The following is a 57671-nucleotide window of genomic DNA, read 5'->3' as shown; positions in this document are numbered from 1 at the left end:
TATGTACTTTATTGGCAGCAAAATGCTCCCTGAAGTAGAAACCAGTTATGACGATGTACCGCCGGTAGCCAAGAAGGATAAACGGGGCATGGTGATTACGTCTCTGGTCTTCATTATTTTGGTGGTAGCTATGGCTACCAAGATTATGCCTTTCCATTTGGCTGCTGTATTGGGCAGTATCATTGTGGTAGTTACCAAATGCATTACCGTAGATGATGCCATTTCTTCTTTTAGTATGCCTACCCTGTTCCTGGTAGCCGGTGTGTTCCCCTTGAGCGGCGCTATGGCAAAGACGGGTGTAACCCAAATGCTGATTGGTTTCCTGGGTCAATATACCTCTTCCGTAAGCCCCTATGTGGGAATCCTTTTGATTTCCGGCCTGACGGCTTTCCTGACCCAGTTTATGATGGGCACGTCCTTGTCCGCTATTATGCTGCCCTTGGGCATTGTGTACGCCCAATCCCTGAACTTGGATCCTCGGGGTGTGGTTATGGCCATTGCCGTGGCATCTTCCTTGGCGTTCTGCACACCCTTTGGCACTGGGCCCAACCTGCTGGTGTGGAAACCCGGCGGCTATGAAATCAAGGATTATTTCAAGGTGGGCCTGCCGCTGGTAACCCTGGCTTGGCTGGTAGCTTCCACCATTATCTGGTATTTTTACGAATTTATGAAATAAAGAAGAAAATTTGAGGAGGTCTTGAAAAATGTTTTTGCTGAATGAACGTGTACAAGGTGTGACTCCGGAACTATTGGATTTGTATGAAAAGGTTTGTCCTTCTACCATTGGTCATATGACTGACTTTGGTTTCATTACCGGGCTAAAGCCCTTCCAGAGCAACTTCCATTTTGTGGGCAATGCGGTAACGGTGCAGCTGCCCCATATGGATTCCATTGCCATCCATAAGGCCGTGGATGTGGTAAAACCGGGAGATGTGCTGTGCGTCAATACTTGCAGTGAATACGACCGGGCTCCTTTGGGCGAACTGGTGGGCTATGCCTATAAGACCAAAGGCGTGGCTGGGGTTATTATTGATGGCTGCATTACAGACGTGAAAGCCTTGAAGGAAATGGGACTCTTGATTTATTCCTATGGCGTCAGCGCCCTGACTACCCGCAGCCTGGGTATTGAAGGCATGATCAATGTACCCATTGCTATCCAGAATGTAGTGGTAAAACCTGGTGACCTGGTGGTGGCTGATGATGATGGCATTTTCGTAGTGGATCCCAAGTTTGCCAAGGAATACGGCGAACGGGCCATTGCCAAACAAAATGGCGAACCGGCTACCAAAAAGCGCATTGACGCTGGAGAAAGCCTGCCCCATATCAACGGAAACTACAAATATTTTGAGAAAGCGTGAGCGGGATGGAAGCGTTATTAGAAGTAGAGGCGAAAGCCTTTATAGAACAAGATCAGGAGTATATCCGGTCTTTCCGCCGGAATATGCATCAGCATCCGGAGCTGAGTTATAAGGAATTTGCAACAACCCAGCGGATTGCTGCAGAATTGGAAAAACTGCCAGGTGTGGAAGTAACTACCTGGGAAGGAAAAACCGGAGTAATGGGTGTTCTGAAAGGTGGTAAACCCGGTAAGGTGTTGGCTCTGCGGGCGGACATCGATGCTCTGCCCATGACCGAAAAATCCGGACTGCCTTTCCACTCCTTGGAGTCCGGGGTGGCCCATAGCTGTGGCCATGACCTGCATACTTCTGTACTGTTGGGTACGGCCCGGGCAATGAGCCAGGTCCGGGAAAATCTGCCAGGTACAGTGAAGTTTATTTTCCAATGTGCGGAAGAAGCTTTGGGTGGTTCCGAAAGCATGATTGAACGGGGTGTCCTGGACGACCCTAAGCCAGACGCTATTTTTGGGCTTCATACTTGGCCTTTCCTGCCGGCAGGTACCATTGGCTTTAAAGCTGGTTCCTTTATGGCTTCGGCGGATTCTTTAGATGTGGTTATCGAAGGAAAATCCGGTCATGCGGCCCATCCAGACAACTGTGTGGATCCTATTGTGGCTGCAGCTGCGGTTATCCAAGGGGTGCAGAGCATTGTCTCCCGGGAATTGCCGCCTACCAAGGGCGCGGTGGTTTCCTTCTGCGTAATCCAGGGCGGTACGGCTCGGAACGTGATTGCGCCTTCCGTTACTTTGCAGGGAACGGTGCGTACCACGGATACGGAGGTGCGCAACAGCATGGAAGTACGGCTGCGCCGAATTATTACTTCCATTGCTGCAGGGTATCGCTGCGAAGCCAAGATTACCTACACCAAGGGGCCGGCTCCGGTTATGAATGATGCGGCACTGACGGATTTGGCTCGGAACGCGGTAAAGGCTGCCTTAGGCGAAGAACAGGTCAGCGAGCTGGCAGAACCCTCCCTGGGAAGTGAGGATTTCTCTGCCTACCAGGAACGGATTCCTGGGGTGCTGTACCGTTTGGGCACGGCCAATGACAATCCCCAGTCCAAACTGGGGATGCACAATCCGGCCATTATTTTTGACGAAAAAGCTCTGCCTACGGGTATTACGGCAATGACTTCTGTTGCCCTTGCCTATCTGGAAAAATGATATAATGAGGTGCGCAGGAAAATGTAAGGTTTTCCGGCGCACCCTTTTTCCAAAGGGGATAACCCAAGAAGGCGAGTGGAACATATGGCAGAACCATTGCATGAAAAAATCTATCAATATCTGTATCAAAAAATACAAAAGCATGAATACGAGGAAGGAGAAAAGCTGCCCACGGAAAGTGAGCTGAGCGATTTCTTTCAAAGCAGCAAGGCGCCGGTACGCCAGGCGTTGGAAAAATTGGGACTGGAAGGTTTTATCGTCCGCCGGCCGGGCAAAGGCACTTATGTAGCCGTTCATCAGGCCTGGCCCCATTTAAATCTGGGGGGCTTTGGACAGGAGTTTTCCGAGAAGTCGGCGCTGATCTATTGCAGAACCTTAAAGGTAGAGGAAGAACCCCTGCCTGCCTTTTTACAAGGAGAACCGGGTTTGGAAAACTGCTTGACCATTACAGGGGTAACCCGGGTTCGGTATTATAAAAGCAAGCCCCTGTACTATTTGCACCATTATGTGGCCGGGTTGGAACGGGAGCTGATTCAGCAGGAAGAAAATTTTGCTTCCATGCTGGCCTTGTATGATAAGTACCATCGGGCCATTGGGCAGACGGCGGAAGTCTTGGAAGCCGTAGGGGCCCAGGGAGAAGCGGCAAAGCAGCTGCAGGTGCCGGAGGGAACTCCGGTGATGCAGGTAAGCCGGAAAACGTATGGGCAAGATGGCAGATTGGTTGAATACGTACGATTTTATGTACTGACAGCGGACTGGAAGTACCGGACCAGCTACAAGAACCGGGAATAAGGTCCGTCAAGCAATAATGGATGGGAGGCTGGAATATGGATACTAACACATTGGTAGAGAAGTATGAGCAAGAGATGATTGGGGTGCGGCGCACGATTCATCAGCATCCGGAACTAAGCAACAAGGAGTTTGAGACCACCAAACGGATTGAGAAGTTCCTCAGAGACTGTGGCATTGAGGTGCTGGAGGTGGGCATGAAGACGGGCTGCATCGGGCTCTTAAAGGGCGGCAAACCCGGCAAGGTAGTGGGCCTGCGGGAAGATATTGATGCCCTGCCCATTGTGGAACAGACAGGGCTGCCTTTTGCCTCCTGTGAGGAAGGGGTAATGCATGCCTGCGGTCACGACATCCATCAGACGGTGCTGATGTACACGGCCAAGGCCTTGTCCGAAATCAAGGACGAATTGGCTGGTGATGTGCTGTTTATCTTCCAGCCGGCAGAAGAAGCGCTGTATGGTGCTTTGGAAACCTTGGCAACGAAGTTCTACGAAAAGGTTCATCCGGACGTGCTGCTGGGGCTGCACTGCTCTCCAGAATGGGATGCAGGCACCATTGGGGTCATCAAAGGACCGGCCAATGCGTCTTCAGATTTTCTTACGGTGACGGTAACCGGTAAGGCTGGGCACGGGGCCCACCCGGAAAACTTTGTGGATCCCATTATGATCAGCGGGTATCTGCTGGCGGAACTCCAAACGGTGGTATCCCGGGTGAACCGGCCGGTATTTCCGGCAGTGCTGACCTTTGGCTCCATTCATGGGGGCAAGGCTGGCAATGTGGTGCCGGAAAAGGTGGAAATGGTGGGAACTCTGCGTTCCCTGGAACCCAATAGCCGGAAACTGATGCATGAAGAAATCAACCGGATTGTGGAACATGGGGCTGCGGCCTTTCGGGGCAAAGGAACGGTAAAATGGGACGATGGTATGCCGCCGCTGATTAACGATGATAAGGTCATTGATGCTGTGGTGAAGGCTGCCGGGGAGACCATTGGAGCGGAGAACGTAAAACCCATTCCCTATCCTTCCACCGGGTCCGACGACTTTTCCTGGATGTTCCCCAAGCTGTGTCCGGGAGCCCAATTCCGTTTAGGCACGGGCAACAATGAGGACAGCAATACCCGTTGGGGACTGCATAATCCGAAAAACGTATTCGATGAAAAGGCTTTGGCCACAGGGGTGAAAGTCCTGGTGCAGTTTACCCGGGACTATCTGGGCTAAGTCACTGAAAACAGGGGGAGGAAGCCAATGAAAGCGAAGGAATTTCCACAAACAGTTGCACTTTTGTTTTTCTTGATTTGTTTTGCGGCCGTATTGACCTGGATCCTGCCGGCAGGGGAGTTTGATACCCAGAAGGTGGGGAATGTAACCCGGGTAGTAGCAGGTACGTATCATGCTGTTAAGCAGACGCCTCAGGGACCCTTTGCGGTACTGAATGCGGTAGTTATCGGTTTCCAAAGAGCGGCTGTGCTGTTTGCCATGGTGCTGTTTACGGGCTCCGCGGTGCACATGATGCAAAAAAGCGGGGCTGTAGAAGTAGCTTTTAAATCTTTGACCACGGGCGGCAAAACAGCCAACCTGGGTGCCATTATTTTCGTAATCATGGCCTTCATGTCCGTAGGCGGCGCCACCGGCGTATTTGCCAATCCTACGGTAGCGTTGATCCCTATCGGCATGGTGGTAGCCAAGACCATGGGATTGGATGCAGCGGCCGGCTTTATGATGATTTACCTGGGTGCCTATTCCGGCTTCAACGTAGGCTGGGCCAATCCGTCCACCCTAGGGGTTGCGCATCCTATTGCGGAATTGCCGGTGTTCTCCGGGATGTCCGTGAGGTTTGTGTTCCATGCGGTGAACTTCGTCTTGAACTATCTGTTTGTTATGCGGTATATCAAGGGGATTCAAAAGAACTACACCACCAGTCTTTGCTACTATGACGGCATGGCAGAAGCTGACGTTATGGGGGATAAGCTGGGCGAAACCGTGGAAAGCTCCGGTAAAATGACTGGAGTACAGAAATTCTGCATGGGTACTATGATTCTGGCCATTGTGGCTATCATGACCGGTGCAGTAGTCGCCAAGTGGGGGAACCAGCAGATTGCGGCCATTATGTTCCTGGCGGTAATCCTTCAGGGGGCTGCCCAAAAGCTGGGGGTCAACGGTACCACCAAGGAATTTATCGAAGGGTGCAAACCCATGTTGAATGCGGCTTTCATCATCGGCTTTGCCAATGGCATCTCCGTTATCCTGAAAGACGGGCACATCCTGAATACCATTGTGTACTATTTGTCCATTCCCATTGGGATGTTCGGCCCGGTGGTGGGCGCCATTCTGATGTTCTGGGCCAACCTGTTCATCAACCTGTTCATTCCTTCCGGTTCCGGCCAGGCTGCTGCGGTAATGCCGCTGATGGTGCCGCTGGCCGACCTGACGGGAATTACCCGGCAGGTAGCTGTGCAGGCCTTCCAGTTTGGTGATGGCTTGTCCAACTGTATCGTTCCTACGGCAGGGACCATCATGGGCTCCCTGGGGATTGCAGGCATTGCCTACAATCGGTATGCCAAATGGTTTGCTCCTTTCCTGCTGCTGCAGAGCATCCTGGCCTCCATTGCGCTGGGAGTCTTACAGGTTGCTGGTTGGACGGGACTATAAGCATATAGAAAATCCGGAGTGCAAACTCCGGATTTTTTTGTGCACAAAAAGCGAAAAAACCTGCTTTTCCTATGATTCCTTTTTGGTATAATAAGAGTTAGAGAGAAAATATGCAGCATAGCTTAAATACAATCGAATAACAGGTATTTCTGGTCGATGGCGGGACTGGCAGCAGGGCAGCAAGGGAGTTCACCGCGCTGGTAACCGGGAAGGCTTGGTATTCAATCGCAAAGAGAGTGGGAGCGTTCACATGGAAAAGAAAGTCTATGATACGTATGTACAGATTCTAAGAAATGAATTGAAGGTTGCCCTGGGCTGCACGGAACCCATTGCCATTGCCTACGCAGGGGCCAAGGTCCGGGAAGTGCTGGGTCAGATGCCCGAGCATTTGGAAGTGGGCTGCAGCGGCAACATCGTCAAGAACGTGAAGGCGGTAACGGTGCCCAATTCCGGCGGCCAGCGGGGGATTCAGGCTGCAGCTGCCATGGGTGTTATCGGAGGAGATGCTTCCCAGGAACTGGCGGTGTTGGAAGCGGTAAAACCGGCGGATATTGAAAAATGCAAAGCGCTTTTAAAAACAGATTTTGTAGACTGTAACCTGGTAGAAAATGTGGCTAATCTTTATATTGATATCAAAGCTACCGCAGGGGAACATTCTGCAGAAGTGGAAATCCAGGATTACCATTCCAACATTACGAAAATCGTCAAGGACGACCAGGTGCTGCTGAACCGGGACAATGCCGCCGGCAAGGAAGCTGCACCGGTGGGACCGGACAAGAGCCTGCTGAACGTAAAGGATATCTTGGAATTTGCTGATACGGTGGATCTGAAAGAGGTTCAGGACGTACTGGAACGGCAGATTGAATACAATACGGCCATCTCTGAAGAAGGACTGAAGCATCCCTACGGGGCTGAAATCGGACGGACTTTGATGGAAGACTTTGATACCAGCAAGGTGGAAGTCCAGGCCAAAGCGCTGGCTGCGGCGGGCTCCGATGCCCGGATGAGCGGCTGCCCCATGCCGGTGGTAATCAACTCCGGCAGCGGCAACCAGGGGATTACGGTGACCATGCCGGTGGTGGTGTATGCCAAATACTACCATATTCCCCAAGAGAAACTGTACCGGGCGCTGATTGTCAGCAACCTGATTTCTATTCACCAGAAACGGTATATCGGCAGCCTGTCCGCCTACTGCGGGGCTACCAGTGCGGCCTGCGGCAGCGGGGCCGGCATTGCGTACATGATGGGCATGAACTACGAGGAAATCAGTGAAGTCATCACCAACAGCATTGCCACCATCGGTGGCATGGCCTGCGATGGTGCCAAGTCTTCCTGTGCGGCTAAGATTGCGGCCGCAGTGGAATGTGCTACGGTGGCCATCCATATGGCCCGGAAGAAACGGGCTTTCAAGAGCGGCGAAGGCTTGGTGAAAGATAATGTAGAGGAGACCATTGCGGCCATCGGTGATATGGGCCGGGTGGGGATGAAATCCACGGACGTGGAGATTCTGAACATTATGCTGGATAAAATCAAGCCACTAGAGAACAAGAGATAAAGGACTAGCAGAGGAAAACTTTCTCCGTCAGCCCCCTTTCCACCACCCTTTGGGCGGTTCCCCTTCCCCGAGTGGTTCGCATTGTACCAATCAGCCGCGCTCTTCGAGCTTGCTTCTTGGAATGCTATCACAGAGGTCGCATTAGCCGGTCCTCCATTGCTGCCTTGATGTGGACGACCGGATGCGACTCCCAAACGTGGAAGGTAGTGGCTGCCACCTCCTCCAACGCTTTGCGCTCATATCCAATTATCAAGGCTGTAAGCCGCAGAGAATTGGTTAATATGAGCCATGTGATAGCGGCCTGCAAAGCGAACCCGTAGGGTGAAGCTGCGCAGCGAGCCGCGAACCACTGGAGGAGCCTGTAGTAGAAAAAATCATTGTGGCCATTGGTGATATGGGCCGGGTGGGAATGAAATCCACGGATGTGGAGATTCTGAACATTATGCTGGATAAGATTAAGCCGCTGGAGAACAAAAACTAAAGATTCATGGGGGAACTGTCGGGTTTGTGCCTGCGTGCTATAATACCTGTAGAAACCCAAAGGAGGAATATCCTATGATTACAATGTATGGAAGCCGCATTTGCATCGATTGCCGGAATTTCCTGGCGCTCATGGCCAGCCGGAAGCTGGAAAAGGAGTTCCAACTGGTAGATATTACGGAAAATACCACCAATATGAAGCGGTTTTTGACCCTGCGGGATCATCAGCCGGTCTTTGCAGGGGTACGGACCCGGGAGCCGGAAAGCGGCATCGGGATTCCGGCCTTCCAGAAGGAAGATGGAACGCTGACGTTAAGCGAGGACGAAGCGCTGTCCTGGATTGGCCAGCCGCCTATGACGGAAGCGGAACACGTGGAGAAAAGATAAAAAACGGCAGCAAAAAGCCCTGGAGCATCAGCAGATGCTTCAGGGCTTTGTCTATTTTAGGTTAGTCTTCCGGATCAAACAGGAACAGGCGGTGGCGTTTGTCGGTGGCCAGTTTGGTAAACCGGTCATATTGCCGCAGTACGTCTACAATCAGTTCTTCTTTTTTCATATAGCGGACGGGGTAGCCAATGCGGCCATCGGCAAAGTAGCTGACGGGCACGTACATGACTTCCCGGTTGATTTGGGGCATGGCCGGGTTTTCGGTAGCAAATTCCGATACGTCGGTTTCCTGGCACATGACACCGTAGGTAAAGTTCCGCATGGTGCTTTGGACAATGGTAAATTCGGCCCTGGGCATATTGTAGGGGCCGTTCATCTTTACCGTGGCTTTGACTCCATAGTTTTCCATTTCTTGGGCCAGTTCCTTAAAGGCAGGAACAGCGGTGTTCCGGATAAAGTCCCGGGCGTGATTCAGGTCCGGGGAAATGGCCATGGAATGCAGCCGGTCCTGCCAGGCGGAGCCGGTCCAATAGGAGGTGCAGGCGGACAGGCCGCGGCCAAAGTAGTCTTCGTCTACCAGGAGGCCTTTGAACAGGCAGAAGCACAGCAGCAGGAGAATCAGCAGGAAGGGCAGGGCCATAACCATATTCATGGCCTGGAGGGCGTCCAGACCGCCGGTGTACAGCAGCAGGATGGCCAGGGCTGCCAGTACGGCGCCCCAGAGAATGCTCTGCCAACGGGGGAATTGGGTACCGCCGGAGGAGGCAATGCCGTTTACCACGAAAATCCCTGAGTCGGCGGAGGTTACAAAGAACAGGGTAATGACCACAATGGACAGAAAGGAGGTAATCTGGCTGAAGGGCAGCTGGTGCAGGAAGGCAAACAGCATACTTTCGGTCTGCCCGGTAAGGCCGGACAGGATGCCCTTGTGGGTCAGGTCCACCCAAATGGCGGTGTTGCCGAAAACCGTCATCCACAGCAGGTTAAATACCGTGGGCACCAGGAGTACGCCCAGGATAAATTCCCGGATGGTGCGGCCCTTGGAAATCTTGGCGATGAACATGCCCACAAAGGGGGACCAGGTAATCCACCAAGCCCAGTACATAACGGTCCAGGAAGTGAACCAACCCTCGTTTTGGGGGTCGTAGGCAAAGGTCCGGAAGCTCAGGGGAACCAGGTTGGCAATGTAGGCGCCCAGGTTTTCCGTAAATGCATTCAAGGTGAAAACCGTGGGACCGGCCAGCAGAACAAACAGCATCAGGCCAAAGGCCAGCAGCAAATTGATTTCACTCAGATACCGGACGCCTTTGCTGACGCCAGAAATTGCAGACAGAATGGAGCAACTGGTGCAGACCAGAATGATGAGTACCAGGGTGGAGGGCTGGACGGAATCGATCAGGTGGATTTCCTTAAAGCCCGCCGCCAGCTGCAGGGCACCGTAGCCCAGGGTGGTAGTGATACCGAAAATGGTACAGGACAGGGCCACCACGTCGATGAAGCGGCCGATGGGGCCGTTGACCTTATCTTTCAGGATGGGGAAGAAGGCCCGGCGTACGGTCAGGGGCACGTGGTAACGGAACCCGAAGTAGGCCAGGGCCAAGCCCAGGACGCCATAAATGGCCCAGGCGTGGATGCCCCAATGGAAGAAGGTATTCAGCATGGCGGTTTTGGCCTGGTCATTGACAGACAGACCGGCGTGAAGGGGCTGGGCAAAATGGGAAATGGGTTCCGCTACCCCAAAGAACATCAGCCCAATGCCCATGCCGGCCGCAAACAGCATGGCCAGCCAGGAGAAGAAGGAGTGCTCCGGTTCGTCATCATCGTTGCCCAGACGAATATTCCCCAGGTTGCTGACGCAGAGAATCAGCAGAAAAATCACGAAGAAAGAGGCTCCCAGGATGAACAGCCAGCCGGTAGAGCTGGTAATCCAATGCCGGGCCTGGGTCAGATAGGTTTCGGTGATTTCTGGAAAGGCTGCACAGCCAAATACTACGGTGAAAATAATGATGATGCTGGGAAGGGTAATTCCCGGATCAAACGAAGTATACTTTTTCAATTTTTCCCATGTGCTCAATAGGATTCCCCCTTTTGGAAATGCGTTTGTTTAGAATGACAAAAAACATGCGTTTTCGCTTTCAAAAATATGCGTGTTTTGATACAAATTATCATACATAATAACTAATTATACCACAAAATGTATTAAAATTGCTAATTTAGCAAAACGTTAAATGCATAAGAAAGTTATAAAAACCGAAAACCCGCATGGAGACTGGACTTGTAGGTCAGAAAAAAATACGGTTTTTGCATGCAATTGGACGCAAAAATGGCGAAAAAACCGTCAGTTTTTGCAGGCACAAGGAGTGACCTACAGGGGAGTATGGTTTTTGGCCAGCGAGAAAAAATTGAGGATAGGTATAAGCCCCAGTTTATCTTGGTGTACGAATTCCTGCCTTTTACAAAGGGGGGCCTTCGCCGTATAATCAAGGTAAGGGCAGGACGGCGGCAGTGGGCCGCCAGGGTCCAGTCCGCGTAACCCATCGTTTGCAGGTGTTTTTCTAAGGAGGGATACTATGGATTTAGGTTTAAAAGATAAAGTGGTTTTGGTGATGCATTCGGCTTCTGGCTTGGGCAAGGGAATTGCCACGGAAATGGCCAGGGAAGGGGCCAAAGTGGTGCTGGCTACTTCCGGGCCCTACGAACAGCGGATGCGGGACGTGCAGGAAGAAATTGCCCAAAAGACCGGCAACCGGCCGGAAGGGTTTGTGTGCGACCTGCTGCACCCGGAAGAAATTACCCGTTTGGTGGATCAGGTGGTCAGCCAGGTGGGGGATATCTGGGCGCTGGTGAATGTATGCCCTGGGCCCAAGCCCGGCACCTTTGACAAGTTTGGCGATGAGGACTGGGAGGAGGCCTTCCACCTGTGCCTGCTGTCCTATGTGCGCACCATTCGGGCGGTACTGCCTTCCATGAAGCGCCTGGGCGGCGGCCGGATTCTCAACAGCACGTCCTCCTCGGTAAAGGACTGCCTGGATAATCTGCTGCTGTCCAATACCATGCGCATGGGTGTGGTGGGGATGAGCAAGACCCTGGCCCGGGAAGTGGGGCCTGACAACATCCTGGTGAACGTCATTGGACCGGGGCGGGTAGCTACCAAGCGTATTGACCAGCTGAATAGAATTCGTGCTGAAAAGCAGGGACTGTCCCTGGAAAAGGTGGAAGAAGACGATATGGTGAACTTCCCCCTGGGCCGCTACGGCACCACGGAAGAATACGGCCGGTTGGCTGCCTTTCTGTGCAGCGAGGCCAACAGCTACGTATCCGGACAGACCATTCTGCTGGATGGCGCCATGACCAAGGCGTATTAAGAGCTTTTGTAAAAACTGGATTCTCCTCTGAACGGCGGGGAATCCATTTTTTTTGTTGCATACTATTCCTAATGGGAATGGGAAAAGGTTATTTTTCTTCATTTTTCAGCATACCCTTCGAATCTTATAATAAATACATAAATAGATTCGGAAAACTCTGAACAAATGAAGGAGGAAGTATCATGTCAATGGCGCTGGTGGCGCTCCTGTTTCTTCTGGGAGCCATTGTGCTGGGCTTTGTGAAAAAGTCCAATGTGGGATTGATCTGTTTGGGACTTACGGTGATTTTGGGCCGGCTGGGGAATATTCCCTTGGGCAAAATGTACGGTGGGTTTCCGGGAAAGTTGTTCCTGACCCTGCTGGGAACTATGTTTTTCTTTAGCCTGCTTCAGGAAAACGGTACCTTGGAAAAGGCTTCCAAGAAACTGACCCGGCTGTGCGGTACCAAGGTGTTCCTGGTGCCCATTGTGATTTATCTGGTAAGCTATATTCTCTCGGCCATTGGACCTGGAGCCATCAGTGTCCAGACGGTGATGGTGCTGTTTGCAGTGCCGCTGGCCTTCCAGCTGGGGGTAAGCCCCATTCTTATGGGAGTCATGGCCATTCTGGGTGCTGTGGGCGGTACGGCGTCTCCCATTGCCCTGACGGGAATCATTGTGGGGGATTTGCTCAGCGAAATGAACGTGGCCATGCCGGGCAATGCCATTTTCCTGGGGGTAACCGCGGCCAACGTGATGTGCGCCCTGGTGGTGTATCTGCTGTTTAAGGGCTGGAAGCTCCGGGGGGAAAGTACCCAAAGCCAGGAAGCCATTGCTTTTGACGGCATTCAGAAATTCAGCCTGCTGCTGATTGCCATTTTGTTTGTGGCTGTGGTAGGCTTCTCCCAGGATGTGGGCTTTGTCTGCTTTACCCTGGCTTTTGTGCTGCTGATGACGGGCAAGGTGGACGAGAAGGCGGCGGTGAAGCGGCTGCCCTGGAATACGTTGATCCTCATCTGCGGCATCAGCGTGCTGATGAACCTGGTGAAGCTGCTGGGGGGTATCGATTTGATGGCCAAGGGTCTGGCCTACTTTATGAACCAATATACGGCGGCAGCCTTTATGGGGATGACCGGGGGTATTATGTCCTGGTTCTCCAGCGCCAACGGAGTGGTGTTCCCCACGCTGATTCCTACGGTGTCCAAGGTGGCAGCCAATGTAGGCGGGGCATCTCTTATCCAGATGGTGGCAGCCATTGTGTGCTCGGCTACTGTGGCGGGCATCAGTCCCATGTCCACCGGCGGTTCCCTGATTATGGCCGGGGTGGCCCAGGAAGAACGGGGAAAAGCGGAAGAAGCTGGTTTGTTTGCTAAATTGTTTGGCCTGTCCGCCCTGTGCGTGGTGATTGTTTTTGCCTTCACCCTGGCTGGCGGTCTGAAATTCTTGTCCTAGGAGGAAACGCTATGACCATTTATGTAGGTTCCCGGACTACCAAAGCCAGAAAGGCGGAGGGAGAAGGGATTACAGTATACGAAGAAAAAGGCGGGAGCTGGCAGAAGTTCCAAACGCTGCCCTGTCTGGAAAATCCGTCCTATTTCTGCGGCAACCGGGCGGGCAGCCGGCTGTACGCCATCCATGGGGATGGGTGCACGGCCACTGCTCTGGCAAGAGCCAAGGACGGCACGCTGACCGAACTGAACACGGTGCCGGTGTACGGCACTAACCCTGTGCATTTGGTGCTGAGCCCCAAGGAAACGTCCCTGTACGTGGCCAGCCTGGAAACCGGCAGTGTGGCCCAGGTGGCGGTGGAAGCGGACGGGAGTCTGGGCGCTGTTCGGCAGCTGACCTTTGTGCCCGGGCAGCCCGGCCATGGGTACGTTTCCCATCCCCACCAAGTATGTCTGGATCCCAGTGGCCGCTGGCTGCTGGTACCGGCCCAGGGCCGGGACCACGGGGTGGGCGGGGTAACGGTGTACGCCATTCATCCGGAAACGGAAGAATTGGAAGCCCGTTTCTTCTGGCAGGCACGGCCTGGTGCAGAACCCCGGCATATGGCCTTCCATCCCAATGGGAAGTTTGTGTACCTGGTGAACGAAAAGGACAGCACGGTGCTGTTCTTCCACTTTGACCCGGAAACGGGGAGTCTGGAACCCCAGCAGCTGCTTACCAGCCTGCCGGAGGATTACTTTGGTCCCGGCTGGGCCAGCGGAATCGTTATGGGGAAAGGGGGCCAGGCACTGTACGTGTCCAACCGGACCCACGACTCGGTGACGGTGTATGCCCTGGAGCCGGAAACTGGCCGGATGACCTATGTCCAGAACGTGCTGACCGGGGGCCGTCAGCCCCGTTTCATCGGGCTGAATCCGGAGGGTACGGAGCTGGTGGCGGCCAACGAGCTGACCCATACCCTTAGCCGGTTTGCTGTCCAAAAAGCTGGAACGCTGGTAAAGAAAACGGAGGAAATTCCTGCGGGTTCGCCGGTGTGCGTGTGGTGGCAGGCCTAAAGCAACAAGAAAAAAGCAGTCTTGTGAACGGAAGCGGCGTTCACAAGGCTGCTTTTGTTTTTAGCGGACAATTGTTCCTGGACGGCGGGCCTTCAGGGCTGGAAGTTTTCCAGGGCCAGATTGGCGGTGAGCCAGCTTTGGGCCAGGGGAAGCAGGCGGCGGCCGCTGTCGGTCAGGCTGGTTTCCCGGGCGCCCTGGCGGCGGGCAATCAGGTCTGCGCCCACCTGGCGTTCCAGCTGCTTTAGCCGGTAGCTGACGGTGGCCTGGGATACGTAGAGCAGGCGGGAGGCTTTGCTGATGTTTTTGACCTCAGCCACAGCCAAAAAGGTTTCAACCAGATCTTTTTCCATGCTAAGCCTTCCTTTCTGCCCTTTGCTGGGCACGGTCCTGAAATGTTGGAAAAAACGCTGCTCCAGTCTGGAGACCGTCAGAGGGTGAAGGTTTTGAACGGTACTGGAGCCAGCGTTTTGTCTTGCTCTTATCATAGCAAAAATCTGAAATTTTGGCGAAATGATATTTTGGTATGTACTTATATGAATTTATTTATAGCTCCAGGAAAACTTGAAAATTTTCCTGGAGCTATAAGCTGTGGGTTATACGAGTATATAAGATTACGACTTTTACGGACGGGAGTGGGCTTGCTATAATCAAAAGAGGGACCCAATTCTTATAATGACTGGATTAAAGAAAGGTCCAAATTGCCGCCGGAAAGAACGAATACGACTTTTTCTTCCGGGGTAACGTGGAGTTTGCCGCATTGAATGGCGGCGAGACCGATGGAGGAAGAAGGTTCTGCCAGTACCTTGCCTTCTGTCAGCAGCAGTTTCATGGCGGGCAGCAGGGCTTCTTCGGGAATGTCCAATACTTCATCTACTTTATCCCGAACAATGGGGAAGGTTTTATCCCCGGGCCGCAGGGTGGCCACGCCGTCGGCGATGGTGTCCACCTGGGGTACGGTTACGGGATGGCCGGCTTTCAGGCTGGCAGTAAAGCGGGGAATCAGGGCCGGTTCGCAGGCGTAGACTTTGGTCTGGGGCCGGATGGCTTTTACGGTGGTGGCAATGCCGCTGGTGAGCCCGCCGCCGCCAATGGGAATGACCACTGCATCGGGATTGGGCATATCCTGGAAGATTTCCAGGGCAATGGTGCCCTGGCCGGCCATGACGCCGTAGTCGTCAAAGGGCGGCACGTAGCAATAGCCCCGCTCCTGCTGCAATTTTTCGGCAATGGCAAAGCGTTGGGGCTTTTCGCAAAGGACCACTTCGGCACCCAAATCCCGGACGGCCTGGATTTTGATGGCCGGCGCATGGGAGGGAATCACCACCGTGGCCTTGATGCCCAGCATTTTGCAGGCGTAGGCAACGCCCCGGCCGTGGTTGCCGCTGGAAGCGGTGACAATGCCCCGGGACCGTTCCTCCGGGGACAGCTCCAGAATCCGGTTTAGGGCGCCCCGAATCTTGAAGGAATGGGTCAGCTGCATACATTCTGCCTTGACGTATACCTGGCAGCCCAGAAGGGCGTCCAGAGCCTCTAGATGAATCAGGGGTGTATGGTAGACGTAGGGAGCCAGGCGGTTTTGGGCCTGGAACACAGTTTCAAGGGATAACATGGTGGTGATACCTCCTTACAGGAATAATTTCTGCTTCCATGGTAAGCCGGAAACCTGAAAAATACAAGCAGGAAAGTGCACCGTTTTGTTGGGCTTGGTCTGGGAAAGGCGCAGGCAAAAGAGAAAGAAAATCGCTATAATAAAACTACAAGGCAGCAAGAAGCAAAGCTTCTCACATAAAAGCAATTCACAAAGGAGAGATGAGTAATGAAAAATCCCGTACCGCAAGGAAAATACGTGCCCGCCGTCCGGGCTGGACAACTGATTATGACCGCCGGCATGACGTCCCGGAAAGATGGGGTGCTGATCTACACCGGAAAGGTGCAGGCGGACAAGCCCCTGGAAGAATACAAGGAAGCCGTCATTCAAGCGGCTGCCAATGCTCTGACGGCTGCCAAAAACCAGCTCCAGGAAGGGGAAAAAATTGGCCGGGTACTCCAGATGATTGTGTATGTCAACGCCGCAGAAGGCTTTGTGGACCACACCAAACTGGCGGACTTTGCTTCTGAATATCTGACGGAACAATTGGGAGACGCTGGGGTTTGTGCCCGCTGCGCCCTGGGTATGGCCAGCCTGCCGAAAAACGCGCCGGTGGAGATTTCTCTGACGGCTGTGGTAGGGTAAGGGAAAGAACTATTAGTTTGTGCTGTTGGGGCGGAACCTTCGGGTTCCGCCTTTTTGTGCGGTCTGCGAACCTGAAGTGTGCTGGCCTGGGGAATCCCCTCAGCGGTTCGCCGTATTCCAGTCGTCATCGCCTTGCAGGCTCGACTCCTGGACGGCTGTCGCAGGGGTCGTATATTCCATTTCTCTACGGCCAAGGCCTTGAGAAATGGATACGACTCCCTTAGTCATCCTGCGGTGACAGTTCTCCCAGTGGTTGGTGCTATGGGCGCCCGCTGGGCCGGGGCCCTCCGGGCCAATTGAATTGGACTTCATTCGGGGGTGTGAAATAATAAAATTGCTGAACTAAACTTCCTCAGTCAGTCCTACGGACTGCCAGCCCCTACACGCTTGCAGGGGCCGGTCTTGGGCCTATACGAGTCATGTGCAAAATGGGTATAGGAAAAGAAATCATAGTTACGTAGATGATTGTAATATCCCGTTTTATCACATGTCCAGTAGTGGATAGGAACGCTTCCTGAGTGGTTCGCCGTGCTCCGTAGTGGTTCGCAGCTAGCTGTTCATCTGCACTCAAAGAGCTTGATTCACAGGCTGCTATCACATGGCTCATATTAGCCAATAATCCCTTAGAATTTTTGGTGGATTATTGGATATGAGCGCATCCCCTTCACCCTGCGGGTTCGGCTCACGGACGGCTATCACATAGGTCGCATATACCAAATGTCCTCGGGAAAATGCATTGACATTTGGATGCGACCGTAAAGCGTTGCGTTCGCGTCCAAACAGCGCTACAGGTATTCCAAAAGCTGTTTGGAATACGCGAGCCATGCGATAGCTGCCCAGAAGGCAAGCCCGAAGGGCGACGCCGCCTGGCTAGCAGCGAACCACTGTAGGAAGTATCGCATTTTCCTTTATAGCCCCCTTCAAGCGTGAAGGGGGTGGCAGCCGAGAGGCTGACGGAAGAAGTTTTCCAGGATTCAGGCGACGATAGAAGTTTTATTTTTTCATACCTCCTTTTTGTGCGGTCAGCGGAGGTTTGGGCGGCCCTTCGGACTCCTGGACGAAACCCCATCCCGGCTGCGCTTACTCTCTTGGGGCGCAGCCACCCTTCCCCTTCTCCTGTTCGCTGCGCGAACAGGTAAGCGGAAGGCAAGTCGGCCTGCGGCCGCAAAAAATACCCTCGTTAAAATAAAATTTACTCGATGTTCTTCATTTGCTAAACTCTCTTCGACGCCTTTCGCCGCCACCACTGAAGGAGCCTATTGGGTTTGAACTATCTCTGCCGACTGCGTCGGCATCTCCTCCACGTTTGGAGGAGACAAATAGGAAAAAGCCCCGGACTGGAGGGGCCAGTCCGGGGCAGCAACGGTATAGCATTTTTGGAGTATTAGCTGTTGAATTTTTCCACATCCAGGGAATCCAGGGATCTGGCTACGATGATGGTGCCAGCCATATCGCCGGAAACGTTGGCGGTGGTATGGACAATGTCCAGGATGGGCCATACGGCAGCCAGCAAGGGTACCAGGGTCAGGGGCATGCCTACGGTTTGCAGCAGCACGGAGGACATGACAATCCCGGCGCCTTTTACACCAGCGGCCCCTACGGAAAGTACCAGGCCCAGGAAGATGAACTGGACACAGGCCCCGATGGTAATGGGTACGCCAAACAGGTTGGATGCAAAGACGGAAATTACGCCGATGCCGCAGGCCATGCCGTTCATATTGCAGGTATTGCCCAGGGGCAGGCAGAAGCCGTAGATGTTTTCAGGAATGCCCATTTTTTCATTGGCAATCTTTAATTCCAAAGGCAGGGTAGCAGCGGAAGAGGTGGTGGAAGCAGCCACAACCATAATGGGGGCTACGTTCTTCAGATACTGGATGGCGCTGAGCCGGCCCAGGAATTGTACCAGCAGGGGCTGGATGATGAAGATGACTACCAGGCATACGGCCCAGTCGGTGGCGATAAAGTTTACAACCTGGTACAGCATACGGCCGCTGATGGTGGTCATCATGTCCGCAATCAGGGCGAAAATCCCGATGGGGGAGTATTTCATGACCAGGTCGGTCATCTTTAACATCACGTTGGCGGCTTGGTCAATGAGTTTGACAACGCCGGCACATTCGTCGCCCAACAGCAGCAGGACAATACCGGTGAGCAGGGCAAAGATGATGATTTGCAGGGTGTCGCCTTTGGCCAGGGATTCAAAAATGTTGGTGGGAATCCACTGGATCATGTTGGACAGAAAATCGTAGGAAACGGTTTTCCCGGATTCGGAAGTCAAGAGGTCCGTTACGCCTTTGCCGGGTTGGGTGAACAGGGCGAACAACAGGCCCAGAGCGGCGCTGACCGCGGAAGTAATTAGGTAATAGCAGACAATGCGGATACCTACGGTGTACAGGCGCTTGATGTCGCCCATCTTACACACGCCGCTGATCAGGGTAAAGAGCACCAAAGGTGCAATCAGCATTTTTAACAGCCGCAGGAAGATGTCGCCCAGGAACTTGATGTGGGGTACCACACCGGGTGCGTAGACGCCCACCAGGATGCCGGCAACGATACCGATGAGAATCTGTTTCCATAATGCCATATGAATGAGTTTCTTCATGAAAAAAACCTCCCTTGTAGTCCGGGGATGTTTGGCGGACGGCCCGGCTTCCATGCGTGTGATTCTTAGCTAAAAATATTATAGAAAAAAACAAGGGCCTTTTGCCAATATGTAAATAGATATCACCTTATACAAAAATACGTATGGGAAAAAACGGGAAAAGGGCATAAATACTTGCTTTTTAGGAGTATAATCAAAGACAACAAGATTTATTTCGGTAAAAAGTATACAATGTGCAGAATACAAGAAAGGGGAGCGCTATGGAAAAAGGAATGGAATATGTGCTGGCGGTGTACGAGGAACATGGCTTTTCCAAAGCCGCGGCCAAGCTCTTTGTAACCCAGCCCGCACTCAGCGCCATTGTAAAAAAGGAGGAGCAGCGGTACGGGCTGCAATTTTTTAACCGGCGGGTAACGCCCCTGACGCTGACGGAAGCAGGCATCAAGTACATCAACAGCGCCCTGAAAATTCGGGAAATCGAGCAGAAATTGGGGAAGGAGCTCCAGGCCCTGCAAAGCCTGGAACAGGGGACCCTGCGCATTGGGAGTTCGGCGTTTTTCTGCGCCAATGAGCTGCCCAAACTGGCGGATGCCTTTCGGAAGGCCAGCAAAAAGCCAGCCAACATCAATTTACTGGAAGGGAATACGGCGGACCTGGTCCAGTACCTGCAAAAGGATACGGTGGACATGGTGCTCAGTGTGGATACCAGCTACGGCAGCAAATGCCAGGGCTGCTACCTATATTCGGAAATGATGCTGCTGGTGGTGCCGGCAGAGTACCCGGTGAACCAACGGCTCCGGGAGGCGGCGCTTTCCTGGGAAGAGGTGAAACAGGGCCGGTACTGGGAGCCGGACTGTCCCCAGGTATCCCTGGCAGAGTTTCAGAAGTATCCCTTTATTCTCCTGACCAAGGGCAACGACAGCCATAAGCGCATCAAGAAGATGTTCCGGAATGCGGGCATTCGCCCCCAGGTACTGCTGGAAATGGACCAGATGCTTACCAGCTACTTTATTGCCCGGGACGGCAAAGGGATGACCATGATCCGGGCGGAGGTAATCAGTTCCCTGGAGGCTACGCCCAAACTGGTGTACTACAAGGTGGCGGACCCGCTGGCAGTACGGGGCGTAAATCTGTACTATAAGAAGCATGTGCCTTTGTCTCCTTTGGCCAAGGCCTTTATGGAATTTTGCCAGGAGGAAGGGGCCAAGTACGGGAAAGTTCTTGGTGGATTATAATCTCCCTTCGCAGGGAAAAAACACAGAAATATTTGTGAAAAAATAAAGGAATCCAGTATAGATGCGGGCCTGAAAGCCGAAATGAATCCTTAGCCTATAAGTAAATTGATATAACAGGTGTCTTAAATACCAATTGGTAATTGGGGCCGGGCTTTTCTATAATAGAGACAAGAGATGTTTGGCAAAACACCTGGCAAGTGACGCATGGAAACAACCACAATCAATTTTGATTCAGGAGGGAATATTATGGATTTACTGACGGAGAAATTTAAACGCTTGGGAATTGACAATGCACCGGGACAGGAAAAATTGCAGGCTGCAGCTCAGCTGGACCTGCGGGGCGAACCCCTGCCGGGCCCCAAAGTGGACTTTTCCCACGGGGATGTAGATGCCCACAAACCCACACCGGGTTCTCTGGATGCATTCATTGAAGGCTTCAACATGGGCAGCTGCGTAGCGTACACGGAATACCGGGGCGGGGAAGACCCTCGGCAGGACGTAGCCGCCAAATTGGCCGCCTTTACCGGAGCTCCTGTGGATCCGGACAAGGAACTGATCCTGACTCCTGGTACCCAGGGCGCGCTGTTCCTGGCACTGGGCTGCCTGGTAGGCCGGGGCGACAAGGTCGCCATTGTGGAACCGGACTACTTTGATAACCGGAAACTGGTGGAATTCTTCGAAGGGGAACTGGTACCGGTTAAATTGGATTATCTGAGCCAAAATACCTGTGCTGGGGTGAACCTGGATGATTTGGAAGAATCCTTCAAACAGGGCGTAAAACTGTTCCTGTTCTCCAACCCCAACAACCCCACTGGTGTGATTTATTCTGAAAAGGAAATTACCACCATTGCCAAACTGGCCAAGAAATACAATGTAACCCTGCTGGTGGATGAACTGTACTCCCGTCAGATTTTTGACGGCCATCCTTACACCCATCTCCGGGCCTTGGAAGAGAAACCGGATAATATGCTGACCATTATGGGACCGTCCAAAACGGAATCCCTCAGCGGTTTCCGTCTGGGTACGGCTTTTGGTTCCAGCTGGATCATTGACCGGATGGAAAAACTCCAGGCCATTGTTACCCTGCGGGCTCCCGGCTACTGCCAGCATGTATTCAAGGTCTGGTTCAACGAACCGGAAGGCTGGCTGGCTGACCGGATCCGGCAGCATCAGGAAATCCGCGATGCCCTGATTAAACTGGTAGAATCCCACGAAGGCTGCTCGGTAAGAAAGACCGAAGGGGGCAGCTACATATTCCCCACCCTGCCGCCTTTGGATGTAAGCATCAGTGATTTTGCCAAAATTGCACGGAAAATGGCCAATGTGACCCTGACGCCGGGCACGGAATTTGGCCCGCAATTCACCCACAGCTTCCGGATGAACTTCTCCCAGGACAAGGACAATGCCATTGCCGCCCTGGACCGGGTGCTGCAGCTGATGGAACGGTATAGAAGCAAATAAGCATACGGAAACGCTGACTTTTGATCCGGGCTGGGGGCCGCAGGGCTGCCCGGTCCGGGTACTATACAGAAAAGAGGAAATAACATGGCAAATAAACCGGTATTTGATGAAGCGCTGCAAAAGGAAATCAAAAGCAAGTTCTGTTATATGGATGAGGATATGTTCGGCCATAAACGGCTGTTCTTTGAAAACTCCGGCGGCTCCCTGCGCCTGAAGGCCTGCGTAGATGCCAAGGCCAAATACGAAATGATTCCTGACTGCCCCCTGCGTTATCATGACGTATCCGAGCAACTGCATGAAGTGAAAGCCAAGGGCATTTCTGACCTGCTGGAAGTTATTTTTGGTGCAGAACCGGGCGAAGGGGCTCTGGTAACGGAACTGACCCCGTCCAAGACCACCTTCAGCATTACCCGTGCCATTATTGAAAATGTTCCTGGCAAGAACGTGGTCACCACCTCCATCGAACATCCGTCCGCTTATGATGCTGCCGCCATCTATGCTGCCAAAATGGGCATGGAACTGCGGGTGGCCCAAGCCAACCCCAAAACTGGCGGGGTGGACGTGGACGCCATTGTGAACCTGGTGGACAAGGATACCTGCCTGCTCAGCGTCATGAGCGCTTCCAACATTTCCGGCAAAGTATTCCCCATGAAGGAAATCATCGAAAAAGCCCGGGCCATCAAACCGGACCTGTACATCATTTCCGATGCAGTACAGCATATGCCCCACGCCGCTTTGTATGCCCACGACCTGAAGCTGGACGGCATGATTATTGCTCCTTATAAAGCGATGGGTATCCGGGGCTGCGGCTACGGCTACGTTTCTGACCGGGCTGCTGTGCTGCCCCATGATAAATTAAACGGCAAGGATGCCAAGGAATGGGAACTGGGCACCTATCCCCATGCCAACTTCGCTGCCATGAGCGCCATGGTGGACTATGTATGCTGGCTGGGCCGTCACTACACCAATTCTGAAAGCCGCCGGGAACAATACGTGGTAGGCATGAAGAAAGCCCACGAACAGGAAGAAGCCCTGCTGGAACATATGCTGGAAGGCAGCGAAACCGTTCCTGGCCTGCGCCATATCCCCGGGGTAGAAGTGTACTTCGATGATGGTCCTATTGACGAAACCCGTGACCTGGTAGTGGCTATGGGCATGAAGGGTGTGGACTACACCGACCTGCGCCTGGCTTATGAAAAACGCCACATCATCGTCTTTGAACGGATCAACACCAGCCTGTACTCCAAACGGATTGTAGAATCCCTGGGTCATACGGGCCTGCTACGGGTATCCCCGCTGCACTGCCATGACTTCGGCGACATCGATACCTTCCTGAAGGCTACGGTGGAAATTGCCAAGGAATTTGGCGTGAAATAAGCTCCTAAACGAAAGAACCCTGCATAGAAAAAACCGCTGGAAAGCAAGAAATTGCTTTTCAGCGGTTTTTATTTATGCAAGGCTGTTTCTTATCATACAACTGCTTTTTACAGGCAGCGTTTGTAGATTTGGACCACATCTTCCGGCAGCAGGGGACGGAAGCCTTTGATCACGTTGCCCTTGGAGGAGCAGGCTTTTTGGGCCATGACGGGGATGTGTTCTTCCCCAATACCCACTTCGTGGAGGGTGCTCTTGAGTCCCAGGGTGGTGAACAGGAAGTGTTCCAGGTGGTTGATGGCTTCGTGGGCAATGGTCAGGGGTTCCTGCTGGGGATCCAGACCAAAGACGTTGACGCCGAAGCGGACGTACCGGTCCACATTCTGCTCGGTGAGGCAGTATTCCAGCCACCGGGGGGTGAGAATGGCCAGACCCAGGCCGTGGGTAATGTCATAGTAGGCGGACAGCTGGTGCTCCATGGCGTGGCAGCTCCAGATCTGGTTCTGGCAGGTTTTGAACAGGCCGTTGATGGCCCAGGAAGCGGCCCACATCAGGTTGGCCCGGGCTTCGTAGTTGTTTGGTTCCTTCAGGGCGATGGGGGCATAGCGGATCACGGTTTTCATCAGCCCTTCCATGAAGGTGTCCAAAAGGTACATGCCTTCGGTGGGGTTAAAATACGTTTCGATGGTATGGGACAAAATGTCTGCGGCGCCGCAGGCGGTATGGTAGGCATTTACCGTATAGGTGGTTTCCGGGTCCAGGAAGGAAACCTTGGGCTGGATCAGCATGGTTTTGGCGCCCCGTTTGTCATCGGTGTCGGGGTTGCTGAGCACGGCCACATTGTCCATTTCGGAGCCCGTAGCGGCCAGGGTGGGGATGGTGATAATGGGCAGGGCTTTTTCCGCCGGTACCCGTTTGATGAAGAAGTCCCAGGGGTCGCAGTCCACGCAGGCCCCGATGGCAATCATCTTGCCCGTATCCAGGGCGGAGCCGCCGCCGGCCGCCAGTACCATATCGATGCCTTGCTCCTTGCAGACCTGCACGCCTTCCCGTACCTTGTCGATGCGGGGGTTGGGGAGCACGCCGGAAACTTCAAAGCAGGTAAGGCCGGCTTTTTGGATTTCCTGCTGGATGGTATCGTACAGGCCAATCTTTTTGATGGAACCGCCGCCGTAGACCAGCAGCACCTTTTTGCCATATTGGGCCAGAACCTCGCCCAAATGGCAGAACTGGTCCTTGCCGAAATAAATCTTGGTGGGAATATCGTAAATAAAATCCTTCATGTGAAAAACCTCCTTCAGAATGGTGTGACAAGACAACGTACAGTTACAGTATAGCTGAATTTGGCGGAAAAGAAAACTGGGGGCGGGGCAAAGGAAATTTCCTTTGCCCCGCCCCTGGGTGTCAACTTTGGTGGTGCGGTCAGTGAATCTGAAGTGATGTGGTGCCGGGTATTCCCTCAGTGGTTCGCGGCTCGCTGTTCGTCATCGTCCTTCGGACTTGATTCACAGGCCGCTATCACATGGGCCTTATTGACCAAACAGCCTTTGGAAAATTGTGGGGCTGTTTGGATGCGGCCGTATAAAAGAGCGAGATTTGTGGAGTTGGTGCGGTCCGCAAACCTGAAGTGATGTGGTGCCGGGTATCCACTCAGTGGTTCGCGGCTTGCTGTTCGTCATTGTCCTTCGGACTTGATTCACAGGCCGCTATCACAGGGGTCGTATATTCCACCTTTCTGCGGCTGACACCTTGAACGGCGGATACGACTCCCTCATTCAGCCTGGGGCTGACATCTCTCCCCAGCGGTTCGCGGCAAACCGCTTAGTTGCGCCTTTTGGGCTTACTTCGCGGGCCGCTATCGCATGGGCCTTATTGACCAAACAGCCTTTGGAAAATTGTGGGGCTGTTTGGATGCGGCCGCATAAAGGGTGGAGCTTATAAGGGAAAAGCGGAAAGGCCCTGCAGTCCTAGGTGCCTTTCCGCCTGCGATCCGTCCTATTGTAGATTAGCGGGGGAATAGGACGGGATTTTCCCGGCTTTCATTGTAGAAGAAATTGTTAGAAAATACCAATACCTTCTCTATGATAGGCCTATGGGAGGAAAGCTATAACTCATATCATAGAAATTCTGATAGACCTCCTGGTGCAAAATTGCCTAAAGGGTGACGGATACGAAGCAACTGGCTTTTTGCTAAAAGGCTATAAGAAATATTCGAGGCATTCTATGGATGGGAAGAGAAAAATAGAATGTTACTGCTATTATCATGAAAAATCGATAGCTAATGTCTTAATCATAGAATATCTCATATAACTCGTATGGGAGGACAAGTATTAGAAAAAATCTGAAATTTTACATAGAATGGAGGCATCAAAAGTCATGTGCGCGCGTGATGAAAGTAAAGAGAGGAAAATGTCATGAACGATTGTCAAGAACGCCGTGAACAGGTTCCCTACTGCAGCGGGCGGGATTTTCCCAAGACCGCCATTCCTGCGGGAGCCTGCGATTCCCACCATCATATCTATGACCCGGTCCGCTTTCCCTATGTGCCCACCGATGAGCGGAATCAGCCGCCTTCCACTGCGGACTGCTACCAGCTGCTGAAAAACAAGCTGGGTATCAGCCGGAGCGTTGTGGTACAACCCTCCGCCTACGGATTGGATAATCGGTGCACCTTGGCTGCGGTAGAGCAGCTGGGCAAGGAAAATACCCGTGCCATTGTGGTGCTGGATAATAGCGTAACGGACGCTGAAATCCAAAGCCTTCATGCAGCAGGGGCCCGGGGCATCCGGTTCAATATGAACTGCGGCTACAAAGGGGACTGGGAAGCCATCCGCCAATTGGTGGAAAAGGTGGCACCCTATCAGTGGTGCGTCTGCCTTTGGATGGATCCGGACCTACTGGTAGAAAAACAGAAATTCTTCGAAGCCTTGCCGGTGCCTTTGGTGCTGGACCACCGGGGCCATTTGCCGGCGGACCAGGGCAGCAAACATCCTGCCTTCCGGCTGATTACCCGCTGGCTGGAGGAAGAACGGGCCTGGGTGAAATTGTCCGGTTGGTACTTTGACAGTGTGCAGCCGGGCTATGCGGATACCCTGCAAGTCAGCCGGGATTACGCCAAGGCCAACAACAGCCGCTTTTTGTGGGGGACGGACTGGCCCCATCCCAACTGCTACAGCAAAGGAAAACCGGTTCCCAATGACAGCGCCATGCTGGATGCGCTGTTCGACATTCTTCAGGACGAGACGGCCTTTCACAAGACACTAGTAGAAAACCCGGCACAGCTGTTCGGGTTCGGCAAATAAGCCGGGGGGAGTACCATGAAACAATCTACGCGCACGATTTATGGAATGGATTGGCGGGTTTTTGTCTTCTTCGCCATTGCAGTTATTGCCGCAGCTTGCTTGAATCTGATTCCGGATCAGATGATTGGCGGCATTGCGGTGATGTTTACGCTGGGTATTATTTTCGGGGAAATCGGGGAAAAGATTCCGTTCTGGAACAAGTACTGTGGCGGCGGGGCCATCTTGGCCTTCCTGGGCTGCGGCGTACTGGTGTATACCAACTGTATGCCTGTGAATATCATCAAAGTCTCCAAGGGTTGGATGAGCACGTACAACTTCCTGAACGTATTTATCTGCTTCCTGGTGGTGGGCAGTCTGCTGGGCCTTGACCGGAAACTGCTGATCAAATCCAGTGTCCTGTACCTGCCGGCCCTTTTGGCCTCCCTGGCAGGAGCTGCGCTCCTGGGTGTGCTGGGGGGTATGCTGTTTGGCATTTCTCCTGCTGAAATCATTACGGCGTATGTACTGCCCATTATGGGCGGCGGTGCCGGTGCTGGCGCCATTCCCATGGCCCAGGTGTACCAGGATGTGACGGGAAAGGATTCTTCCGCGTATCTGAGCTTTGCCCTGGCCATTTTGGCGGTGGCCAATATTGTGGCTGTAGCCTTCGCCATTCTGCTGGATAACGTGGGCCGGGTGCTGCCGGGTCTTACGGGCCGCGGCCAACTGGTACGCCAGCCGGAAGCCCAGCGGAAGGCTGAAGAACTGGTGGAAGAGGAAGAAGAAAGCGAACTGACCATGGACGATATTGCAGCGGCTATTTTCCTGGCCGGCGGCTTCTTTGTCCTGGCAACCCTGGTGGCCAAGAAAATCCTGCCCTCTGTGTTTGGGGTGGCCATTCCCAACTTTGCCTACCTGATTATTTTCGCGGCTCTGGCCAATATCCTGGACTTGATTCCTGTCCGAACCAAGGCAGCCTGCCAAAAGGTGCAGCAGTTCTGCGCCAGCAAGCTGGTTTGGGTGCAGATGGCCGGCTGCGGCATTACCCTCATTGACTTTAACCAGATGATGAGCGTGCTGAGTCCGGAAAACCTGCTGATGTGTGTGCTGATTGTTCTGGGGTGCGTCCTGGGCTCCGGCTTGTTTGGCTACCTGGTAGGATTTTACCCCATTGAATCTTCCATTACGGCCGGCCTCTGCATGGCCAATATGGGCGGTGCCGGGGATCTGGCCGTACTGGGCGCAGCCAAGAGAATGGAACTTATGAGCTATGCCCAGATCTCTTCCCGGATTGGCGGGGCCATTGTGCTCCTGGTAGGCAGTTTCATCTTCCAGTTCCTGTGAGAAATGTAGGTTATGGAAGGCATAACTAGAGAATCATTGGTAAAATTCTGAAAACCGGCCTATAATCGAAAGCGTAGGCAGTTAGCCTCGCATCGATTTTCTGAACCGGCACAAGCCGGATAACTTGACGAAAAGAGGATGCAAAATGAGAAAATTTAAAACGGTGTATATGCGCGGCGGTACCAGCAAGGGCTGTATGTTCCTGCGGGAGGATCTGCCAGCGGACCGGAAGGAATGGGATGAGATTTTCCTTCAGGTTATGGGCAATCCGGATCCCAAGCAGATGGACGGCATGGGCGGTACGGTTTCTTCCAATAATAAGATTGTGATTGTGTGGAAGAGCGCAGAAAAAGATGTGGATGTGGAATACCTGGTAGGCCAGGTGATTGTGGGCAAGAAACAGGTGGACTACAAGTCCAACTGCGGCAACATGACAGCTGCGGTGGCTCCCTTTGCCGTGGAGGAAGGTTTGGTGCCCGTGGTGGAACCCATTACTACGGTACGGATGCTGAACAAGAACACGGACAAGTACATCAACGTAACGGTGCCCATTGACCCGGAAACCCATACCTTTGCCCAGGACGGGGACTGCCACATTGCCGGTATTGACGGCACGGCGGCAGAACTGAAGGTAAACTTCCTGAACCCGGCCGGTGCCAAAACAGGGAAACTGCTGCCTACGGGAAGCACCCTGGACGTGCTGGATATTGAGGGCCGGAAGTTTGAAGCCACCATTTTGGACGTCTCCAACCCTCTGGTGCTGGTGAAGGCAGAAGACGTAGGCCTTACGGGCACGGAAATGCCTGCGGTGGTGGACGCCAACAAGGAAGCCTCTGCCCTCCTGGAAAAAATCCGGGGCGCAGCAGCAGTGAAAATGGGCTTTGCCAAGGATTTGGCAGATGCTACGGCCAATTCTCCGGCAGTTCCCAAGGTGGGCGTATTTACGGCTCCTGTAGGCTATACGGACATTGCCGGCCAGCCGGTGGAAGCGTCCGCTATGGATCTGTGCGTACGGGTGATCTCCGTATTCAAATGCCACAAGGCCTGCCCGCTGACGGCCGCCAGCTCCATTGCGGTAGCGGCGTTCCTCCCGGGTTCCATTATTGAAAAGACCCTGGGGGCACTGCCGGAAGGGACCAAGTCCGTGCGGTTGGGTCACCCCAGCGGCGTGATGACGGTGTATCCGGACCTGGAAGAACAAAACGGGGAAATCCTGGTACACGGGGTGGCAGTACAGCGTACGGCCCGCCGGACCATGGATGGCTTTGTTTACATCCGGAAATAAGTTATGGGAACTTTGCTATTAGCTGTAAACAATGCTATAGAGAAAATCTGATACCCCCTATGGGAGTACAAGTATTGGGAATTAACTGAATAATCTCCTACAATAAGGGTATCGAGATTGGACTAGAAGTAAGTTTTCAGATAAGCCTAGCAAAGGGGATAAGAACATGGATCAAGAACAAGTTATTCGTGAAGCGGCAGAGAAGTTTGCAGCACTCATCCGGGAAGATTTCAAACGTATTGAGGCCATCAAAAATGCACCGGGCCGGAAGGATTTCACCAAGCTGGACCACGTTACCGTAGGCATTCTGCCTGGGGACGGCATTGGCCCCTACATTATGGAACAGGCCCTGCGGGTGGCAAAGTTCCTGCTCAAGGACGAAATCGCCGCTGGGAAGGTGGAATTTACCACCATCGAAGGCATGACCATTGAAGAACGGGCTGCCAAGAACCAGAGCCTGCCGGACGAAGTACTGGAAGCCTGCAAAGCCTGCGACGTACTGGTGAAGGGTCCGTTTGTGACTCCCCGGGCCGGCGATCCCTGGCCCAACCTGGTCAGTGCCAACAGCCTGATGCGCCGGGCCCTGCAATTGTATGCAGCAGTACGGCCGGTGCGGATTCCGGAAAAGGGCATTGACTGGACCTTCTTTAGAGAAAACATCGAAGGCGAATACATCTGGGGCAACAAGGGCATTCAGGTAAACGATGACCTGGCAGTGGACTTCAAGGTCCTGAGCCGCCCCGGTGCAGAACGGATCTGCCGGGCTGCCTTTGAATTCGCCAAAGCCAATGGCAAGACCAATGTAACGGTGGTAACCAAGGCCAATATTGTGAAACTGGTGGATGGGAACTTCATTAAAATGGCCCATGCCCTGGAAAAGGAATACCCGGGCATTACGGTACGGGAAGAACTGGTTGACTCCATGGCCGCCAAACTGACGGACCAGGAATTCACCAAAGGCATGCAGGTCTTTGTGCTGCCCAACCTGTACGGGGACATTGTTACCGACGTGGCTGCCGAATACCAGGGCGGCCTGGGAACGGCTAGCTCCTCCAATATCGGCGACCAATACGCCCTGTTTGAAGCCATCCATGGGGTGGGCAACTTCCTGGTACAGCACAACCGTGCCCAGTATGCCGATCCGTGCAGCCTCATTCGGGCCATGGGCGAAATGATTGCCCACATTGGCTACCCTGAAAAGAAACAACAACTGGTGGATGCCCTGGATATCTGCACCCGCACCGAAAAGAAAGTGGTTATCACCACCGACAAGGACGGAGCTACGGCTGCAGAATTCACGGACTATCTGCTGGATACCCTGGCAAAATAAGCCAGATACAAACAGCCTGACTACAAGCCACTATGCCCCGGCCGGGTGGACTGCGATCATCCGGACAGGGCCTGAAAAAAGGAGAGGAAACTCATGATTCAATTGTACAAAAATGGTGCGTACCTGCTTCACGGTACCGAACTGATTGCCGAAGAAGATGTTGCCAAAGCGGAGCAGCAGCTGGGCAAGAAGCTGGATAAGAATGAAGCCAAAAAAGGTACCATCGCTTACAGCATCTTGAAAAGCCACAACACCGGCGACTCTATGGATAACCTGAAAATCCGTTTTGACGCCCTGACCTCCCATGATATTACCTACGTTGGCATTATTCAAACGGCCCGTGCGTCCGGTATGGAAAAATTCCCCATGCCCTATGTACTGACCTGCTGCCACAACTCCCTGTGCGCTGTAGGCGGCACCATCAACGAAGATGACCATCTGTTCGGCCTGACTGCTGCCCAGAAATACGGCGGCATCTACGTTCCCCCTCATATGGCTGTTATCCACCAATATATGCGTGAAATGTATGCCGGCTGCGGCAAGATGATTCTGGGCTCCGACAGCCATACCCGTTATGGCGCTCTGGGTACTATGGCTGTAGGTGAAGGCGGCGGCGAACTGGACAAACAGATTCTGCTGGACACCTGGGACAACCCGTATCCTGGCGTAGTGGCTGTATACCTGACCGGTGCTCCCAAACCCTGGGTAGGACCCCATGATATCGCCCTGGCTATCTGCGGCGCTGTTTACAAGAACGGCTACGTAAAGAACAAGGTAATGGAATTTGTGGGACCTGGCGTTTCCTCCATGACCACCGACTACCGGAACGCTGTGGACGTAATGACCACGGAAACCACCTGCCTGTCCTCCATCTGGAGAACTGACGAAGACACCCATGCTTTCCTGAAGGAACACCATCGGGAAGCTGACTATAAGGAACTGAATCCGGCTGACGTAGCGTACTACGATGGCGTTGTGGTTGTGGACCTGTCCACCATTAAACCCATGATTGCCCTGCCGTTCCATCCTTCCAACGCTTACGAAATCGACGAACTGAACGCCAACCTGGGCGACATCCTGCGGGAAACCGAAAAGGCTGCGGAAAAGGTTAGCCAGGGCAGAGCAGAATTCACCCTGACCGACAAAATCGTGAATGGCAAGCTCCAGGTACAGCAAGGGGTTATCGGCGGCTGTGCCGGCGGTAACTACGTGAACGTAGTGGAAGCTGCCAACATGCTGCGCGGCAGATCCATTGGCACCGGCGAATTTACCCTGAACATTTATCCTTCTTCCATGCCCGTTTATATGGACCTGATGAAGAAGGGCGAACTGACGGACCTGATGGCTGCCGGTGCTGTGGTTAAGACCGCTTTCTGCGGACCTTGCTTCGGCGCAGGGGACACCCCCAACAACAACGGCCTGTCCATTCGTCACAATACCCGTAACTTCCCCAACCGGGAAGGCAGCAAACCGGGCCAAGGCCAGATGGCTGCAGTAGCCCTGATGGATGCTCGTTCCATCGCTGCTACCGCTGCCAACAACGGCATCCTGACCTCTGCTGAAGAATACGGCGATGCTTTCGGCAATGTGCCTGAATACCACTTCGACGACAGCTCCTACAAAGCCCGTGTATTCTACGGCTTTGGCAAGGCCAACAAGGACCAGGAACTGTTCTACGGCCCCAACATCAAAGACTGGCCGGAAATGCCGCCTCTGGGTGACAACGTACTGCTGAAGGTCTGCTCCAAGATTTTGGATCCGGTTACCACCACCGACGAACTGATTCCTTCTGGTGAAACCTCCTCCTACCGTTCCAACCCCCTGGGCCTGGCTGAATTCACCCTGTCCCGCCGGGATCCGGAATACGTAGGCCGCACCAAGGCTGTGAAGGAAGTAGAAGTGGCCCGGGAAGCTGGCAAGGACCTGCCGGAAGAAGTAAAGGCTGTGTTCGAAACCTTGAAGAGCCTGCCTGGGGAAGCAACTCCTGCCAACACGGAAATCGGCTCCATGGTTTATGCCAATAAACCTGGCGACGGTTCTGCCCGTGAACAGGCTGCCAGCTGCCAGAGAGTTATCGGCGGCCTGGCCAACATCACCCAAGACTACGCTACCAAACGGTATCGTTCCAACGTAATCAACTGGGGCATGCTGCCTTTCCATCTGAAAGGCGAACCGGTGGCCTTTGAAGTAGGCGACTACATCTACGTACCCGGCGCCCGGAAAGCTCTGGATGGGGACCTGCAGGACATCACCGCTTACGTGGTGAAGAACGGCGAAACCACCCCCATCAACCTGTACATCAAAGACCTGACCGCTGAAGAACGGGCTATCATCAAAGCTGGCTGCCTGATCAACTTCAACCGGAACAAGGCTAAAAATAAGTAATTCGCAGCAATGCGATATCCTCCTTTTTGCTGAAAACCAACAAAACCAGCAAGAGCCCCTGGACCCCGTTCCAGGGGTTTTTGCTGTCCTGAAGAAAAATTGGCAAAGGCGCAGGAATTTGGCAGTCAGAGGGCTTGAAAAATGGTAGAATATAAGTAATAATAGTTTGATTCTTGCAAGGTGAGGGGTACATTATGGATTTTCGTGAACTGCAATATGTAGTAACTGTAGCTGACTGCCGGAACATTACCCAGGCGGCCAAACAACTGTATATTTCCCAGCCTTCCCTCAGCTATGCCCTGGCCCGGATCGAAAAGGAAATCGGCGTCAAGCTTTTTGACCGGTCCCAGCAGCCTTTGGCGCTGACGGATGCGGGGATTATCTACGTGAAGACGGCCCGGGATATTCTTCAGGAACGGATTGAGATGAAAAACCGCCTGGCGGACCTGAAGGACGGCCAGGGGGCCCGGATCAGTCTGGGGATTCCGGCGGAGCGGGCAGGGTATATGCTGCCGCCCATTATCAATACCTTCCGGCAGCGCTTTCCGGATTCGGAGTTTTTCATTCAGGAAGCGGGTACGGACGAGCTGATTGAGCTGCTGAAGAATAATAAGGTGACCTTCCTGGTCTGCCCCCGGGACCAGGAGTATCTGCCGGTGCCCATGGTGACGGAACTGATCTACCGGGAAAAGGTGCAGCTGATTGCGGCGGAAGATGCCTTTACGGACGATATGTTCCTGGACAAGGCCAGCCGGCTGGTGGATCTGAAGAAACTGGAGCATATGCCCTTTATCGGCATCAAGAAGCGTCATTCCATCCATGCCCAGGTGGAGCGGATTTTCCGCCAGTATGATATTTCCCCCAAGGAACTGATGGAAGTGGAAAGCAGCATGACGGCGGTCCAGCTGGCAGCCTGCGGCCTGGGCTTTACCATTGTGCCCGGCCGGGCCAAGAAAATCCTGGGGCCGGATTATGCCCGGTATTGCTACGATTATTCTCCCCATCCTTTTCAGTGGAACATCAATGCCATTTATAAGAAGAACAGCTATCTGAATAAAGCGGAACGGTATTTCATTGACCTGCTGAAGCGGGAATTTGGCAGCCGGGAAGTCTAAAAAGGGCCCTGCCGGGGAAGTCTGGCAGGGTTCTTTTTAACAGCCGCAGAAAGTGTTTTGAGACTGGAAAATCCATGTAGGGTGGGCCAAAATGTGAGAAAAAAAGGCGTTTTACGAAAAACATATCTAATTAATTGATAACTTTTCTTAAAAATATGTTACAAAATCCCCTATTATCATTAAATATATAGTATAATTATATATATTCTAAGTACCAGAAGGGATTTTTCTAGCTCTGTAGAATGTATATACCATAACTGTAATGAATCTCTCTACGGTACAAAGGTGGTGAAACCATGTCCATGTTAGAAGAAATAAAAAATGCCGAGCAGCAGGCAGACGAACTGAAAAAACAGGCGGCTGCAGATGCTCGCAGCACCCTGCGCCAGGCCCAGGAAAAGGCCCACGCCCAGGCTGCAGAAGTATTGCAGGAAGCCCGGAAACGGGCGGCTGAAACGGTAGCGGCTGCAGAAGCTGCGGCCAAGACGGAAGCCGAGGCTGCCATTACCCAGAAAAAGGGCGAAGCTGACGCTGTGGCTGCCAAGGCCCGGAAGAATCTGCCCCAGGCAGTGGACTATATTATGGAAAAGGTCGTGATCGCATGTTAGTTCCCATGCAAAAGCTGACGCTGTACGCGTTGAAGGCGGATCGCGATGCCCTGTACCTGGCCCTGCAAAAAGATGGCAGTGTCATGCTGGAACCGGAAGAGGACAGCAAAGCCCTGGAGGGTTCCGAAGAAGTCAGTGCCCAGCTGGATAAGGCCGGGCAGGCTCTGCGCTTTATGGTGCAGAACGGGGCCAAAAGTGCCCTGTTCCCCCAAAAGGAGCGGGTATCCTATGGGGACTTCCTGAAGAAGAACGATCAGGGGCGGCAGCTCACCGAGCAGCTGGACACCATTGCCGGCAAGATTGCTTCCCTGGAAAGTGAAGCGGCGGCTTTAAGGACCCAGGCGGACAGTCTGGAACCCTGGCTGCAGCTGGACGTTCCTTTGGAGCAGCTGGCTTTTACGGAGACCACCCGGTGCTATGCGGGCTTTTTGCCCGATACCCAGCTGGAAACCGTTCGGGAAGGGCTCAAGGACCTGCCGGTGGAGCTGAGCGTCTATGGCCTCAGTGAAGACGGGCAGGCGGTGGTAATCATCGCCTATCTCAGCGCCGACGAGGAGGTCAAGCACCTGTTAAAGGAAAATGACTTCAGCGAAGCGGTGCTGCCCAAACGCAGCGGTACGGCCCAGCAGGTAAAAGCTGAACTGTTGGAGGAAATCCGCCAGCGGGAAGAGAAGGTGGCAGAGCTCAGAAAGGAAACCCAGGAGCTCGGCGGCCAAAAGCAGCAGCTGGAGCTGTACTATGACCAGCTGTCCGCGGCCAACGCCCGGCTGGCCAACGGCGGGGTAGAAACCGCCAAGGCTTTTAGGGTCCAGGGCTGGGTCCGGAAAGACCGGACAAAGCACGTGGAAGAAGTTATCCGCAGCGTCACCGATGCTTTTGAAATTTCCTTTGCAGAACCGGACGGGGAAATCCCACCTACGGTGCTGGAAAACAATTCCTTGGTCCGGCCCTACGAGTCGGTGGTGGAGCTGTACTCCCTACCCATGGCTGGCTCCTTTGACCCGGATGCCATTATGGCCCCGTTCCATTTCATCTTCTTTGGGATGATGCTTTCCGATGCCGGGTACGGGCTGGTACTGACCATTATGCTGTACATCGCCATGAAGAAATTCAAACCGGAAGGGTTTGCCGGGAAACTGGCTATGGTCATTTTCTTCGGCAGCATTTCTACCATTATCTGGGGCGCCATGTTTGGCGGCTGGTTTGGTTTGGAATGGAAACCCTTGCTGTTTGTGCCCATGAAAGAGCCCATCAAGATGCTGGCCCTGTGCTTTGGCCTGGGGGTCCTCCATCTGGTTACCGGGATGCTGATCAAAACGTATCTGCTGATCCGGGATGGGGATATGCTGGGGGCCATTTGTGATGAAGTGAGCTGGCTGATCATGTTTGCCGGATTCTTTGCCATGGCACTGGTACCGGGCCCCTTGGGCAAGTACCTGGCCATTTTGGGTGCCGCCATCATCATCTTGTTCGGCGGACGGGAAAAGAAGGGCATTGTCAGCCGCCTGCTGGGCGGGCTTCTGAGCCTGTACAATATCAGCGGGTATCTGAGTGACCTTTTGAGCTACTCCCGGATTTTCGCCCTGGGGCTTGCTACCGGCGTTATCGCCATGGTTATCAATACCGTGGCCCAGATGCTGTGGGGTGCTGGCCCAATTGGCATTGTGGCTGCTATCCTGGTGCTTTTTGCCGGTCACTATTTCAACATCATCATCAACGTGCTGGGTGCCTTCGTGCACAGCAGCCGGCTGCAGTATATCGAGTTTTTCGGCAAGTTTTATGAGGCCGGCGGCCGGGCGTTCCTGCCCTTGGCCCTGCGGACCAAATATACAGATATCACGAAATAAAACCTTAAGGAGGATGTAATTATGATTACTTTAGGAACGGCTCTGGCATTTGGCGGCGCTGCCACGGCAGCAGCTCTGGCAGGCGTAGGAAGCGCCATTGGTGTAGGGATTGCTGGTCAGGCAGCTTCCGGCGTGGTCAGTGAAGACCCGGATAAGTTTGGTAACGTTCTGGTATTGCAGGCTCTGCCTGGTACCCAGGGCATTTACGGCCTGTTGATTGCCTTCATCATCATCTTGAATCTGGGGGTTATCAGCGGCGATATCAAGGAATTGACCACGTATCAGGGACTGGCCTTCTTCTTTGCTTCCCTGCCCATGGGCATTGGCGGTCTGCTTTCCGCTATCTACCAGGGCAAGGTGGCTGCTTCCGGTATTTATCTGACGGCAAAACGCCCGGAAGAAACTGGTAAAGGCATCATCCTGACGGCTATGGTAGAAACCTACGCCGTACTGTCCCTGTTGATTTCCTTCATCATGGTGAACGGCATTAAACTATAAGTGAGGTGGACGCGTCGTGGCAGGCGATAAGATTATTCAGAAGATAGAAGAAGAAGCGAAGCAGGACGCGGCAGCCATCGCGGCCGCAGCCCAGGAAAAGGCTACCAAGGAGGCAGACCGGATTCTGGCCAAGGCCAAGGAAGAAGCAGCGGACGTAACCGCCAAGGCCCAAACTGAAGCCAAGGAAGCCGCCGTCCGGCAGCAGCTCATTGGTGAGCTGCAGTCCCGGAAGGACACCTTGGCCAGCAAGCGGGCTGTGATCCAGGAAGCCTTTACGGAGGCCGCTGCCCGGCTGGCAGCGCTGCCTCAGGCAGATTGGGAAGCCCTGATTACCCGGATTGTGCTGTCCTGCGACCTGGAAGGGCACGAGGAACTGGTGGTTCCCGCCAAGGACCGTGCCATTTATGAAGGCGGGTTTTTGAAGAAGCTGAACAAGGAACTGCGGCAGCAGGGGAAAGAGGGCGACCTGAAGCTGGCCCAGGACGCGGCTGCTTTTGACGGCGGCGTGCTGATCCGGGGCAAGAGCTGTGATTACGATGGCTCTTTTGCCACCTTGCTGCAGGATGTGCGTGATCAGGAGGAATATCGCGTAGCAGAGCTTCTGTTTGGCGCGGAGGTGAAGTAAGATGCCCCAGCCCAGTTATGAATATGCCCTGGGCCGCATCAGTGTTCTGTCCACCCATCTCCTTACAGCAGCGCAGCTGCGCCGGATTGCCGAAGCAGGCAGTTCCCAGGAAGCCATCAAGCTGCTGATGGAAACCGGGTATGGTGAAAACCAGACCACAGAACAGGAAATCGCCCTGGGTGAAATTGATTTGATTATCCGGGAACAGCTCCAGCTGACCCGGAAACGGATTCAGGAAATTACTCCGGATCCGGAACTGACAGGCTTGTTTTTGCTGCCGGTGGATACCCACAACCTGAAGGCCCTTTTGAAGGCCCGGCTTTTGGGGACTTCTGCCGACGACATTCTGCGGGAGGGCGGAAACTTTTCCCTCCAGGACCTGAAGGATATGGTCCAGACCAAGTATTACGAAGATCTGCCCCCCATCTACCAGCATACGCTGGAAGCTATTGAGGGAGAACTGAACCGGGAACCGGATCCCTTCCTGCTCAGCGCCCAATTGGACCAGGCCATGTTTGCCCAGGCCCAGGAAGTACTGGACCGGAAAAAGGAACACGGCTTTATCCGGGAGTACTTTTCCCTGTGGGCGGACTTTACCAATACCCTGAGTCTGATCCGGGCTCAGAACCTGCACTGGGACGTGGCCAAACTGCGCCAGGTGCTGATTACTTGCGGGGAAATCCCCCTGAAGGTGTTTGAGGAGAGTTTGGACGTACCGGCGGAACAGCTGGGCGCCAGCCTGGGACAGGGTTCCCACAAGGGGGAACTGATCCAGGCCATCAACGAATATGCCCAGACCAACGAGCTGGGTGTAATCCCCAAACGGATGAAGGAAGGCCTCAGCCTGATCATCCGGCGGGCCAAATGGGATACCCACACCCTGGGCCCCATTGTGGGCTACCTGATGGCCCGGGAAACCGAGGCGGAAGCTCTGCGGCTGATATTCGGCGGACTGCAGGGCGGCTTTGAAGTAACGCTGCCGGAGGTCTATGCGTAAGGGCCCGGAAGCTTGGGAGGATGAAAATGGAAAAAAAGAAAATAGCAGTGATCGGTGATCCCAGCTCCGTTATGATCTTCAAGGCCGTTGGTTTTGACGTGTTCTACGAAGAAGAACAGGAAAAAATAGAGCGCAGGATCCACAAGCTGGCGGATGCCGGGTATGTGGTCATCTACATTACGGAAACCGCTGCCCAGAAAGCCAAAGCAGTGATTGACGAATACGCTGCCGCTACCTTTCCTGCCATCATTCTCATTCCCAGCGGCAATAAGTCCCTGGGCTTGGGTATGCAGCGTGTTCGGGAAAACGTGGAAAAAGCAGTGGGCGCCGATATTCTGTTCAAGGAAGGGTAGGGATAGATTGTGAGTGGAAAAATCGTAAAAGTATCCGGCCCGCTGATTGTTGCTGAAGGCATGAAGGACGTGGAACTCCATGATATGGTCCGCGTCAGCGATAAGCATTTGATCGGTGAGGTTATCGAATTACGGGATGATAAAGCCTCCATTCAGGTATACGAAGAAACGGCCGGCCTGGGACCGGGGGAACCGGTGGAATCCACCGGGGTGCCCATGTCCGTAGAACTGGCACCTGGCCTGATCGAAAGTATTTTCGATGGGATCCAGCGGCCGCTGGAGGAAATCTATAAACTGGCCGGGGATAGAATCCGCCGGGGTATTGATGTGCCCAAGCTGGACCGGCAGAAAAAATGGGAGTTCGTGCCCGTGGCCAAAGTCGGAGACGAAGTGTCCGGCGGGGACGTGATTGGTACCGTCCAGGAAACCCCGGCCGTACTCCATAAAGTCATGGTGCCTCCTGGCAAGGGCGGCACGGTGGAATGGGTTTACCAGGGGGAAGCCACCATCCTGGACCCGGTGTACAAACTGAAAGACAAACAGGGCAAGGTCACGGAATACCCCATGCTCCAGGTATGGCCGGTACGGGTGGCCCGTCCTTATAAGGAAAAGCTGCCTCCGGATGAACCCATGGTAACCGGGCAGCGGGTTATCGATACCCTGTTCCCCATTGCCAAGGGCGGCGTGGCAGCAGTGCCCGGGCCTTTCGGCAGCGGCAAGACGGTTATCCAGCACCAGCTGGCCAAGTGGGCCGATGCAGATATTATCGTCTACGTAGGCTGCGGCGAACGGGGCAACGAAATGACCGACGTATTGAACGAATTCCCGGCCCTGAACGACCCCCGCACCGGGCTGCCGCTGATGAAGCGGACGGTGCTGATTGCCAATACCTCGGATATGCCGGTGGCCGCCCGTGAAGCTTCCATTTATACGGGCATTACCATTGCCGAGTATTACCGGGATATGGGCTACAAGGTGGCCATTATGGCCGACTCCACTTCCCGTTGGGCAGAAGCCCTGCGTGAAATGTCCTCCCGGTTGGAAGAAATGCCCGGTGAAGAAGGGTACCCGGCGTACCTGTCTTCCCGTCTGGCAGAGTACTACGAACGGGCCGGCGAGGTGGAATGCCTGGGCAAGGATGACCGGGTAGGCGCCGTTTCTGCCATTGGGGCCGTATCCCCTCCTGGCGGCGATATTTCTGAACCGGTTTCCCAGGCTACCCTGCGGATTGTCAAGGTATTCTGGTGCCTGTCCTCTGCCCTGGCCTATGCCCGGCATTTCCCGGCCATCGACTGGCTGCAGAGCTACTCCCTGTATTCCGATCGGCTGCGGGCCTACTACGACAAGCACGTGGCGCCGGACTGGTCCAAACTGGTGGGCACCACCATGGAAATCTTGCAGGAAGAATCCAGCCTGAACGAAATCGTCCGCCTGGTAGGTATCGATGCCCTGGGCTTCAAGGACCGGATCACCATGGAATGCGCCCGGTCCATTCGGGAAGACTTTTTGCACCAGAACTCCTTCCACGAAGTGGATACGTACACTTCCCTGGAAAAACAATACGACATGCTGAAGCTGATCATTACCTGGTACGAACAGGCTTTGGAAGCCATGACCAAGCATGTGAACCTGGATAAGATCATTGAAATGCCTATCCGGGAAAAGATTGGCCGTGCCAAGTACATTCCGGAAAGCGAACGGAAGGAAAAGTTCGCCGAACTGAACAAGGAATTGGAACAGGCCTTTGCAGAACTGACGGAAGAGGGTGACGACAATGCGTAAAGATTATAAGACCATTCGCGAGGTAGTCGGCCCTCTGATGCTGGTGGACCAGGTACAGGGTGCCACCTACGATGAACTGGTGGAAATCCACCAGGAAAACGGGGAAGTCCGCAGCGGCCGTGTGCTGGTCATCGACGGGGACAAGGCCCTGGTACAGCTGTTTGAAAGCTCCCAGGGGCTGCGTCCGGCTACGGCCAAGGCCCGTTTCCTGGGCCACGGCATTCAGCTGGGGGTATCTCCCGATATGCTGGGCCGGGTATTCGACGGCATGGGCCGCCCCATTGACGGAGGCAAGCCCATTATTCCGGAAAAGTTCCTGGATATCAACGGGGAACCCATGAACCCGGCTGCCCGGGACTATCCTTCGGAATTTATCCAAACCGGGGTCAGCGCCATTGACGGGCTGAACACCCTGGTCCGGGGCCAGAAACTGCCGGTATTCTCCGGTTCCGGTCTGCCCCATGCCCAATTGGCTGCCCAGATTGCCCGGCAGGCCAAGGTACTGGGCACCGGCGAAAAATTCGCCGTAGTGTTTGCCGCCGTAGGGATTACCTTTGAAGAAGCCAACTTCTTCATGCAGGACTTTAACCGGACCGGCGCCTTGAGCCGTGCGGTGATGTACATCAACCTGGCCAACGACCCGGCTGTAGAACGGATTGCAACGCCGCGTATGGCCATTACCGCTGCTGAATATCTGGCCTTTGAGCTGGATATGCACGTACTGGTTATCATTACGGATATTACCAACTACGCCGATGCCCTGCGGGAAGTATCCGCTGCCCGTAAGGAAGTGCCCGGCCGCCGGGGCTATCCTGGCTACCTGTACACGGACCTGGCTACCATGTACGAACGGGCCGGCCGGATCAAGGGCAAGAAGGGGTCCATTACCATGATTCCTATCCTTTCCATGCCGGAAGACGATAAGACCCACCCCATTCCCGACTTGACCGGGTACATTACCGAAGGGCAGATTATCCTGTCCCGGGAACTGTACCGGAAAGGGCTGACGCCGCCGATTGACGTGCTGCCGTCCCTGTCCCGGCTGAAAGATAAGGGCGTGGGCAAGGGCAAGACCCGGGAAGACCATGCCGATACCATGAACCAGCTGTTTGCTGCATACTCCCGGGGCAAGCAGGCCAAGGAACTGGCCACCATCCTGGGGGATTCGGCCCTGAGCAAGGTGGATAAGCTGTATGCCAAATTCGCCGATGCTTTTGAACGGGAATACGTGTCCCAGGGCTACCAGACCAACCGCTCCATTGAGGAGACTTTGGACTTGGGTTGGAAGCTTTTGGGTATCCTGCCCAGATCCGAACTGAAACGTATCCGTGATGAATATCTGGACAAGTACTACAAACCGGCGGATGGCAGCGAGGGGGAATAACCCATGGCTACAAACGTAAACCCTACCCGGATGGAGCTGACCCGGCTGAAGAACCGGCTGGCCACTGCCGTTCGGGGACATAAATTGCTGAAGGACAAGCGGGACGAAATGGTGCGGCAGTTCATGATCTACATCCGCCGCAACCATGAACTCCGGCAGAAAATGGAAAAAGCCCTCCAGAACGTTTCCCGGCATTTCGGGATGGCCAAGGCCCATATGGGGGCCCTGAGCGTCAACGAAGCCCTGCTGTACCCGGCACGGAGTGCCGAGTTTGAAGTGGGCCGGAAGAACGTGATGAGCGTGGAGGTGCCGTCACTGAAGTACACCGGCAACACGGCGGACGATGCTGCGTCCATTCCCTATTCCTTTGCTTTTACGGCGGAAGAACTGGATACGGCTGTAACAGAACTGACCACCCTTTTGCCGGAACTGTTGGAACTGGCAGAGGTGGAAAAGACCTGCAATATGCTGGCAGATGAAATCGAAAAGACCCGCCGGCGGGTTAACGCCCTGGAATACGTGATGATTCCGGAAATGCAGGAGAGCATCAAGTATATCACCATGAAGCTCAGCGAGAACGAAAGAGCCAGCACGGTGCGCCTGATGAAGGCCAAGGAAATTATGGCCAAGCAGGCGTAGGGTGCCGGAAAATAAGAGGCTGGGAAAAAATGAGGTTTCATTTTTTCCCAGCCTCTTTTGGATTTTGCCCTAGGAGGTGCAGCATGTCACTCAACGAAACAAGCAAATTTCTGGCGTTAATCCTGCGGCATAAGCCGGAGGTAATCGGCATTACCCTGGACCGGCACGGCTGGGCCAAGGTGGAGGAAGTGGTTGCGGGGATTGCCAGGCAGCAGCCCTTTGATCGGGCGATGCTAGAAGAAATCGTGCGCACGGACAGCAAGCAGCGCTATTCCTTTAACGAGGACCATACGCTGATTCGGGCCAACCAGGGACACTCCCTTCCCGTGGACGTAGAACTGGCAGAAAAGACGCCGCCGGAAGTGCTGTGGCACGGCACCGGTGAAAAGTATACCGCGTCCATTGAGGCCCAGGGCCTGATACCCAAATCCAGGCTGTATGTGCATCTGTCCGGGGACTACGCAACCGCCGTGAAGGTGGGGGCCCGCCACGGCAAGCCTGTGGTTTACCGGGTTGCCGCGGGAGAAATGGAGAAGGCCGGCTTCCGGTTTTATCAGTCTGTAAACGGGGTGTGGCTGACCAAAGGTGTGCCTGCCCAATATTTAAAGCGAACGGCGGAGGCAGATTAACAGATTTGGACGAGCTTGGTGTATAGGAAGCTGGGCGAAGGGCACAGGGCGCTAAGAAGTTAGAACGCAGAACGTGCAGTAAAGGGGACTGTGCTCTAAAAGGGGTAAATTGTGGTAGAATAAGGAAACACAGTTTGACAAAGTAAAGGAGGCAGCAAGCGTTGGCAACCACGTTTAATTTTCGTCCGGAGCGGGGCCAGGGGCCCTTGTACCGGCAGCTGGCCAGCTATTTCCGGCAGGAAATCCGGGAAGGGCGGCTGCTGCCCCTGGAGTTCCTGCCCAGCATCCGGAAGCTGAACCGGGACCTGAAGCTGAGCCGGACTACGGCGGAGGCGGCCTACGAAATCCTCATTGACGAGGGCTACGTCCAGAACCTGCCCAGCCGGGGCTACCAGGTGGTGGATACCGGGAGGATTCCTGCCCCTAAAAAGGTACGGCCCCAGTGGGCTAGGGCGGAAAAAGAGAAAAAAGCGCCTCCTGTGCTCTATAATTTTTCCAATAATTACATTGATACGTCCACCTTCGATACGGTGCTGTGGCGGCGCTGCCTGAACAAGGTGCTGCATAGTCCTGGGGCGCTGGCCGGCTACGGGGACCCCCAGGGGGAACCGGTACTGCGGGAGGTCCTGGCCCGGTACAGCTACAGTGCCCGGGGCGTAGTGTGCACTCCGGAACAGATCCTGGTAGGGGCCGGCCTTCAGGCCCTTTTGGTGATTCTGCTGTCCATTTTGCCGGTGGAGCCCAAACGGGTGGGACTGGAGGCACCGGGCTTTCCCCAGGCGGAGCAGGTATTCCACCTGCTGGGCTGGGAAACCCAGACCTTTGACCCTGGGGACCCCAAGGCGGACTGGCCGGGGCTGCTGATGATCTCTCCCGCCAACCCCTACAAGGGGCGGGCCCTGACAGAACGGGAACGGAATAACCTGATTGTGGCCACCCAGCTGGAGCGGGTGTATCTGCTGGAGGATGACTACAATGGGGAATTCCGCTACCTGCATCAGCCCACCCCGGCCCTGCACAGCTTTGGCAACCGGGAGCAGATCATCTACGTAGGGTCTTTTTCCCGGACCCTGCTGCCTTCCCTGCGGATCAGCTACCTGGTGCTGCCGGAAAAACTGCTGCCGGCCTACCGGGCGGTGGCAGCCCGCTACAACCAGACGGCATCCACCATGGAACAGCTGGCCCTGGCCCAGTATATTGAGGACGGGCATCTCACCCGGCACGTGAAAAAGCTGCGGACCCGGTACCGGGAAAAGAGTCGGCAGCTGCGCCAGGCCCTCCAGGAAGTGTTTGGGGAGCTGGTCCTGCCCATGAGCTACGGGTCCGGGCTTCACCTGCACATTGCCCTAAGGCTGCCGGGCACGGCGGCAGAATTGGCCCAGCAGGCCCTGAAGCAGGGGGTGCGGATTATTCCTGTCCAGGGAACGCCGGAGGGGCAGCCCCCGGAGTTTCTCCTGTCCTTTGCGGGGATTGGGGAAGATAAGATCCGGGACGGGGTAAAGGCTTTGTACCGGGCCCTGGTACCGGAAAAATAGCGGCCGGGTACATTGTGTTTCCCTACTGTTCTAGGGTATAATGGAACAAAATATAGTATATAAGAAGTAAATTGTAAGCAAGAAGAAGTTACCTGTAAGCAAGGAGGTGCGGCGATGCATAAAAAATGGGAGGCAGCTGCCTTGGCCCTGGCTTTGACGCTGCCCATACCGACCGTTCAAGCCGCCCAGTATTTTGCCCCGAAATATGGCTTTTCCCAAAATGGCCAGCTGCAGCCGGCCCTGACGGTAGAATTTACCAAAGGGGTGCCCCGGCAGATTTCGGCTATTTTGACGGGGACGCCCGGCAGTGAGCGGGTCATGGCGCTGGCCTGGCAGAACGACCAGAATATCGGCCTGGTGGCCTACCAAAAGGGTGTGGACTATGCCCTGTATAAATTGAACTTTCGTCCCGGCAAGGAAGATTTGCTGATCCTGAGCTACGGCAAGCACGGGGTGGGGCGGACCCACCTGAATGAAGTGTCCGTGATTGGCGAGGACGCCCTGGGTGTGGTGCGGCCCCTGCCCGTAGTGGGCTTTGAGCCGGTAGATGTATTCAATTCGCCGCTGCAGATCCGCCAGAATCAGGCTGTGCTGTTTCTGGAAGACGCGCCTCACGTGCTGACCTTATCGGCAGATGGGGCGATGGGCTACCTGGTGGATGTGGAATAAATAAGGAGGAACCAGCATGAGTTTGTCTGAATTATATAAGGGCTGCCGGACCTACCGGCGCTTTACCCAAAAACCGGTGCCGGAGGAGCTGCTGCATACGCTGGTGGACACGGCCCATACCCGAAGCTGCGGCCGCAACGGCCAGCCTTTGCGGTTTATCGTGGTGAAAAGCCCGGAAAAGGTGGCTGCGATGCAGCCGCTGGTGCGCTGGGCGGCGGCACTGCCCAAGGCCATCGGCACCCCTGTCCAGGGAGAACAGCCCACGGCTTTTGTGGTGGTGCTCCGGGAAAACAATGCGGGGCCGCTAACCAATGTGGACTTGGGCATTGCCCTGGACACTATGGCCATCTGCGCCTGGGAACAGGGCGTAGGCAGCTGCATTATGGCAGCTGTGGACCGGAAAGCCATTGGGGAGCTCCTTTCTGTGCCGGAAGGCTGGGAAGTGAATATTGTGCTGGCCCTGGGGTATCCCAGCCACCAAAGCACCTTGGTGGAGGCCCAGGAGGGCGGCAGCCTGGATTACTATGTGGACGAGAAACGGGATTACTACGTGCCCAAGCTGAAGCTCAAGGACGTGGCCCGGTTCTGCTGAAACGGTAGGCCCTGGGGAAAACAGAACCCAGGGCCGGCAAGGAGTACAAAATGATCTATGATACAGCCATTATCGGCGGAGGTCCTGCGGGCCTGAGTGCTGCCGTTACGGCAGCCGCCCGGAACCAGTCCGCAGTGTTATTTGACGCCGGGGATTTTGCCCCGGCACTGCGCAAATCCCACAGTATCAAGAACTACCTGGGTATGCCGGACCAATCCGGCAAGGCGCTGATGGACGCCTTCCTGGCTCACGCCAAGGAAGGGGGCGCTGTGGTAGTGCCCCACAAGGTGCTCAGCGTCATGAGCCTGAAGGACCATTTCTACTTGGCGACTCCGGGGGATATTTACGAAGCCAAAACGGTCATCCTGGCTCCCGGGGTGGCCCACGGCAAGGGCCTTACGGGAGAAGCGGATTATTTGGGACGGGGCATCAGCTACTGCGCTACCTGCGACGGGAATTTCTATAAAGGAAAACATATTGGGGTCATCACCACCCTGGAATCTGGCTGGGAAGAAGTGCTGTTTTTGGCTTCTTTGGCGGCAGAAGTGGACGTTTGGGCCACATATCCCGTGCCGGCCTTTACGGAAAAGAATATTCGCATTCGGACGGGGAAACCCACCGCCGTGGAAGGCGGGGAGAAGGTTACCGCCCTTAAAACCACGGAAGGCACGGAACCGGTGGACGGTATTTTTATCCTCCGGGAAACGGATCCTTTGGAAAAGCTGCTACCGGGCCTGAAACTGGACGGCCGCTTTATTGCGGTGAACCGGCAGATGGCTACCAGCGTGGACGGGGTATTTGCCGCCGGGGACTGCACCGGCCTGCCCTGGCAGATCAACAAGGCCGCCGGGGAAGGGCAGGTGGCCCTGCTCTCTGTGGCTTCGTGGCTCCAGGAGCACCGGCAATGACCGGGGAAAGGCGGCTCCAGGCAGGATTACTAGCGGCACTTCTTGCTGCCAGCCTGCTGACGGGCTGCGGCAGCAGTACCGGGAGCCAGAGCACTGCCTCCAGTAAGGGGACGGAAGCGGCCAGCACCCAGGAAAAACTTCTGACCAGCCCGGCCCCCAGCCAGGAAACCAAGACCTTGGCTCCTGGGGAAGGGGAACGGGGCGCCCGGGTGGAATTTGTGACCCGGGAACACAAGATGGAACGGATCACCTTTTCCGGGGGCTATCTCCGGACCCTGCCGGAAGAAAAGCCGGATACCATTATGCGGGCGGCCCCGGCGGGCAGTCTGGGAATGATTTTTGGGAAACGGGAAATCAACGGCCTGGAATGGGCCAAGGTGGCTACCCGGGATGGGGTCACCGCCTGGTACGCGGCGCCGGCCCGGGAAGGGGCACTAAAGGAAGACAAGCGGCCGCCGCTGCAGATTGCGGAAAATGTTTACCGCAGCACCTATCCCCAGGTAACCGGGGAAGTACCGCCCCGGGTCCAGGACCGGATCAACCAGGAGCTGGGCAATTACTACTCGGTATACCGGCACGTTATCGGGCCGGTGGGGGGCGAGCTCCAGTGCAAGGTGACGTATAACCGGCGGGGGCTGCTGAGCCTGGTATTTACCGGCAAGCCCATCCGGTACCGGACCTATCCGGTGTCCGAGGTGAACAACCTGGCCAGCTGGTCCCAGCTCAAAAAATACGTGTACGTTTCCCCATTGATTGGGGGTTCGGACCCCAATTCCCTAACGGCCGAGCGGACGGATCTCCAGTACGGCATGGTTTTTGACCTGAATACGGGGAGCCGGCTGACCTACGAGTATTTTCTGGGAAAGAACCGGGAAGCTGCGGTAAAAGAGCGGCTGGCAGAGCTGGGCAGCGATGCCCGGCTGGACCCGGACAATTTTTACGTGGATGACCAGGGAAAACTCATTGCCCTGGCCAGTGTCCAGCAGCCGGAGCCGGGACGGGTTCCCTTAGACCTGTCGGATCTGGTGGTGCGGGACTATTAAAACAAAATCAAGCCTAAGGAGAGGGTAACCATGGATCAGGCCATGTCCGCCAATTGGAAGCGGACTTTCGGGGTCCTTTGGATCTGTGTTTTTCTGGTATGCGCCAGCTATACCATGGTAGTGCCTTTCCTGCCGTTATTTCTGGTGCAGGAGCTGCACCTGCCGGCGGCCAATGCCAAAATGTGGTCCGGGGTGATTATCGCCGTGACCTTTGTCCTGGCAGGGGTGATGGCTCCCTACTGGGGTGCCCGGGGCGATGTGTCCGGGCAGAAAATCAATGCCATCCGGGCCGGGGTGGGGCTGACCTTCTGTTATGCCGCTACGGCCCTGGTAACGGACCCCTGGCAGCTTTTGGGGGTGCGGGTGCTGATGGGCATCATCAGCGGGTTTGTGCCGGCCTGTATGGCCATGGCTTCCTACATCTTGCCGGAAAGCCGGATGGGGTGGGGCATGGGACTGATGCAGACCGCCAACTCCAGCGGCAGCATTATGGGGCCGCTTTTGGGGGGCTTTCTCAGCAGCCTGTTTGGTATGCGGATGTCCTTTATGGTGGCGGCGGGGTCTTTGGGCCTGGCGGCTCTGGCGCTGGTGTTCCTGGTACCCCGGGACCATCCCAAAGGGCCTTCGGCTGCCGAAGCCAAGCAGGGGATGTTTCAGCAGCTGGGGGGCATGCTCACCCAGAAAACCTTGTTTGGCATCCTGCTGCTTTTTGCCCTGGTAAAGGCCTGCATTATGGTGGTGCAGCCGCTGCTGACCATTTATGTCAACGACCTGCTCCAGGGGGCTCCGGATGTGGTGACCATTTCCGGGGTAATCCTGTCCCTGGCAGGGATTGCCGGTATTGTGGCCGCGCCTTTCTGGGGCACCCAGGGGCATACCTATGGCTGCAACCGGGTCCTGTCCCTGGTGCTTTTCAGCGCCGGCGTTATGGACGTGGCCCAGTATTTCGGCCACAATATTTGGATTTTTGCCATTCTGTACTTTGTCTACGGCCTGTTCCTGGCAGGAGCAGCTCCCAATCTGTACACCAGCATGACCCAGGAAACTCCGGTTTCCCAGCGTGGCAAGGCCTTTGGCCTGGCCACGGCAGCGGACCAGCTGGGCGGCGCCATCGGCCCCTTGGCCGGGGGTTTTCTGGGAGCCTTTATGACCATTGGCCAGATTCTGGCCCTGACCGGGCTGGTGCTGATGGTGGGCGGAATTTACGTGTATCAGTCAAAAGTACGGAAACAGCCTGTGGTATCTTGACGGCTTGCCGTCTATAAATAAAAAGGAGATGCAATATGAACAGAAAAGTACATTTTCACACAACGTTAGGGGATTTCACTGCGGAAATTTTTGAGGATAAGGCGCCTATTACGGCTGCCAACTTTCTGAAATTGGTGGAAGAAAAATTCTATGACGGCATTATTTTCCACCGGGTTATCGATGACTTCATGATCCAGGGCGGGGACCCTACTGGTACCGGCCGGGGCGGCTCCAAGGACGTGATTCGGGATGAATTCGGTCCTGGCCTGGCCCACGACAGCGAGGGCATCCTGTCCATGGCCAATGCCGGCCCCAACACCGCCAGCAGCCAGTTCTTCATTACCCTGGTTCCTACGCCCTGGCTGAACGGCCATCACGCCATTTTCGGCAAAATCACCGAAGGTATGGATGTGGTCCACAAAATCGGCTCCACGGCTACGGACTTCAGTGACCGTCCCCTGGAAGACGTTGTGATGGAAAAGGTTGAAATCGTAAAATAATGGCAGCCTACGTGTATATGATCCGCTGTGCCAATGGATCGCTGTACACCGGGTGGACCACTGACCTAAAGCGGCGCCTGGCCCAGCATCAAGCGGGGACAGGCGCTAAGTTTACCCGGGGCTTCAAGGCGGTGGAAATGGTCTATTTTGAGGAAGTTTCCAGCCGGGAAGATGCCTTGAAACGGGAGTATGTTCTAAAACATTTAAAGAAAGCGAGGAAAGAGGAGCTGGTTCGATGCTTTACGGGAAAGCTTCAGAAAATTACATGAATACAGCCTCTTTTTCTTGTACTTTTGCTTGTAAAAGCAGTCCTGTTATGCTAGAATGATTCTCAGAGAAAGCGGACTTACTGAATGTTGAACGCAAAGTATCACAGATAGGTGGATCGTTTTTCGCAATATTTTTTAGGAGGCCAAGTAATATGACTGGCAAAGTAAAATGGTTTAATGCTGAAAAGGGTTATGGTTTCATTGAACGCGAAGATGGCGGCGACGTATTCGTACATTTCTCCGCAATCCAAGGCGACGGTTTCAAAACCTTGGAAGAAGGCCAAGCTGTTGAATTCGATGTAGTCGAAGGCAACCGCGGTGAACAAGCTGCGAACGTTGTTAAGCTGTAAGATATAGCATCTGAAGAATAAACAACCAAGCAATGAAAGGGGTGTCGCAGAAATGCGATACTCCTTTTTTTCTATGTCTGGGGTGGGTGAGCCCTGGGCGGCGCATACTGTCATTCTATAACAATCAGAAACAGCGCCGGGGAAACTGCCTGGAAGGGCAGCAGACCTGCGCACACAGAAAGGGGAATTGGACAATGGCTGCGTACGGAATGGAAGGAAAGCGGGGCGTCATCAGCGGCGGTACCTCGGGTATCGGCCTGGCGGCAGCCCAGCTGTTGGTGAAGGATGGTGCGGAAGTGATTCTCATTGGCCGGGATGCCCAAAAGGGTGCCCAGGCGGTGGAAAGCCTAAGCGGCGCCGGCAGGGCCCGGTTTGTCCAGGCAGATCTCAGCACAGTGGCCGGCTGCCAAAGTGTGGCGGCAGCCCTGGAAGACCAGAAACTGGATTTTCTGGTGAACTGTGCCGGGATGTACCAGGAACGGATGCTGGACCGGCTGACGGAAGAAGATTATGACCAGGTAATGAACCTGAATGTGAAAGGAACGGTGTTCCTGACCAAGGCCCTGCTGCCGCTTATGCAGGAGGAGGGCCCCTCGGTGCTGAATATTGCCTCTGACGCGGCTTTGGAGGGCAACTATGGGTGCAGCGTCTACGCAGCCTCCAAAGGGGCTGTGGTGGCCTTTACCAAGTCCCTGGCCCTGGATTTGGCGCCTTGGGTGCGGGTGAACTGCCTGTGCCCCGGGGATGTGGAAACGCCCCTGGTGCGCAAGCAAATGGAAGAAGGCGGCTACACCATGAGTGCCATGGCTTCCATCTATCCTATGGAACGGATTGGCCAGCCGGAAGAAGTGGCCCATATGATCTGTGCCATCCTGTCGCCTATGAACAGCTTTATGACCGGCGCTGTAGTCAGCGTGGACGGCGGACTGACGGCAAAATAGGAGGCGCCACATGGAGAAAAAATTAACGAGAGCCAATGCGTTGTTTATCGGTTCCATGCTGTTTGGCATGCTGTTTGGGGCCGGCAATCTGATTTTCCCGGTGCATATGGGGCAGCTGGCGGGATCCAATTTCTGGTCCGCCAACTGGGGCTTCATTTTTACCGGGGTATTTATGCCCTTCTTTGCCCTTTTGGCCATTGGGCTTACCGGAAGTTCCGGGGTGGAAGAACTGGCGGGCAATGTGCATCCCATCTTCGCCCGGATTTTTACCATTTTGCTGTATTTGACCATCGGGCCGGCTTTTGCCCTGCCCCGTACAGCCACCGTATCCTTCCAGATTGGGGTGGTGCCCTTTTTGGGGAGTACCAATCCCACAGTGGCCCTGGCCGTATTTACCTTTGTGTTTATGGCGGTGGCCCTGGCCTTTGCCCTGAAGCCTTCCAAGCTGATTGTGTACATCGGCAAATGGCTGAACCCGGCCTTTTTGACCTTCCTGTGCCTTTTGGTGTTGGCCGCCCTGCTGCACCCCATGGGGTCCGTGGCCATGATTGCACCCCAGGGGGATTACAGCGGCCATGCCTTCCTGACCGGTTTTAAGGAAGGGTACAACACCATGGACGTTCTGGCCATGTTGGCCTTTTCCGTTATCGTGGTGGATACCATGCATAACCTGGGGGTCACGGACCGGAAAACGGTTTCCCGGGACATTATCAAGGTGGGCGTGATTGTAGTAATCCTCATGAGCCTGATCTACACCATGATTACCTGGCTGGGTACTTCCAGCATGGGCAAGCTGGCCCTTTCTGCCAACGGGGGCATTGCCCTGGCCCAGATTGCCCAGTACTACTTTGGCCCCTTGGGCGGCCTGCTCCAGGCTGTCATCGTGACCCTGGCCTGCCTGAAGACGGCCATCGGCCTGATTTCCGCCTGCTCCGATACCTTTGCGGAATTCTTCCCCATGAGCCTGGGCTATAAGGGCTGGTGCGTGGCTTTTGCCGTGATTGCCTTCCTGGTAGGCAATGTGGGGCTGACCCAGATTATTGTGCTGGCCATTCCTATTTTGATGTTCCTGTATCCCCTGGCCATTACCCTGATTCTGTCTTCTTTTGCCCGGGCTTTGTTTGGCCAAAGCAAGCGGCTGTACCGCTGGCCCATGGTGCTGGCCGGAATCGCTGCCTTTGGGGACGCCCTGAGCGCACTGCCCCAGGGCCTGGCCAATTCTCCCCTGGTGCTGCAGATTCTCGGCTATTACAAGATTCTGCCCCTGTTTAGCCTGGGTATGGGCTGGGTAGTGCCCACCTTTGTGGCCCTGCTGCTGGCCATTATCAGCGTGAAGCTGGTGGGCGACCGGGCGTGATTTTGCGTTCTTTTGGGGAAAAGTGTATAATAGTAAGGTAAATAACAATCATCCAGGGATGATATTTCATACGAGGAGGGATTTCCCATGCAAAAAATTATCATTGCGGCTGCAGTAATGAGCCTGCTGCCCCTGACCCTGGCCAGCGCATCTCCGCTTGCCAAAATCGCCCCGGGAGCAGCCCAGATCGATGCCAATGTTACGGTGGGCACCCATTTGGAAGGCCAGAAAGACGGCCATTCCGTGGACTTCGACGGTGATACCCGGTACCGGGCAGGTGCTACGGTAGGCATTGCGGACAATTTGGGTCTGGACTACACGTATGCAGCGCACGAAGGCAACGAAAATGCATCGGTGCAATCCCACCAGGTAAACCTGGTTTATCAATTTAACCCCTATCTGTACGGCTTCGGCGGCTATGTACGGAACCGGGCCAAACTCCATGGCTACCATGACAACACCAGCGGTTATCAGGTAGGCGCCATTGGCCGGCTGCCCATTACGGACAAGACCACGGGCTGGGCCAAGTTTGGCATCGGCAACACCATCACCCAATACGAAGTGGGCGTGGGCTATGCCTTTACCGATAACTGGGAAGGCAATATTTCCTACAACGACAGCAAGTACAAGGATTTCTCCGGCGATATTGATGCCAAGACCCACGGTGTCAACGTAGGCGTATCCTACAAATTCTAAAAGCTGCGGCGCAAGCGTCTTTTCCGGCTCCTGCAAAGGGGCAGGAAAGGGCGCTTTTTTGCGTCCAAAAGAAAAAGGCCCCGCCCGCAGGCAGGACCCAGAAACAGCTTTGGTGCGATTGGCGCGAGTCGAACGCGCGACCCTCTGCTTAGGAGGCAGATGCTCTATCCATCTGAGCTACAACCGCATAACGCATCTATTATACCAATTCTGAGAAAAAAGTTCTACTTTTTTAGGCCAATGCCTTTTCAACTGCACAGGAATCAAGTATACTAAAAACAATCATGCAAAAAAATACACAAATCAGAAAAAGGAGAACTCATGAAAATCGTAACTGAACTGGCCCTGTTGTTCAGCCTGTGTCTTATCAGCGCAGGCATTACCCACCTGCTGCCGGTGGCCATGCCGGCCAGCGTGGTAAGCCTTCTGCTGCTGACCCTGCTGCTGTACCGGAAGGTCATCAAACCGGAACAGATCCGGGGCGTTGCCACCTTTCTGATGGGCAGCATGGGCATCTTTTTTGTGCCTGCCCTGGTGGGAACCGTGGAGTATCTGGAAACCCTGAAGGCCTATTTGCTGCCCTTTGCGGTGGTAACCCTGGTGACCACGCCCCTGGTGTATTTTGTTACGGCCTGGACCATCCAGCTGGTGCTGAAGTTCCGGGACAGACAGGAGGTGCCCCATGCTTAGTTCCTTTGCCAGCAATCCGTTCTTTGGCCTGGCACTGACCTTTGCCTGCTGGGCCCTGGGGCTGAAAATCCAGAAAAAGACCGGCCTTTTGCTGCTGAACCCGGTACTGGTGGCAGCGGTGCTGATTGTGGTGGTGCTTACGGTTTTTGGTATCTCCTTTAAACAATACAATGTAGGGGGCTCCCTGGTGTCCCTGATGCTGGGACCTGCCACGGCGGTGCTGGCGCTCAATATCTACCAGCAGCGGGAAATTCTCCATAAGAATTTTCTTTCGGTGGTGATTGGCTGCACGGTGGGCTGCCTGGTCAGCATTGGCGCGGCCATCCTGCTGTGCCGGCTTTTTGGCACCAACCAGGTGTTTTCCATTTCCATGCTGCCCAAAAGCGTGACCACGGCCATTGCCCTGGGCATATCGGAAAGCGGCGGGGGCATTCCGGGAATCACCGCGGCAGCGGTGGTGTTTACCGGCATTGAAGGGGCGGTGATCGTTCCCTGGCTGGCCAAGCTGTTCCGCATAACCCATCCGGTAGCGGAAGGGGTGGCCATCGGGGCCTGCAGCCATGCCATCGGCACCAGCAAGGCCCTGGAAATCGGCAAGGTCCAGGGGGCCATGAGTTCTATTTCCCTGTGTGTCTGCGGCATTTTGACCACGGGGCTGATGCTGTTTTTTGGCTGAAGCCAGCAATAAGCGTAGGATAAAAAAGATAATTTTGTTACAAGAAATTGTAATGAAATTATCTTTTTTGCATATTTATCCAATTTTGTTGCTATTTCCAGGGATACAGTATAGAATAAAAAATACTCATTATAATTATCATTATCCATTACAAGGAGGCGTACCTATGGAAATCACAAGGGAAGCCATCGAACAGGCGGTGGAGTCCTACCGCCAGGAAATGCTGGACTACTGGAAAGAGCTGGTGAATTTTCAGGCCGGCAGCAAAGAAGGAGAGCGCATGTTTGCTCTGCTGAGCCAGGTCAATGCCAAATTAAACCGGGAAGGCTTTGCCAGTGAACTGCTGCCCACGGGCAGCCCCATTCCGCTTTTGCGGGCGTACCTGGGCAAGGAGCGGCCGGGCAAACCTATTTTGCTTAGCGGCCACTTGGACACAGTATTTCCCAACGGCAGCTATCCGGAAAATCCCTTTACCATCCGGGACGGAAAGGCCTATGGCCCCGGGGTCAATGATATGAAGGGCGGCATCGTCATGGCCATTTACCTGGCCAAGGTGCTGGACAAGCTGGGGTATGCTAAGCATCCCTTCAAGCTGGTTTTTGTCGGGGACGAGGAAACCACCCATATAGGTTCCCAGGCCGATGTGCTGCTGGCCCAGGAGGCGGAAGGCTGCCTGGCGGCGTTTAATTTTGAAACGGGCCGGATGGACAACGGGCTTACCGTGGGCCGGAAAGGCTGCATGGACGTGTGGATTACGGTAACCGGCAAGGCCGGCCATGTGGGCAACGCCTATGCGTCTTCCAGCAACGCCATTGAGGAAATGGCCTACAAGATTGTGGAGCTGCGGAAGCTGACCAACCTGGATTTAGGGCTGATTGTCAGCACGGATATTATTTCCGGCGGTACGGTGTCCAATGCGGTGGCGGACCACTGCCGGATTGAGGTGGACTGCCGCTACGACTTCAATGCGGATAAGCCCATGCTGGAAGAAAAAATCAAGGAAATCTGTGCCCGGACCTATGTGCCCGGTACGACTACGGAAGTGCAGTTTGTGTCCAGCATGCCGGTGTTTGAAAAGACGGCGGGCAATGAGCACCTCCTGGACCTGGTGAACCAGGCTGCCCAGGAATTTGGCCAGCCAGCCTTTGGCCCGGCCCACCCCGGCGGCTGCTCCGATGCGTCCTTTATGGCCAAGGCAGGGATTCCCATCCTGTGTTCCTGCGGGGTGCAGGGGGACGGAGCCCATACCAAGCATGAATTTGCCAATGTAGAAACGATGTTTACCCGGACCAAGCTGCTGGCAGCAGCCATTTGCAAGTTATAACCATTTTGAGGGGGAGTCCACTGTGAGTGAAGAAACGAAGACGGTGCCGGAAAAGCCCGTCAACAAAACCTTATCGGTACCCAGTCCGATTCTGATTATTGCCTTTATCCTGTTTTTAAGTGCGGTGGCCAGCTACATCATTCCTGCCGGGATTTTTGACCGGGTAAAAGATGCGGCCAGCGGCCGGATGGTGGTGGATCCCAACACCTTCCATTTTATTAAGCAGCATCCGGTGGGCATCTTTGAAGCCTTTATGTCCATTCCCAAGGGCATCAAGGGAGCCAGCGAAATTGTGGGCTTCCTGATGATCATCGGCGGCGCCCTGAACGTAATGGCCGCTACCGGTACCATTCACGCGGCCATGGGCCATGTGGTGCGGAAAATGGCGGGCCGGGAAATCCTGATGGTACCCGTGATCATTACCGTGTTCAGTATGCTCAGTTCCTTTGCCGGGTGCAGCGAAGAATACATTGCGTTCCTGCCCCTGATTCTGTCCGTCAGCTATGCCCTGGGGTTTGACTCCATTACGGCAGTGGCCCTGGTGCTGGCTTCTGTAGGCACCGGCTACGGCGCTGGGGTGACCAACGCCTTTACCGTAGGGGTGGCCCAGAGTATTGCCGGCCTGCCCATGTTCTCTGCCATCCAGGTGCGTATGGTGATGCTGGTCATCCTGATTCTGGTGAGTATTACCTACGTGATGCATTACGCCAGAAAGGTCAAGAAAAACCCGGAAAGCAGCCCCATGTATGAACTGGACAAGATCTACAAGGAAAAGCTTAATATCGAGGAAGACGAAAATGCCCATGTGGCCCTGACCAAACGGCATACCTTGGTATTGGTGGGCTTTGTGGCCACCATCTGTGCGGTGCTGGTAGGGGTTATCAAGTTTGGCTTCTACATTGAAGAACTGGCTGCCCTGTTCCTGATGCTGTCGGTGTACGCCGGCGTGGTAGGGGGACTCAGCCCCAAGGGCTACTCCGATGCCTTTGTAGCCGGGGTCAAGAATATGGCCCTGCCCTGCCTGATGGTCAGCATGTGCCGGGGCGTGACCATTATCATGACGGATAGCAAGATTTTGGACACCATTATCTTCTATCTGGCTGGCGCCCTGAACCTGCTGCCCCATTACCTGATGGGCTTTGGCATGTTCATCGTCCAGGACCTGTTCAATATTGTGGTGCCTTCCGGTTCCGGTCAGGCTGCCATCACCATGCCCATTATGGCGCCTTTGGCGGATCTGGTGGGCATGACCCGGCAATCGGCGGTTATGGCCTTCCAAATGGGGGATGCGTTTACCAACTGCATTACCCCTGCCAGCGGGACCACTATGACCATCCTGACCATAGCTGGGGTGCCCCTGAAGAAATGGTGGAAGTTTGCGGTGCCCATGGTGGGACTGTGGTGGATTGTGGCCTTTGGGGTCATGAGCTACTGCACCGCCGTAAAATTGGGACCCTTCTGAGGCCTAAAACTCTATAGACAGCAAAAGAGGGTGTGAAATAATGAAACTTCTATCGTCGTTCGTTCCTTATTACCTTCAACATTTATGGTGTGCTCCCCGTCAAGTAGACAGTTCCTAATAATATAAACCTCTACGCCG

General features: G+C 54.5%; 52 protein-coding genes and 1 tRNA gene (1 of these 53 running past the window's edge). 47 read left to right on the top strand and 6 right to left on the bottom strand.

Going from position 1 to position 57671, the window contains the following annotated elements:
• The 8 genes from DW089_RS03470 to DW089_RS03435 all read left to right on the top strand — a co-directional run.
• Positions 1–676, top strand: the 3' portion of a protein-coding gene (locus tag DW089_RS03470) for an SLC13 family permease (protein ID WP_105326466.1). 563 nt of this gene lie to the left of the window's left edge; only the last 676 of its 1239 coding nucleotides appear in the window; its start codon lies off the left edge, out of view; it ends in the stop codon at positions 674–676.
• A 28-nt stretch (positions 677–704) separates the two neighbouring features.
• Positions 705–1358 (top strand): RraA family protein, encoded by a 654-nt coding sequence (locus DW089_RS03465; protein WP_105326465.1) that lies wholly within the window; start codon positions 705–707, stop codon positions 1356–1358.
• A gap of 5 nt (positions 1359–1363) precedes the next feature.
• Positions 1364–2560: a M20 family metallopeptidase gene (locus DW089_RS03460; RefSeq protein WP_105326464.1), complete on the top strand. Its 1197-nt coding sequence runs from the start codon at positions 1364–1366 to the stop codon at positions 2558–2560.
• 84 nt (positions 2561–2644) lie between these two features.
• Positions 2645–3352, top strand: a complete 708-nt coding sequence (locus DW089_RS03455) for a GntR family transcriptional regulator (protein WP_118286775.1) — start codon at positions 2645–2647, stop codon at positions 3350–3352.
• Between the two features lie 35 nt (positions 3353–3387).
• Positions 3388–4566, top strand: a complete 1179-nt coding sequence (locus DW089_RS03450) for a M20 family metallopeptidase (RefSeq protein ID WP_105326462.1) — start codon at positions 3388–3390, stop codon at positions 4564–4566.
• A gap of 27 nt (positions 4567–4593) precedes the next feature.
• Positions 4594–5997, top strand: coding sequence for a YfcC family protein (locus DW089_RS03445; protein WP_105326461.1), 1404 nt, complete (start codon positions 4594–4596; stop codon positions 5995–5997).
• A gap of 250 nt (positions 5998–6247) precedes the next feature.
• Positions 6248–7552, top strand: a complete 1305-nt coding sequence (locus DW089_RS03440) for a serine dehydratase subunit alpha family protein (protein ID WP_105326460.1) — start codon at positions 6248–6250, stop codon at positions 7550–7552.
• Positions 7553–8107: 555 nt separating this feature from the next.
• The gene (locus DW089_RS03435) at positions 8108–8419 is read left to right on the top strand and encodes a hypothetical protein (protein WP_105326459.1); all 312 of its coding nucleotides are present in this window, start codon (positions 8108–8110) and stop codon (positions 8417–8419) included.
• Between the two features lie 61 nt (positions 8420–8480).
• Here DW089_RS03435 and DW089_RS03430 read toward each other — a convergent pair whose 3' ends face one another.
• Positions 8481–10493, bottom strand: coding sequence for a BCCT family transporter (locus tag DW089_RS03430; RefSeq protein WP_105326458.1), 2013 nt, complete (start codon positions 10491–10493; stop codon positions 8481–8483).
• 496 nt (positions 10494–10989) lie between these two features.
• Here DW089_RS03430 and DW089_RS03420 point away from each other — a divergent pair, with 496 nt between their 5' ends.
• The 3 genes from DW089_RS03420 (at position 10990) to DW089_RS03410 (ending at position 14266) form a co-directional block, all read left to right on the top strand.
• The gene (locus DW089_RS03420) at positions 10990–11784 is read left to right on the top strand and encodes an SDR family oxidoreductase (protein ID WP_105326456.1); all 795 of its coding nucleotides are present in this window, start codon (positions 10990–10992) and stop codon (positions 11782–11784) included.
• 182 nt (positions 11785–11966) lie between these two features.
• The gene (locus tag DW089_RS03415) at positions 11967–13214 is read left to right on the top strand and encodes an SLC13 family permease (protein WP_231086343.1); all 1248 of its coding nucleotides are present in this window, start codon (positions 11967–11969) and stop codon (positions 13212–13214) included.
• Positions 13215–13225: 11 nt separating this feature from the next.
• Positions 13226–14266 (top strand): lactonase family protein, encoded by a 1041-nt coding sequence (locus DW089_RS03410; RefSeq protein ID WP_105326454.1) that lies wholly within the window; start codon positions 13226–13228, stop codon positions 14264–14266.
• 92 nt (positions 14267–14358) lie between these two features.
• Here DW089_RS03410 and DW089_RS03405 read toward each other — a convergent pair whose 3' ends face one another.
• Both DW089_RS03405 and DW089_RS03400 read right to left on the bottom strand, forming a co-directional pair.
• Positions 14359–14616 carry a LysR family transcriptional regulator gene (locus tag DW089_RS03405; RefSeq protein WP_158572315.1) on the bottom strand — a complete coding sequence of 86 codons (258 nt, stop codon included), beginning with the start codon at positions 14614–14616 and terminating at the stop codon, positions 14359–14361.
• 317 nt (positions 14617–14933) lie between these two features.
• Complete coding sequence (locus tag DW089_RS03400; RefSeq protein WP_105326452.1) at positions 14934–15875, bottom strand: threonine/serine dehydratase; 942 nt, start codon at positions 15873–15875, stop codon at positions 14934–14936.
• A gap of 207 nt (positions 15876–16082) precedes the next feature.
• On the opposite strand from DW089_RS03400, the gene DW089_RS03395 reads away from it, so the two are divergent.
• On the top strand, positions 16083–16499 hold the full coding sequence (locus tag DW089_RS03395) for a RidA family protein (RefSeq protein ID WP_105326451.1): 417 nt from the start codon (positions 16083–16085) through the stop codon (positions 16497–16499).
• Between the two features lie 1384 nt (positions 16500–17883).
• On the opposite strand, the gene DW089_RS03390 is transcribed toward DW089_RS03395, so the two are convergent.
• A complete protein-coding gene (locus DW089_RS03390) occupies positions 17884–19101 on the bottom strand; it encodes a dicarboxylate/amino acid:cation symporter (protein ID WP_105326450.1) in 1218 nt (405 codons plus the stop codon).
• A gap of 260 nt (positions 19102–19361) precedes the next feature.
• On the opposite strand from DW089_RS03390, the gene DW089_RS03385 reads away from it, so the two are divergent.
• The 3 genes from DW089_RS03385 (at position 19362) to DW089_RS03375 (ending at position 23174) form a co-directional block, all read left to right on the top strand.
• The gene (locus tag DW089_RS03385; protein WP_118286774.1) at positions 19362–20336 is read left to right on the top strand and encodes a LysR family transcriptional regulator; all 975 of its coding nucleotides are present in this window, start codon (positions 19362–19364) and stop codon (positions 20334–20336) included.
• 246 nt (positions 20337–20582) lie between these two features.
• On the top strand, positions 20583–21797 hold the full coding sequence (locus DW089_RS03380; protein WP_105326448.1) for a pyridoxal phosphate-dependent aminotransferase: 1215 nt from the start codon (positions 20583–20585) through the stop codon (positions 21795–21797).
• A gap of 84 nt (positions 21798–21881) precedes the next feature.
• Positions 21882–23174: an aminotransferase class V-fold PLP-dependent enzyme gene (locus tag DW089_RS03375; RefSeq protein ID WP_105326447.1), complete on the top strand. Its 1293-nt coding sequence runs from the start codon at positions 21882–21884 to the stop codon at positions 23172–23174.
• A 107-nt stretch (positions 23175–23281) separates the two neighbouring features.
• Here DW089_RS03375 and DW089_RS03370 read toward each other — a convergent pair whose 3' ends face one another.
• Complete coding sequence (locus DW089_RS03370; protein ID WP_118286773.1) at positions 23282–24454, bottom strand: iron-containing alcohol dehydrogenase; 1173 nt, start codon at positions 24452–24454, stop codon at positions 23282–23284.
• A 1131-nt stretch (positions 24455–25585) separates the two neighbouring features.
• Between DW089_RS03370 and DW089_RS03365 the strand changes: the two genes are divergently transcribed.
• The 28 genes from DW089_RS03365 to DW089_RS03230 all read left to right on the top strand — a co-directional run bounded on the left by DW089_RS03365 (position 25586) and on the right by DW089_RS03230 (position 53381).
• A complete protein-coding gene (locus DW089_RS03365; protein ID WP_118286772.1) occupies positions 25586–26473 on the top strand; it encodes an amidohydrolase in 888 nt (295 codons plus the stop codon).
• 15 nt (positions 26474–26488) lie between these two features.
• Positions 26489–27796, top strand: a complete 1308-nt coding sequence (locus DW089_RS03360) for a 2-hydroxycarboxylate transporter family protein (protein WP_118286771.1) — start codon at positions 26489–26491, stop codon at positions 27794–27796.
• 145 nt (positions 27797–27941) lie between these two features.
• Positions 27942–29081, top strand: coding sequence for a 2-methylaconitate cis-trans isomerase PrpF family protein (locus DW089_RS03355; RefSeq protein ID WP_105326445.1), 1140 nt, complete (start codon positions 27942–27944; stop codon positions 29079–29081).
• Positions 29082–29247: 166 nt separating this feature from the next.
• Positions 29248–30411 (top strand): isocitrate/isopropylmalate family dehydrogenase, encoded by a 1164-nt coding sequence (locus DW089_RS03350; RefSeq protein ID WP_105326444.1) that lies wholly within the window; start codon positions 29248–29250, stop codon positions 30409–30411.
• Between the two features lie 93 nt (positions 30412–30504).
• Positions 30505–32796: a hydratase gene (locus tag DW089_RS03345; protein WP_105326443.1), complete on the top strand. Its 2292-nt coding sequence runs from the start codon at positions 30505–30507 to the stop codon at positions 32794–32796.
• Positions 32797–32990: 194 nt separating this feature from the next.
• The gene (locus tag DW089_RS03340) at positions 32991–33911 is read left to right on the top strand and encodes a LysR family transcriptional regulator (protein WP_105326442.1); all 921 of its coding nucleotides are present in this window, start codon (positions 32991–32993) and stop codon (positions 33909–33911) included.
• A gap of 302 nt (positions 33912–34213) precedes the next feature.
• On the top strand, positions 34214–34519 hold the full coding sequence (locus tag DW089_RS03335; protein ID WP_233547543.1) for a hypothetical protein: 306 nt from the start codon (positions 34214–34216) through the stop codon (positions 34517–34519).
• Positions 34513–36366: a V-type ATP synthase subunit I gene (locus DW089_RS03330; protein ID WP_105326440.1), complete on the top strand. Its 1854-nt coding sequence runs from the start codon at positions 34513–34515 to the stop codon at positions 36364–36366. Before DW089_RS03335 ends, DW089_RS03330 begins: the two co-directional genes overlap by 7 nt.
• A gap of 21 nt (positions 36367–36387) precedes the next feature.
• A complete protein-coding gene (locus tag DW089_RS03325; protein ID WP_105326439.1) occupies positions 36388–36864 on the top strand; it encodes a V-type ATP synthase subunit K in 477 nt (158 codons plus the stop codon).
• 16 nt (positions 36865–36880) lie between these two features.
• The gene (locus DW089_RS03320) at positions 36881–37489 is read left to right on the top strand and encodes a V-type ATP synthase subunit E (RefSeq protein ID WP_105326438.1); all 609 of its coding nucleotides are present in this window, start codon (positions 36881–36883) and stop codon (positions 37487–37489) included.
• 1 nt (position 37490) lies between these two features.
• The gene (locus DW089_RS03315; protein ID WP_105326437.1) at positions 37491–38486 is read left to right on the top strand and encodes a V-type ATPase subunit; all 996 of its coding nucleotides are present in this window, start codon (positions 37491–37493) and stop codon (positions 38484–38486) included.
• 26 nt (positions 38487–38512) lie between these two features.
• Positions 38513–38839, top strand: coding sequence for a V-type ATP synthase subunit F (locus DW089_RS03310; RefSeq protein WP_105326436.1), 327 nt, complete (start codon positions 38513–38515; stop codon positions 38837–38839).
• Positions 38840–38845: 6 nt separating this feature from the next.
• Positions 38846–40621 (top strand): V-type ATP synthase subunit A, encoded by a 1776-nt coding sequence (locus DW089_RS03305; protein WP_199614565.1) that lies wholly within the window; start codon positions 38846–38848, stop codon positions 40619–40621.
• The gene (locus tag DW089_RS03300) at positions 40614–42005 is read left to right on the top strand and encodes a V-type ATP synthase subunit B (protein ID WP_105326434.1); all 1392 of its coding nucleotides are present in this window, start codon (positions 40614–40616) and stop codon (positions 42003–42005) included. The genes DW089_RS03305 and DW089_RS03300 overlap by 8 nt, the downstream gene beginning before the upstream one ends.
• Positions 42006–42008: 3 nt before the next feature.
• Positions 42009–42644, top strand: a complete 636-nt coding sequence (locus DW089_RS03295; protein WP_105326433.1) for a V-type ATP synthase subunit D — start codon at positions 42009–42011, stop codon at positions 42642–42644.
• A gap of 83 nt (positions 42645–42727) precedes the next feature.
• Positions 42728–43273, top strand: a complete 546-nt coding sequence (locus DW089_RS03290; RefSeq protein WP_105326432.1) for an RNA 2'-phosphotransferase — start codon at positions 42728–42730, stop codon at positions 43271–43273.
• Positions 43274–43434: 161 nt separating this feature from the next.
• Positions 43435–44808, top strand: a complete 1374-nt coding sequence (locus tag DW089_RS03285) for a PLP-dependent aminotransferase family protein (protein WP_105326431.1) — start codon at positions 43435–43437, stop codon at positions 44806–44808.
• 114 nt (positions 44809–44922) lie between these two features.
• Positions 44923–45477 carry a hypothetical protein gene (locus DW089_RS03280; protein WP_105326430.1) on the top strand — a complete coding sequence of 185 codons (555 nt, stop codon included), beginning with the start codon at positions 44923–44925 and terminating at the stop codon, positions 45475–45477.
• A 16-nt stretch (positions 45478–45493) separates the two neighbouring features.
• Complete coding sequence (locus DW089_RS03275) at positions 45494–46069, top strand: nitroreductase family protein (RefSeq protein ID WP_105326429.1); 576 nt, start codon at positions 45494–45496, stop codon at positions 46067–46069.
• Between the two features lie 50 nt (positions 46070–46119).
• Positions 46120–46977 (top strand): NAD(P)/FAD-dependent oxidoreductase, encoded by an 858-nt coding sequence (locus DW089_RS03270; RefSeq protein ID WP_105326428.1) that lies wholly within the window; start codon positions 46120–46122, stop codon positions 46975–46977.
• A complete protein-coding gene (locus DW089_RS03265) occupies positions 46974–48020 on the top strand; it encodes a hypothetical protein (RefSeq protein WP_105326427.1) in 1047 nt (348 codons plus the stop codon). The genes DW089_RS03270 and DW089_RS03265 overlap by 4 nt, the downstream gene beginning before the upstream one ends.
• A 30-nt stretch (positions 48021–48050) precedes the next feature.
• Positions 48051–49268 carry an MFS transporter gene (locus DW089_RS03260; protein WP_105326426.1) on the top strand — a complete coding sequence of 406 codons (1218 nt, stop codon included), beginning with the start codon at positions 48051–48053 and terminating at the stop codon, positions 49266–49268.
• Between the two features lie 35 nt (positions 49269–49303).
• Entirely contained in the window at positions 49304–49768 is a 465-nt protein-coding gene (locus DW089_RS03255; RefSeq protein WP_105326425.1) for a peptidylprolyl isomerase, read from the top strand.
• Complete coding sequence (locus tag DW089_RS03250) at positions 49768–50037, top strand: GIY-YIG nuclease family protein (RefSeq protein WP_105326424.1); 270 nt, start codon at positions 49768–49770, stop codon at positions 50035–50037. The genes DW089_RS03255 and DW089_RS03250 overlap by 1 nt, the downstream gene beginning before the upstream one ends.
• Before the next feature lie 152 nt (positions 50038–50189).
• Positions 50190–50387 (top strand): cold shock domain-containing protein, encoded by a 198-nt coding sequence (locus tag DW089_RS03245; protein ID WP_105326423.1) that lies wholly within the window; start codon positions 50190–50192, stop codon positions 50385–50387.
• Between the two features lie 194 nt (positions 50388–50581).
• Positions 50582–51328 carry an SDR family NAD(P)-dependent oxidoreductase gene (locus DW089_RS03240; protein WP_105326422.1) on the top strand — a complete coding sequence of 249 codons (747 nt, stop codon included), beginning with the start codon at positions 50582–50584 and terminating at the stop codon, positions 51326–51328.
• A 10-nt stretch (positions 51329–51338) separates the two neighbouring features.
• Entirely contained in the window at positions 51339–52685 is a 1347-nt protein-coding gene (brnQ, locus tag DW089_RS03235; RefSeq protein ID WP_105326421.1) for a branched-chain amino acid transport system II carrier protein, read from the top strand.
• A gap of 87 nt (positions 52686–52772) precedes the next feature.
• Positions 52773–53381, top strand: coding sequence for a porin family protein (locus DW089_RS03230; RefSeq protein WP_105326420.1), 609 nt, complete (start codon positions 52773–52775; stop codon positions 53379–53381).
• Between the two features lie 110 nt (positions 53382–53491).
• On the opposite strand, the gene DW089_RS03225 is transcribed toward DW089_RS03230, so the two are convergent.
• Positions 53492–53568: transfer RNA gene (locus DW089_RS03225), tRNA-Arg, on the bottom strand.
• Positions 53569–53702: 134 nt separating this feature from the next.
• Between DW089_RS03225 and DW089_RS03220 the strand changes: the two genes are divergently transcribed.
• From DW089_RS03220 to DW089_RS03205, 4 genes are all read left to right on the top strand, one after another.
• On the top strand, positions 53703–54071 hold the full coding sequence (locus DW089_RS03220; protein ID WP_105326419.1) for a CidA/LrgA family protein: 369 nt from the start codon (positions 53703–53705) through the stop codon (positions 54069–54071).
• Entirely contained in the window at positions 54064–54747 is a 684-nt protein-coding gene (locus DW089_RS03215; RefSeq protein ID WP_105326418.1) for an LrgB family protein, read from the top strand. The genes DW089_RS03220 and DW089_RS03215 overlap by 8 nt, the downstream gene beginning before the upstream one ends.
• Positions 54748–54913: 166 nt before the next feature.
• The gene (locus DW089_RS03210; RefSeq protein ID WP_105326417.1) at positions 54914–56071 is read left to right on the top strand and encodes a M20 family metallopeptidase; all 1158 of its coding nucleotides are present in this window, start codon (positions 54914–54916) and stop codon (positions 56069–56071) included.
• Between the two features lie 22 nt (positions 56072–56093).
• Positions 56094–57533, top strand: coding sequence for a YfcC family protein (locus DW089_RS03205; protein ID WP_118286770.1), 1440 nt, complete (start codon positions 56094–56096; stop codon positions 57531–57533).
• The last annotated feature ends 138 nt before the right edge of the window (positions 57534–57671 follow it).

This window comes from Acidaminococcus sp. AM05-11 (genome assembly GCF_003472805.1).
GTDB lineage: Bacteria > Bacillota > Negativicutes > Acidaminococcales > Acidaminococcaceae > Acidaminococcus > Acidaminococcus hominis.
Note: the sequence above shows the minus strand (reverse complement) of the source record. Positions and strands in the feature narration are given on the sequence as shown.

Excerpts from the sequence above, each read along its gene's own strand:
- DW089_RS03375 (WP_105326447.1), top strand. The coding sequence starts at position 21,882 with ATGGCAAATAAACCGGTATTTGATGAAGCGCTGCAAAAGGAAATCAAA.
- DW089_RS03290 (WP_105326432.1), top strand. The coding sequence starts at position 42,728 with ATGTCACTCAACGAAACAAGCAAATTTCTGGCGTTAATCCTGCGGCAT.
- DW089_RS03465 (WP_105326465.1), top strand. The coding sequence starts at position 705 with ATGTTTTTGCTGAATGAACGTGTACAAGGTGTGACTCCGGAACTATTG.
- DW089_RS03325 (WP_105326439.1), top strand. The coding sequence starts at position 36,388 with ATGATTACTTTAGGAACGGCTCTGGCATTTGGCGGCGCTGCCACGGCA.
- DW089_RS03275 (WP_105326429.1), top strand. The coding sequence starts at position 45,494 with ATGAGTTTGTCTGAATTATATAAGGGCTGCCGGACCTACCGGCGCTTT.
- DW089_RS03370 (WP_118286773.1), bottom strand. The coding sequence starts at position 24,454 with ATGAAGGATTTTATTTACGATATTCCCACCAAGATTTATTTCGGCAAG.
- DW089_RS03415 (WP_231086343.1), top strand. The coding sequence starts at position 11,967 with ATGTCAATGGCGCTGGTGGCGCTCCTGTTTCTTCTGGGAGCCATTGTG.
- DW089_RS03350 (WP_105326444.1), top strand. The coding sequence starts at position 29,248 with ATGGATCAAGAACAAGTTATTCGTGAAGCGGCAGAGAAGTTTGCAGCA.
- DW089_RS03315 (WP_105326437.1), top strand. The coding sequence starts at position 37,491 with ATGCCCCAGCCCAGTTATGAATATGCCCTGGGCCGCATCAGTGTTCTG.
- DW089_RS03330 (WP_105326440.1), top strand. The coding sequence starts at position 34,513 with ATGTTAGTTCCCATGCAAAAGCTGACGCTGTACGCGTTGAAGGCGGAT.
- DW089_RS03410 (WP_105326454.1), top strand. The coding sequence starts at position 13,226 with ATGACCATTTATGTAGGTTCCCGGACTACCAAAGCCAGAAAGGCGGAG.
- DW089_RS03220 (WP_105326419.1), top strand. The coding sequence starts at position 53,703 with ATGAAAATCGTAACTGAACTGGCCCTGTTGTTCAGCCTGTGTCTTATC.
- DW089_RS03260 (WP_105326426.1), top strand. The coding sequence starts at position 48,051 with ATGGATCAGGCCATGTCCGCCAATTGGAAGCGGACTTTCGGGGTCCTT.
- DW089_RS03385 (WP_118286774.1), top strand. The coding sequence starts at position 19,362 with ATGGAAAAAGGAATGGAATATGTGCTGGCGGTGTACGAGGAACATGGC.
- DW089_RS03405 (WP_158572315.1), bottom strand. The coding sequence starts at position 14,616 with ATGGAAAAAGATCTGGTTGAAACCTTTTTGGCTGTGGCTGAGGTCAAA.
- DW089_RS03255 (WP_105326425.1), top strand. The coding sequence starts at position 49,304 with ATGAACAGAAAAGTACATTTTCACACAACGTTAGGGGATTTCACTGCG.
- DW089_RS03310 (WP_105326436.1), top strand. The coding sequence starts at position 38,513 with ATGGAAAAAAAGAAAATAGCAGTGATCGGTGATCCCAGCTCCGTTATG.
- DW089_RS03360 (WP_118286771.1), top strand. The coding sequence starts at position 26,489 with ATGAAACAATCTACGCGCACGATTTATGGAATGGATTGGCGGGTTTTT.
- DW089_RS03455 (WP_118286775.1), top strand. The coding sequence starts at position 2,645 with ATGGCAGAACCATTGCATGAAAAAATCTATCAATATCTGTATCAAAAA.
- DW089_RS03420 (WP_105326456.1), top strand. The coding sequence starts at position 10,990 with ATGGATTTAGGTTTAAAAGATAAAGTGGTTTTGGTGATGCATTCGGCT.
- DW089_RS03435 (WP_105326459.1), top strand. The coding sequence starts at position 8,108 with ATGATTACAATGTATGGAAGCCGCATTTGCATCGATTGCCGGAATTTC.
- DW089_RS03460 (WP_105326464.1), top strand. The coding sequence starts at position 1,364 with ATGGAAGCGTTATTAGAAGTAGAGGCGAAAGCCTTTATAGAACAAGAT.
- DW089_RS03345 (WP_105326443.1), top strand. The coding sequence starts at position 30,505 with ATGATTCAATTGTACAAAAATGGTGCGTACCTGCTTCACGGTACCGAA.
- DW089_RS03245 (WP_105326423.1), top strand. The coding sequence starts at position 50,190 with ATGACTGGCAAAGTAAAATGGTTTAATGCTGAAAAGGGTTATGGTTTC.
- DW089_RS03355 (WP_105326445.1), top strand. The coding sequence starts at position 27,942 with ATGAGAAAATTTAAAACGGTGTATATGCGCGGCGGTACCAGCAAGGGC.
- DW089_RS03340 (WP_105326442.1), top strand. The coding sequence starts at position 32,991 with ATGGATTTTCGTGAACTGCAATATGTAGTAACTGTAGCTGACTGCCGG.
- DW089_RS03240 (WP_105326422.1), top strand. The coding sequence starts at position 50,582 with ATGGCTGCGTACGGAATGGAAGGAAAGCGGGGCGTCATCAGCGGCGGT.
- DW089_RS03215 (WP_105326418.1), top strand. The coding sequence starts at position 54,064 with ATGCTTAGTTCCTTTGCCAGCAATCCGTTCTTTGGCCTGGCACTGACC.
- DW089_RS03210 (WP_105326417.1), top strand. The coding sequence starts at position 54,914 with ATGGAAATCACAAGGGAAGCCATCGAACAGGCGGTGGAGTCCTACCGC.
- DW089_RS03395 (WP_105326451.1), top strand. The coding sequence starts at position 16,083 with ATGAAAAATCCCGTACCGCAAGGAAAATACGTGCCCGCCGTCCGGGCT.
- DW089_RS03335 (WP_233547543.1), top strand. The coding sequence starts at position 34,214 with ATGTTAGAAGAAATAAAAAATGCCGAGCAGCAGGCAGACGAACTGAAA.
- DW089_RS03265 (WP_105326427.1), top strand. The coding sequence starts at position 46,974 with ATGACCGGGGAAAGGCGGCTCCAGGCAGGATTACTAGCGGCACTTCTT.
- DW089_RS03400 (WP_105326452.1), bottom strand. The coding sequence starts at position 15,875 with ATGTTATCCCTTGAAACTGTGTTCCAGGCCCAAAACCGCCTGGCTCCC.
- DW089_RS03390 (WP_105326450.1), bottom strand. The coding sequence starts at position 19,101 with ATGAAGAAACTCATTCATATGGCATTATGGAAACAGATTCTCATCGGT.
- DW089_RS03280 (WP_105326430.1), top strand. The coding sequence starts at position 44,923 with ATGCATAAAAAATGGGAGGCAGCTGCCTTGGCCCTGGCTTTGACGCTG.
- DW089_RS03300 (WP_105326434.1), top strand. The coding sequence starts at position 40,614 with ATGCGTAAAGATTATAAGACCATTCGCGAGGTAGTCGGCCCTCTGATG.
- DW089_RS03295 (WP_105326433.1), top strand. The coding sequence starts at position 42,009 with ATGGCTACAAACGTAAACCCTACCCGGATGGAGCTGACCCGGCTGAAG.
- DW089_RS03230 (WP_105326420.1), top strand. The coding sequence starts at position 52,773 with ATGCAAAAAATTATCATTGCGGCTGCAGTAATGAGCCTGCTGCCCCTG.
- DW089_RS03445 (WP_105326461.1), top strand. The coding sequence starts at position 4,594 with ATGAAAGCGAAGGAATTTCCACAAACAGTTGCACTTTTGTTTTTCTTG.
- brnQ (WP_105326421.1), top strand. The coding sequence starts at position 51,339 with ATGGAGAAAAAATTAACGAGAGCCAATGCGTTGTTTATCGGTTCCATG.
- DW089_RS03450 (WP_105326462.1), top strand. The coding sequence starts at position 3,388 with ATGGATACTAACACATTGGTAGAGAAGTATGAGCAAGAGATGATTGGG.
- DW089_RS03250 (WP_105326424.1), top strand. The coding sequence starts at position 49,768 with ATGGCAGCCTACGTGTATATGATCCGCTGTGCCAATGGATCGCTGTAC.
- DW089_RS03380 (WP_105326448.1), top strand. The coding sequence starts at position 20,583 with ATGGATTTACTGACGGAGAAATTTAAACGCTTGGGAATTGACAATGCA.
- DW089_RS03365 (WP_118286772.1), top strand. The coding sequence starts at position 25,586 with ATGAACGATTGTCAAGAACGCCGTGAACAGGTTCCCTACTGCAGCGGG.
- DW089_RS03270 (WP_105326428.1), top strand. The coding sequence starts at position 46,120 with ATGATCTATGATACAGCCATTATCGGCGGAGGTCCTGCGGGCCTGAGT.
- DW089_RS03440 (WP_105326460.1), top strand. The coding sequence starts at position 6,248 with ATGGAAAAGAAAGTCTATGATACGTATGTACAGATTCTAAGAAATGAA.